This is a genomic window from Streptomyces olivaceus (genome assembly GCF_000721235.1).
Classification (GTDB): domain Bacteria; phylum Actinomycetota; class Actinomycetes; order Streptomycetales; family Streptomycetaceae; genus Streptomyces; species Streptomyces olivaceus.
Genome location: NZ_JOFH01000025.1, coordinates 57,672 through 102,918 on the forward strand (window position 1 = coordinate 57,672; position 45,247 = coordinate 102,918).

The 45,247-nt window shown below is 70.6% G+C and carries 37 protein-coding genes and 1 pseudogene (1 of these 38 running past the window's edge); 21 read left to right on the top strand and 17 right to left on the bottom strand.

All coding sequences use genetic code 11. The features are described from left to right. The 7 genes from IG94_RS0126035 to IG94_RS0126065 form a co-directional block, all read left to right on the top strand. Positions 1–1,060, top strand: the 3' portion of a protein-coding gene (locus IG94_RS0126035) for a carbohydrate kinase family protein (protein ID WP_052410854.1). It extends 71 nt beyond the left edge of the window; only the last 1,060 of its 1,131 coding nucleotides appear in the window; its start codon lies off the left edge, out of view; the stop codon is at positions 1,058–1,060. A gap of 456 nt (positions 1,061–1,516) precedes the next feature. After that, positions 1,517–2,992 carry an FG-GAP repeat protein gene (locus tag IG94_RS0126040; protein ID WP_052410855.1) on the top strand — a complete coding sequence of 492 codons (1,476 nt, stop codon included), beginning with the start codon at positions 1,517–1,519 and terminating at the stop codon, positions 2,990–2,992. 105 nt (positions 2,993–3,097) lie between these two features. Beyond that, entirely contained in the window at positions 3,098–6,436 is a 3,339-nt protein-coding gene (locus IG94_RS0126045) for a LamG domain-containing protein (RefSeq protein ID WP_031041950.1), read from the top strand. After that, on the top strand, positions 6,361–6,741 hold the full coding sequence (locus tag IG94_RS0126050; protein WP_031041953.1) for a LamG domain-containing protein: 381 nt from the start codon (positions 6,361–6,363) through the stop codon (positions 6,739–6,741). Before IG94_RS0126045 ends, IG94_RS0126050 begins: the two co-directional genes overlap by 76 nt. 105 nt (positions 6,742–6,846) lie before the next feature. Further along, entirely contained in the window at positions 6,847–13,962 is a 7,116-nt protein-coding gene (locus IG94_RS38845; protein ID WP_157852307.1) for an RHS repeat-associated core domain-containing protein, read from the top strand. After that, positions 13,935–14,399, top strand: a complete 465-nt coding sequence (locus IG94_RS0126060) for an Imm10 family immunity protein (protein ID WP_224326184.1) — start codon at positions 13,935–13,937, stop codon at positions 14,397–14,399. Before IG94_RS38845 ends, IG94_RS0126060 begins: the two co-directional genes overlap by 28 nt. Positions 14,400–15,043: 644 nt before the next feature. Beyond that, on the top strand, positions 15,044–15,601 hold the full coding sequence (locus tag IG94_RS0126065; protein ID WP_346009425.1) for an Imm21 family immunity protein: 558 nt from the start codon (positions 15,044–15,046) through the stop codon (positions 15,599–15,601). A gap of 145 nt (positions 15,602–15,746) precedes the next feature. On the opposite strand, the gene era is transcribed toward IG94_RS0126065, so the two are convergent. From era to IG94_RS0126110, 9 genes are all read right to left on the bottom strand, one after another. Then, a complete protein-coding gene (era, locus tag IG94_RS0126070; protein WP_031041967.1) occupies positions 15,747–16,700 on the bottom strand; it encodes a GTPase Era in 954 nt (317 codons plus the stop codon). Positions 16,701–16,765: 65 nt separating this feature from the next. Continuing rightward, a complete protein-coding gene (locus IG94_RS0126075) occupies positions 16,766–17,119 on the bottom strand; it encodes a cytidine/deoxycytidylate deaminase family protein (RefSeq protein ID WP_031041969.1) in 354 nt (117 codons plus the stop codon). A gap of 37 nt (positions 17,120–17,156) precedes the next feature. Continuing rightward, positions 17,157–17,516, bottom strand: a complete 360-nt coding sequence (locus IG94_RS0126080; RefSeq protein WP_031041972.1) for an MmcQ/YjbR family DNA-binding protein — start codon at positions 17,514–17,516, stop codon at positions 17,157–17,159. Next, positions 17,513–18,820 carry a hemolysin family protein gene (locus IG94_RS0126085; RefSeq protein ID WP_031041975.1) on the bottom strand — a complete coding sequence of 436 codons (1,308 nt, stop codon included), beginning with the start codon at positions 18,818–18,820 and terminating at the stop codon, positions 17,513–17,515. The genes IG94_RS0126080 and IG94_RS0126085 overlap by 4 nt, the downstream gene beginning before the upstream one ends. Continuing rightward, the gene (gene ybeY / locus IG94_RS0126090) at positions 18,817–19,314 is read right to left on the bottom strand and encodes an rRNA maturation RNase YbeY (protein ID WP_031041980.1); all 498 of its coding nucleotides are present in this window, start codon (positions 19,312–19,314) and stop codon (positions 18,817–18,819) included. The genes IG94_RS0126085 and ybeY overlap by 4 nt, the downstream gene beginning before the upstream one ends. Before the next feature lie 12 nt (positions 19,315–19,326). Then, positions 19,327–20,406, bottom strand: a complete 1,080-nt coding sequence (locus tag IG94_RS0126095) for a PhoH family protein (protein WP_078535861.1) — start codon at positions 20,404–20,406, stop codon at positions 19,327–19,329. 223 nt (positions 20,407–20,629) lie between these two features. Next, positions 20,630–21,943 carry a GH1 family beta-glucosidase gene (locus IG94_RS0126100; RefSeq protein WP_031041986.1) on the bottom strand — a complete coding sequence of 438 codons (1,314 nt, stop codon included), beginning with the start codon at positions 21,941–21,943 and terminating at the stop codon, positions 20,630–20,632. Positions 21,944–22,058: 115 nt separating this feature from the next. Next, positions 22,059–22,325, bottom strand: coding sequence for a protealysin inhibitor emfourin (locus IG94_RS0126105; protein ID WP_031041990.1), 267 nt, complete (start codon positions 22,323–22,325; stop codon positions 22,059–22,061). Between the two features lie 21 nt (positions 22,326–22,346). Beyond that, positions 22,347–23,417 carry a M4 family metallopeptidase gene (locus IG94_RS0126110; RefSeq protein ID WP_031041993.1) on the bottom strand — a complete coding sequence of 357 codons (1,071 nt, stop codon included), beginning with the start codon at positions 23,415–23,417 and terminating at the stop codon, positions 22,347–22,349. 360 nt (positions 23,418–23,777) lie between these two features. Between IG94_RS0126110 and leuA the strand changes: the two genes are divergently transcribed. Then, complete coding sequence (gene leuA / locus IG94_RS0126115; protein WP_031041996.1) at positions 23,778–25,499, top strand: 2-isopropylmalate synthase; 1,722 nt, start codon at positions 23,778–23,780, stop codon at positions 25,497–25,499. A gap of 184 nt (positions 25,500–25,683) precedes the next feature. Further along, positions 25,684–26,379: a TerB family tellurite resistance protein gene (locus IG94_RS0126120; protein ID WP_031041999.1), complete on the top strand. Its 696-nt coding sequence runs from the start codon at positions 25,684–25,686 to the stop codon at positions 26,377–26,379. 58 nt (positions 26,380–26,437) lie between these two features. Here IG94_RS0126120 and IG94_RS0126125 read toward each other — a convergent pair whose 3' ends face one another. After that, positions 26,438–26,986: a GNAT family N-acetyltransferase gene (locus IG94_RS0126125; RefSeq protein ID WP_031042002.1), complete on the bottom strand. Its 549-nt coding sequence runs from the start codon at positions 26,984–26,986 to the stop codon at positions 26,438–26,440. Positions 26,987–27,238: 252 nt separating this feature from the next. Between IG94_RS0126125 and IG94_RS0126130 the strand changes: the two genes are divergently transcribed. From IG94_RS0126130 to IG94_RS0126155, 6 genes are all read left to right on the top strand, one after another. Continuing rightward, entirely contained in the window at positions 27,239–28,015 is a 777-nt protein-coding gene (locus tag IG94_RS0126130) for an SCO2525 family SAM-dependent methyltransferase (RefSeq protein WP_031042006.1), read from the top strand. 83 nt (positions 28,016–28,098) lie between these two features. Continuing rightward, complete coding sequence (locus IG94_RS0126135; RefSeq protein ID WP_031042009.1) at positions 28,099–29,943, top strand: SCO2524 family protein; 1,845 nt, start codon at positions 28,099–28,101, stop codon at positions 29,941–29,943. A gap of 2 nt (positions 29,944–29,945) precedes the next feature. Further along, the gene (locus tag IG94_RS0126140; protein WP_031042012.1) at positions 29,946–30,863 is read left to right on the top strand and encodes an SCO2523 family variant P-loop protein; all 918 of its coding nucleotides are present in this window, start codon (positions 29,946–29,948) and stop codon (positions 30,861–30,863) included. Further along, complete coding sequence (locus tag IG94_RS0126145) at positions 30,860–31,828, top strand: SCO2522 family protein (protein WP_031042016.1); 969 nt, start codon at positions 30,860–30,862, stop codon at positions 31,826–31,828. The genes IG94_RS0126140 and IG94_RS0126145 overlap by 4 nt, the downstream gene beginning before the upstream one ends. A 1-nt stretch (position 31,829) precedes the next feature. Further along, complete coding sequence (locus tag IG94_RS0126150) at positions 31,830–32,810, top strand: SCO2521 family protein (protein WP_031042021.1); 981 nt, start codon at positions 31,830–31,832, stop codon at positions 32,808–32,810. 76 nt (positions 32,811–32,886) lie between these two features. Continuing rightward, positions 32,887–34,056: a hypothetical protein gene (locus IG94_RS0126155; RefSeq protein WP_031042024.1), complete on the top strand. Its 1,170-nt coding sequence runs from the start codon at positions 32,887–32,889 to the stop codon at positions 34,054–34,056. Positions 34,057–34,137: 81 nt separating this feature from the next. Here IG94_RS0126155 and IG94_RS0126160 read toward each other — a convergent pair whose 3' ends face one another. The 3 genes from IG94_RS0126160 to IG94_RS0126170 all read right to left on the bottom strand — a co-directional run bounded on the left by IG94_RS0126160 (position 34,138) and on the right by IG94_RS0126170 (position 37,639). Further along, entirely contained in the window at positions 34,138–35,643 is a 1,506-nt protein-coding gene (locus tag IG94_RS0126160; protein WP_031042039.1) for an alpha/beta hydrolase, read from the bottom strand. A gap of 950 nt (positions 35,644–36,593) precedes the next feature. After that, complete coding sequence (locus IG94_RS0126165) at positions 36,594–36,827, bottom strand: DUF397 domain-containing protein (RefSeq protein ID WP_031042042.1); 234 nt, start codon at positions 36,825–36,827, stop codon at positions 36,594–36,596. Continuing rightward, positions 36,809–37,639, bottom strand: coding sequence for a helix-turn-helix domain-containing protein (locus tag IG94_RS0126170; protein WP_031042044.1), 831 nt, complete (start codon positions 37,637–37,639; stop codon positions 36,809–36,811). The genes IG94_RS0126165 and IG94_RS0126170 overlap by 19 nt, the downstream gene beginning before the upstream one ends. Positions 37,640–37,754: 115 nt before the next feature. Between IG94_RS0126170 and IG94_RS43665 the strand changes: the two genes are divergently transcribed. The 4 genes from IG94_RS43665 to IG94_RS0126185 all read left to right on the top strand — a co-directional run bounded on the left by IG94_RS43665 (position 37,755) and on the right by IG94_RS0126185 (position 39,849). Beyond that, positions 37,755–37,961 (top strand): hypothetical protein, encoded by a 207-nt coding sequence (locus IG94_RS43665; RefSeq protein WP_078535860.1) that lies wholly within the window; start codon positions 37,755–37,757, stop codon positions 37,959–37,961. Beyond that, positions 37,958–38,179 (top strand): hypothetical protein, encoded by a 222-nt coding sequence (locus IG94_RS0126175; protein WP_031042046.1) that lies wholly within the window; start codon positions 37,958–37,960, stop codon positions 38,177–38,179. Before IG94_RS43665 ends, IG94_RS0126175 begins: the two co-directional genes overlap by 4 nt. Positions 38,180–38,201: 22 nt before the next feature. After that, the gene (recO, locus tag IG94_RS0126180) at positions 38,202–38,951 is read left to right on the top strand and encodes a DNA repair protein RecO (protein ID WP_031042048.1); all 750 of its coding nucleotides are present in this window, start codon (positions 38,202–38,204) and stop codon (positions 38,949–38,951) included. A gap of 67 nt (positions 38,952–39,018) precedes the next feature. Continuing rightward, complete coding sequence (locus tag IG94_RS0126185; protein ID WP_031042050.1) at positions 39,019–39,849, top strand: isoprenyl transferase; 831 nt, start codon at positions 39,019–39,021, stop codon at positions 39,847–39,849. 79 nt (positions 39,850–39,928) lie between these two features. Here the strand turns inward: IG94_RS0126185 and IG94_RS0126190 are convergent, their stop codons facing one another. From IG94_RS0126190 to IG94_RS0126205, 4 genes are all read right to left on the bottom strand, one after another. Then, a complete protein-coding gene (locus IG94_RS0126190) occupies positions 39,929–40,348 on the bottom strand; it encodes a Fur family transcriptional regulator (protein ID WP_031042053.1) in 420 nt (139 codons plus the stop codon). 62 nt (positions 40,349–40,410) lie between these two features. Continuing rightward, complete coding sequence (locus tag IG94_RS0126195) at positions 40,411–41,313, bottom strand: metal ABC transporter permease (RefSeq protein ID WP_031042057.1); 903 nt, start codon at positions 41,311–41,313, stop codon at positions 40,411–40,413. A gap of 10 nt (positions 41,314–41,323) precedes the next feature. Then, the gene (locus IG94_RS0126200) at positions 41,324–42,094 is read right to left on the bottom strand and encodes a metal ABC transporter ATP-binding protein (protein ID WP_031042060.1); all 771 of its coding nucleotides are present in this window, start codon (positions 42,092–42,094) and stop codon (positions 41,324–41,326) included. Positions 42,095–42,153: 59 nt separating this feature from the next. Further along, the gene (locus IG94_RS0126205; protein WP_031042062.1) at positions 42,154–43,161 is read right to left on the bottom strand and encodes a zinc ABC transporter substrate-binding protein; all 1,008 of its coding nucleotides are present in this window, start codon (positions 43,159–43,161) and stop codon (positions 42,154–42,156) included. Positions 43,162–43,342: 181 nt separating this feature from the next. Here IG94_RS0126205 and IG94_RS0126210 point away from each other — a divergent pair, with 181 nt between their 5' ends. After that, positions 43,343–44,725 carry a glycine--tRNA ligase gene (locus tag IG94_RS0126210; RefSeq protein WP_031042066.1) on the top strand — a complete coding sequence of 461 codons (1,383 nt, stop codon included), beginning with the start codon at positions 43,343–43,345 and terminating at the stop codon, positions 44,723–44,725. A gap of 216 nt (positions 44,726–44,941) precedes the next feature. Beyond that, positions 44,942–45,247, top strand: a pseudogene (locus tag IG94_RS42940) (hypothetical protein); the annotation flags it as partial.

Genomic DNA, 45,247 nt, shown 5'->3' on the forward strand with positions numbered 1-45,247 from the left:
CCTCGCCGCCGCGCGCGACCCGCAGGACCCGCTCTGGGACGTGTACCTGACCGGCACCGTCTTCCTCGACGTCGTCTTCACCGGGCTCGAATCGGCCCCCGTGCGCGGCACAGAGTCCTGGGCCCGGGGGATGGGTTCGAGCCCGGGCGGCATCGCCAACATGGCGACCGCGCTCGCCCGCCTCGGCCTGCGCACCTCGCTGGCCGCCGCCTTCGGCGACGACCACTACGGCGACTACTGCTGGGACGCGCTCGCCCAGGGCGAGGGCATCGACCTCGGCCCCTCGCGCACCGTGCCCGGCTGGCACTCGCCGGTCACGGTCTCGATGGCGTACGAGGGGGAGCGCACGATGGTCTCCCACGGTCACGAGCCGCCGCCCCAGGAGACGGCGCCCGACTGCCCGCCGCGCGCCCGCGCGGCCGTCGCCTCCCTCACGCCCGGCGTCCGCGCCCCCTGGATCGCCCAGGCCGCCGCGCGCGGCACCCGTGTCTTCGCCGACGTCGGGTGGGACGACACCGGCGCCTGGGACCTGGCGGGCCTGCCCGACCTCGCGCACTGCGAAGCGTTCCTGCCCAACGCGGAGGAGGCCATGCGCTACACCGGCGCCACCTGCCCGCGCGCCGCCGCGCACGCCCTGACCGAGCACGTGCCGCTCGCCGTGGTGACCCTCGGCGCGGAGGGCGCGTACGCGGTGGACCGGCGTACGGGGGAGAGCGCGGAAGTCCCGGCGATCGCGGTGGAGGCCCTGGACCCGACCGGCGCCGGGGACGTCTTCGTCGCCGGGTTCGTCACCGGCACCCTGGCCGGCTGGCCGCTGGCCGACCGGCTCGCCTTCGCCGGTCTGACCGCCGCCCTCTCCGTCCAGGAGTTCGGCGGCTCCCTGTCGGCGCCCGGGTGGGGCGAGATCGCCGCCTGGTGGCGCAAGGTCCAGTCGGTCCAGGGCGAGGACCCGGCCCTGCGCCGCTACGCCTTCCTCGCCGCCCTGATCCCCGACGACCTCCCCGGCCCCTGGCCCCTGCGCCGAGCAGTCCCGACCATCGGCTTCCGCCGCCCGGCCTGACACTCTCCGGGCCGGTCCCGTGGCAGGGTCGGTCCGGCCTGTGCGATGACCGGTGCGCCCGGCACCCGCGCCGGAAGGCGACCGCGCGGGCCGCCCCGACGTGGCCTCTTCGCCCTGCCGCCGGGCCGCAGCGAAGCCGTCGCCCGCGTCTCGCTGTCCGAGCTCGGGCTTGTCCCGGGTCGCGAACATGACGGACCGCCCGAGGAAACCGCACGACGACCTCTTCGTGCCCGGTGTCCCTCAAGACGGGGCGACAGATGCGTCGCGCATTTCGATCACCCTGTGATTGAGCGATGTGGAACCTGTGATGTTTCTGTGACGGTGACGGTTCGGGCATGTCCGACATTGGATCTTGAGCGCGCTGCGACCTTGACCTTGACTGCACATCAGGTGCCACTGACGGAGGGGCGGGTCGGCATGAGGGATATTCCGCAGCGCGGGAAAGTCTGGTGTGCCGTGGCCACGGTGTTCGCACTGGCCGGCCTGCTGACCGTCGCGGCACCGGACAGCCCGGCATCGGCGGTGGCCGCCTGCGAGGCCGGAAACGCCGATGCGGACTTCAACGGCGACGGTGTGCGGGGCATGGTCGTCGCCGACCCGGAGGCGACCATCGGTGGCAAGCCGCGCGCCGGTGCCGTGACCGTCGTCTACGGCGGTACGGAAATGGGGGCCGAGCGCCTTGACCAGGACAGTGACAGGGTGCGGGGCAGTGCTCAGGAGGGAGCCGAGTTCGGCTTCAGTCTGGCGCAGGCAGACCTGAACGGTGACGGATGCAGCGACCTCGTCGTCGGCGCGCCCTACACGGATGTGGCGGGCGCGCAGGACGCGGGAGCCGTACACGTTCTCTACGGGGACCCGGCCGGTCTCGCCGTCGGCGCTGCCACGTCCTACGACCAGAGCCAGGACGGTGTGGAAGGCGGTGCCGAGTCGGGAGACCTGTTCGGCTACGCCGTCGCCGCCCAGCGGCCCACCTCCGGCGCTCCCTACCTGGCCGTGGGCATCCCCGGTGAAGACGTGGGCAGTGTGCCGGACGCGGGAGCGGTGGACTATCTCAGTGGCGGCACGTGGGGCTGGGTGGACCAGGACGCGCCGGGAGTGGCCGGAGCTGTCGAGGCGAACGACCGTTTCGGATACTCGCTGGCCGGCACGCCCTCTCATCTCGTAGTGGGGGCGCCCGGGGAGGCGATCGGTGCCGAGACGTTCGCCGGCGCCTTCTGGATCTTCGGTGGCTCGCTGGACGCGGCCGGCCGTCCAGAACCTCTGGGAGCACCCAACCAGGAGTCGCCGGCCGTGGGAGTGGCCGAGAGAGGTGACCGCTACGGCACTTCGATCGCTGCCGTCCCGATGCCGGACGCCTCCGGTACCCACAAGGGCGGCTCCTATGTCGCGGTGGGATCGCCGGGGGAGGCCATCGGGGACACCGCCGAGGCCGGTTCGGTCTCGGTCTACAAGGTCACCGCGGCGGGCGCGGTCACGACCGTCGTGCCGGGACTGCATCAGAACGTGACCGGCACCGCCGAGACCGCCGAACGCGCGGACCATTTCGGACAGCAGGTCGCCGCGGTGGTTCAGGGCACCACCCTGCGCGTGGCAGCCGGCGTGCCCGGTGAGGAGTCCGGGCCCGAACACACGGACAAGGGCGGGGTGCAGATCTTCGCGCTGTCCGCCGACGGCGGCCTCTCCGACTCCTGGATCGACCCGGGTTACGGCATCCCCGGAGAACCGGCTCCGCGGATGTATGTCGGTGCGTCCCTCGGGGCGACTCCGGACGCCTTGCTTGTGGGGGCTCCGTACGGGCGTCCCGGCGCATCGGGAGCTGTGTACGCGTTCGACTGGACGGTGGCCAGCGGCGGGGCGGCGAAGCACACCTACGCGCCGGGGGCGGCCGGGATTCCGGCCGGCGGCACGGCTTTCGGGGCCGTTCTGCGCTGAGCAGGCCGATACCGAGAAGGGGCGGGCCGAGTACCTCGGTCCGGGGCGTCGTCAGGGAGCGAGCGGGCGCGGTGGCGCGTACCGCGAACGAGAACAGGGGTGGGGATGACACGCGCTGAAGGGCGCCGGAAACCGGGTCGGAGACCGACGGCGATCGCAGGGCTGCTCACCGGGCTGCTGGCCGCCGGTGTGCTGGCGCCGGCGGGTGATGCCCTGCCGCAGGGGGACTCCGCGTACAGCCCGGCCGTGGCGCAGGCCCGGAACAGCGGAGAGGCCCCGACGGAAGCCCTGGCTCGCGCTGCGGCCACCGACGCCGGCACACGGGTGGAGGTCGCGTCGCTGCGTGAGGAACGGCGGGACGTGTTCGCCAACCCGGACGGGTCGTTCACGGCCCAGGAGTACACACAGCCGGTACGGGCACGCCGCGACGGACGCTGGGTTCCGGTGGACGACACGCTGGCCGAGCGCACCGACGGCACCTACTCGCCGAAGGCCGCCACCGTCGAACTCAGCTTCTCGGGCGGTGGCGACGGGCCGTTCGCCCGGATGCGCAGAGCCGGCAGGGAGTATGCCCTGACTTGGCTCGCCGGAAGTCTGCCCGCGCCGCAGGTGAACGGTGACACGGCCCGCTACGCCGAGGTCCTGCCCGGTGTGGACCTGGCGGTACGGGCGGAGCCGGAGGGCTTCAGCCACTACCTGATCGTCAAGAGCGCGGAAGCAGCCGCCAGCCCAGCTCTGGACGGCATCGAACTCGGCATCGCCACGCAGGGGCTCACGGTGCGAGAGACGGACGGAGGGTCGCTGCAGGCCACCGACTCCGCCGTGGGAGGCACCGTCTTCGAGTCCTCCGGCCCGATGATGTGGGACTCCGTCGGCGCTGCCCCGGACGGCGGCGGCAACACCACCGCCGAGCCTGCCGCCGGCCCGGCGTCCGCTCCGGCCGCCTCCCACCGCAACGGCGCCGCCGTGAAGCCGGCCGCCGACGAGGGCACCCGGACCGGAGGCCCCGCCCTGGACCCGGCGCACGGCGGGCGCAAGGCGCCGGTCGCGCTCGAGGTGAGCGGTGACCGGCTGACCCTCACCCCCGACCGGGACCTGCTGCGCGGCGACGACACCGTCTACCCGGTCGTGATCGACCCGGCCCCGAAGACGACGTCGCGCACCGCGTGGACGTCGGTCATGTCGGGGATGCCGTCCGAACAGGACTGGAAGTACTCCGACTCCGCCGGCATGGGCAAGTGCCCGCTCGACTACAGCCCGAAGAGCTGCGAGGGGATCGGGGTGCGGCGCCTGCTGTTCACCTTCCCGATGTCGTACTACAGCGGCAAGCAGATCATCAGCACCGATTTCTCCGCCCGAGTCGCCCACGTGTACTGGGCCGACGCACGCGCCGAACCGGTGGACCTGTACCGGATCGGTGGAAAGAACTACAAGGTCACCTCGTCCAGCGACTGGGGGAACACCAAGGACGACTGGGACGACTACCTCGCCACCGTCGACAAGAAGATCTCGCCGACCTCCTGCTCCAGCCAGGCCAACCTGCACTTCAGCAACGGTGAGTTGCTGAGCGAGGCGAAGGCGGCTGCCTCCGGGGGCTGGTCGTCCCTCTCTCTCGGCCTGAAGGCCAAGAGCGAATCGTCTTACGGCGGTTGGAAGAGGATCTGCGGCAATGCCTACCTGAAAATCACGTACAACAATCCGCCCCAGCAGGTCGACTACCGGCGGATGTCGTCCAACCCCGGTGGCACGTGCACCTGGGGCAGCGGCCGGCCCTACACCGACGTGCTGCCGCAACTGCGCGCCGAGGCACGGGACCCGGACCAGACGTCGTCCTCCACCGACCAGGTGAAGATGCAGTACAAGGTCGACTGGACGGACGGCGGGGGCACCGCCCGCTCCTTCACCTACGACACCGGCTACAAGTCGCCCACCCCCGGCACGGTGTTCTCCTACTCCCTCAAACAACGACCGAGTGGCGAACCGCAGATCCCGCAGAACACGGTCGTCTACTGGTCGGCGCGTGCCTACGACGGAGACGCCTGGGGTCCGTGGAGCTATGACGGCAGCGCGCAGCGCTGCGAGTTCATCTGGGACAGCACCCGGCCCAAAGCACCTGCGGTCAGCTCCGCCGAGTACCCGGCCGACGACATCTGGCACGACGGCGTGGGCACCACGTCCACCTTCCGCTTCACCGCCGCCGACCCCGACGTGCAGGAATTCCGCTACGGCTTCGACGGCGCCGCACTGAGCGCACTGCCGGCGCAGTCCGGTACCGCAGAGGTCGCCTGGACCCCGCAGACGGCCGGGCGGCACTGGGTCACCGTGGAGGCATACGACAACGCCGACAACTCCAGTGTCCCGGCGCAGTACGAGTTCCTGGTCACCGACGGCAAGCAGGCGGCCGGTCAGTGGAACCTGGCCGACGGAGCGGGCAGCGACCTCGCCCACGACGAGTCCGGCCGCCATCCGGCGCAGGCGGGCCCGGCGGTCACCTTCGGCGCCCCCGGCCCCGGCGGTGCGGTCGACGCGGCGGCGCACCTTGACGGCTCGGCCGACTCCTGGCTCGCCACCGAGAACGCGGTGCTCGACACCGGAGGCAGTTTCACGGTCAGTGCCTGGGTGCGGCCCACCGCACTCGACCGCGACATGGCCGCCATCAGCGAGGACGGCACCGGAGAGCCAGGCTTCGAACTCGGGTACGACGCCAGCAGGCAGGCGTGGGTGTTCTCCACCCCCGACACCGATGTGCAAGCCATGACCCGGTGGGAGGCCGTCGCCGACGGCAGCACCGTCGTCAAGGACGAATGGACCCTGCTCACGGGCGTCTTCGACGCGTACGCCGACGCCGGACCGCAACTGCGGCTCTACATCGACGGTCGGGAAGCCGGGACAGCGATTCGGCACACCCAGTGGTCGTCGCTCTCCGGACTGCAGATCGGCCGTGTCCTGGCCAGGTCCGGCTACCGTGACCCCTTCCAGGGCGATGTGGCCGAGGTGCGCGCCTACGACCGGGTGCTGCCGGCCGCACAGGTTGCCCAGCTCGGCACGGTCAAGCCGGTCCGCAAGGGCTACTGGACGCTCGACGAGGCCCCCGACCACGTCGCGGCCAACACCCAGTCGGACGGCCCGCCGCTCAATCTCCGTGGTGACGCCGCCGTCTACCGGCCCGCGGATCCTCTGTTCGACGAGGCAGCCCTGGTCGGTGACGGCCACGTCGTCCTCGACGGAGACGGTGACTGGGCCGACACCGACGCCCCCGTCATCGCGGCCACCGACAGTTACACGGTCGCTGCGCGTGCCCAGCTCACCTCGGTGCGACCGCCTCGCAGACTGTGCTGTCGCTCCCGGGTGAGCACACCGACCGGGTCGTGGTCCGCTACCAGGCCGCCACCGCACAGTGGGAACTGGCCGTCACCGACACCGACAGCACCACCGCGCAGGTGACCACGGTCACCGACGACCAGGTGCTGCCCTCGGCGGACGGCTCGGGACAGCACCTCGCGGTCGTGTTCGACTCCTTCACCCACCAGGTGCGGCTCTACGTCGACGGGCAGCTGACCTCGACCGCGGTCGGCATGGACCACACCCGGTGGCCCTCCTCCGCCGGCCTCCAGGTGGGTCGATCCGCCCAGGACGGAGGCAGCGAGTACTTCGCCGGCGCCCTGGACGAGATCCGTGTCTACGACGGCGTCGTCGACCCCATCGGTATCGCACGGATGAGTCAGTTGACCGAGGACACGGACCTGTAGCGCGCCCGCCCGCCTTCTGCGGGGCCGGGGCACCACCCGAGCCCCGGCCCCGCAGAGGCTCCCCGACACCCGCCAGTCAGCCCGACACCCTTCGGGAGTTCTCCGATGCCTCAAAGAGGCCGTTCGCTCGCACTTCGCATACCCCGCCGGGCGCTGGGCGCCACGGTGCTGGGCATCCTGCTCTCGCTGACAGCGACCACCGTCCAGGCGCTGCCCGCACGTCCCGACGGCCCCCACCGTCCCGGCGTCCAGGACAGCGCCGCACCCGCGAACGGGCATGACGCCCGTGCGCGACCCCTCCCGTCGGACCCGACGGCGAAGGCTGCGGTCAAGACACTCGGCAAGGCGGTGCTGCCCCAGGGTGGCACCGCCACCGTGGAGGTCGATCCAGGACGCGAGGGCGGGGAGCCGGTGGGCGTCGGCGGTCTCCCCCTCACCGTGACCCGGGTCAAGGCGGGGAAGGACACCTCCGCAGCGGGCGATGCCGATGTCGACCCGGTGGCCCTGCACACCGGACCGGTAGCACGCCCCGACGCGGTGCCGAAGGTCGCCATCGAGGTCCTGGGCCGAGAACAGACCCGGCGGGCCGGCACCGGGACCGCGGCAGTGCTGCGGGTGCGGCCCACGGACGGCACGGGCGGCGACACGGTGCGCCTGAGTGTCGACTACTCAGACTTCGACCAGGCGTACGGCGGTGGATACGGGGCTCGGCTGCGCCTGGTCGAGCTGCCCGCCTGCGCCCTGACCGCCCGGCTCGGAAGTGAAGCCTGCCCCGGCCGCCCCAAGGCGCTGCGCTCGGCCAACGACACGGCACACCACACGGTGAGCGCGCAGGTCACGCTCCCCGGCACGCCAGGCGGCGCAACGACGAAGCACGCCGGCACCACGTCCTGGACCGGCGGTACGGCGCACACGGACGCCGGCCTCTACACCGGCCGCCCGACCACCACGTCCGCCGCGGCCACGACCCCGACGGCCGACAGCGCCGACGCCACGGTGCTGGCGCTGCAGCCCGGTGCCTCGTCCGACAAGGGGACGTACGAGGCCACTTCGCTGTCGCCCTCCGCGAGCTGGAACGTGTCGCCCTCCTCCGGCGGCTTCTCCTGGAACTATCCCGTCCGCGCCGTACCCACCCCCGGCGGCCTGACCCCCACGGTCGGGCTCGGCTACTCCTCGCAGGCGATCGACGGGAGGACCTCGGCCACCAACAACCAGGGCTCCTGGATCGGCGACGGCTTCTCCTACGAGCCGGGGTACGTGGAGCGTTCCTACAAGCCGTGCTCGGACGACGGTCACAAGACGTCGGGCGAGCAGTGCTGGGCGTTCGACAACGCCACCGTCATGCTGAACGGTTCGGCCGGACAACTGCTCAAGGACGACGAGACCGGTGAATGGCACCTCTCCTCGGACGACGGCGCCAAGGTCGAACACCTCACCGGCACCCACAATGGTGACAACGACGGTGAGTACTGGAAGATCACGACCACCGACGGCACCGAGTACCAGTTCGGCCTGAACCGGCTGCCCGGCTGGGGTTCGGGCGACGAGGAGACCGACTCGGCCTGGACCGCGCCCGTCTTCGGCGACGACTCCGGCGAACCCTGCTACAACTCCACGTTCACCAGTGCGCACTGCGCGCAGGCGTGGCGGTGGAACCTCGACTACGTCAAGGACAGCCACGGAAACGTCCTGTCGTACTTCTACAAGGCAGAGACCAACCACTACGCCCTGAACGGCAAGACCGACGTCAACGGCACCGCCTACGACCGGGGCGGCTATCTCGAGCGCGTCGACTACGGGCAACGGGACGGCGCCGTCTACGACACCAAGGCCCCGGCCAGGATCGTCTTCCACACCGCCGAACGCTGCCTGCCCACCACGGACTTCGACTGCACCCCCGCGAAGTTCACCGAGGCCAACGCGGCCCACTGGCCCGACACCCCCGTCGACCGGTACTGCAAGGCCGATACCAAGTGCGACGCCGGCCAGTCCTCGCAGACCTTCTTCACCCGCAAGCGGCTGACCGGCATCACGACCCAGATGCGCACGGGCGCGAGCACCTACCAGGACGTCGACGCCAGGACGTTCACCCACCGGTTCCTCGACAACGGCGACGACACACACACCCTGTGGCTGTCGGGGATCGCCCACGAGGGCCGGGTCGGCGGCACCGAGAAGCTGCCCTCCCTGCAGCTGATGGGCCTCGCCCTGGTCAACCGGGTCGACAGCGACGACGACAACATCGACGGATTCCACCGTTACCGACTGGCCACCGTGCTGAGCGAGACCGGTGCCCAGCTCGACGTCACCTACGCACCCACCCAGTGCACCGCCGGAGCCCTGCCGAAGCCGGGCGAGTCGACGAAGCGCTGCTATCCCGTGGTCTGGTCCCCGCCGGGCAGTATCGACCCGACGACGGACTGGTTCCACAAGTACGTCGTCCAGGAGATCATCCAGACCGACCGCACCGGCGGCGGGGACGACCTGGTCACCGACTACGCCTATCACGGTGACGCGGGCTGGCGGTACGCGGAACCCGACGGCATCACCAAGGACGAGTACCTGACCTGGAGCCAGTGGCAGGGTTACGGCGAGACCACCGTGACCAGCGGCGACGGCCAGTCCACCGCGACCCGCGTCGACCACACCTACCTCCGCGGCCTGAACGGCGACAAGAAGCCCGGCGGCGGCACGCGCACCGAGACCGCCACCGACTCCACCGGCAAGACGTACACGGGCCACAAGGAGTACACCGGGTTCGAGATCGAGACCCGGACCTACGCCACCCCGTCCGACGGCAAGGTGACCGCCAAGACGATCACCGAACCCTGGAAACACGACACGGCGACCCAGACCCGTTCCTGGGGCACCCAGAAGGCCACCGTCGTCAAGCCCGGCGTCTCGCGCGGATACACCCTGCTGTCCGACGGCAGTTGGCGCGAGACCAGGTCCGCCTCCAGCTACGACACCGGCGTGCCGAACGTCCGACTCGAGCGGACCGAGGACTCCGGTGACGTCTCCACCGACGCCGACGACACCTGTACGCGCCTGTGGTACGCGGACAACCCGGCGAAGAACATCTACGACCTGCCCTCACACAGCGAGGCCGTCACCGTCGACTGCGCCACCACCCCCGACCGGCGCACCCAGGTCCTCACCGACGAGCGCACCTCCTACGACAACGGTGCCTTCGGCGCCGCCCCCACCCGGGGCGACGCCACCCGCACCGAACGCCTGACCAAGCACGACGGCACCACCGCCACCTACCAGGTCACCGGCGTCACCACCTACGACCCTTTTGGTCGCCCCACTTCCCAGACCGACGCGGGCGGCGCGAAGACCACCACCGCCTACACCGACGTCAACGGACTGATTTCCCGGACCACACAGACCAACCCCCTCGGCCACGCCACGACCACCGACTACGCCCCCGCCTGGGGCCAGTCGGCTGGCCAGACCGACCCCAACGGCAAGCGCACCGACCTCGCCCACGACGCCCTCGGGCGTCTCACCTCGGTCTGGCTGCCCGACCGGGCCAAGTCCCAGTCGCCCAGCATCAAGTACAGCTACGACGTACGCCGTGACGAGCCCGTCGCGATCAAGACGGAGAAGATCGAGAAGGACGGCACCTACGGCGTCGAGTACCAGCTCTACGATTCGCTGCTGCGCCCCCGGCAGAAGCAGACCGAAGGCCCGGACGGCACCCGTATGGTCGGCGACGTCTTCTACGACGGCACCGGCGAACCGAAGAAGACCAACACCACCTACAACGCGGCGGGTGCCCCCTCCGACGCACTTCTGCTGGTCGCCAACGGCGAGGTGGGCGCGCAGCACGTCTACCAGCGCGACGGCCTGGGCCGCGTCACGGCCGACGTGTTCCAGGTGGCGGGCGTCGAACAATGGCGCACCACGAACGTGTACGACGGCGAGCGCACGTACGTCACGCCGCCCGAGGGCGGCGTCCCGACGACGACGATCACCGACGCCGACGGCAGGACGACCGAACTCCGCCACCACGAGGGCGCGGTGCTCACCGAGCAGGGCCCGTCGGCCGGCTACCGCGCCACCCACTACACCTACGACACGGCGGGGCGGCTCAAGACGGTCACCGACGCCGAGGGGAACTCCTGGCGCTTCGGCTACGACCAGTTGGGCCGCAAGACCGAGCAGGTCGACCCGGACACCGGCACCACGACTACCGCCTACGACGGCCTGGACCGTCCCGTCTCCACGACGGACGCCCGCGGCAAGAAGATCTCCACGGTCTACGACAAGCTGGGCCGCGCCGAGTCCACCTGGGAGGGCGACCCGGACACCGGCACCAAGCTGACCGAGACCCGCTACGACAAGGCGGGCTGGCTCGGCGAGGCGTACGCCTCACTGCGCTTCACCGGTGGCGGCGACTACATCGCCTCCGTCGTGCAGTCGATGGACACGCTCTACCGCCCGCTCAAGACCGCCTACTCGATCCCGAAGTCCGAGGGCGCCCTCAGCGGCGTCTACACCTTCACCACCACCTACAACCGCGACGGCACCGTCCGCGGGACGGGCATGCCGGCGGCCGGCAACCTGTCCTCGGAGGCCATCGCCTTCGACTACGACGACTTGCAGCGCCCCACCTCGATGACGGGCAAGACGTCCTACGTCGCCGACACGGTGTACTCGCCGACCAGTGAGGTCAAGCAGCTCGAACTGTCCACCGGCGCCGGCAAGAAGGCGTGGGAGACCTTCTCCTACGAGAAGGGCACCACCCGGCTGACCCGGTCCACGGTCGACGTGGAGGGCGAGGCGGGCCAGACCGGCACCGTCAAGAGCAGCCAGTACAGCTACGACCAGTCCGGCGACATCCTCTCCGTCTCGGACACCGCGGGTGCCTCCCCGGACGTGCAGTGCTTCGCCTACGACAGTGGCAAGCGCCTCTCCGAGGCATGGACCCCGGCGGCCACCGTCGCGCAGGCCACCGGATACGGCACCGTGCACGGCGGCCAGAACGGCACCGCGCCCGGCGCGTGCGCGGCGGCCCCCGGCGAGCAGGCGCTCGGCGGCCCGGCCCCGTACTGGACCTCGTACACGGTCGACGCGATCGGCAACCGCACCGAGGAGGTCCGCCACGACACCGCCCTCGACCCGGCCGGCGACGTCACCCGCGCCTACGCCTACGGCGAGGGCGACGCCGGCCCGCACGCCCTGACCAAGGTCACCGAGTCCACGCCCACCGGCGACCGGCAGTCGACGTACGACTACGACGCCACCGGAAACACCACCGCGCGCACGCTCGGCGGTGACACTCAGACCCTCGACTGGAACGCCGAAGGCAAGCTGGCGAGAGCCACCCAGGCCGACGGAGAACAGACCACCTACCTCTACAACGCCGACGGCGACCGGGTCGTACGCCGCGACGCGACGGCCACCACGGTCTACCTCCCCGGCATGGAGCTTCGCCTTCCCAAGGGCGGCACCGAGGTCGAGGCCACCCGCTACTACTCCTTCTCCGGCCAGACTGTCGCCGTACGCCAGGACAACGGCGACCTGTCCTTCCTGACCTCGGACCACCAGGGCACCAGCGGCCTCGCCATCAAGTCCGCCACCGGCGCGGTCTCCCAGCGCCGGTTCGACCCGTACGGCGCCGACCGTGGCACCCCCACGGGGACGTGGCCGGGGGAGAAGGGCTTCGTCGGCGGTACCCAGGACGAGCAGGCCGGCCTGACCCACCTCGGGGCACGCGAATACGACGCCGACAGCGGCAAGTTCATCTCCCCGGACCCGCTGATCGACTACACCTCGCCCGAGCAGATGAACGCGTACTCGTACGCGCACAACTCACCGGTCACCTTCGCCGACCCCAGCGGCGAGATCATCGCCGAGTGCGGCCTCGGGCTGATGACCTGCCATGGCGGCAGACCGACCACCGACAAGGCGGAGCAGGCACAGGACACGCAGCGGCAGGCCGCGAGCCACGTGGCCGCCGCCGAGCATCGCAGTTCCCAGGCCCGCCAGTCCGTCAAGCACACGGCCACGGTGATCATCAAGATCGTCAAGGACCTCGTCGGCGTCGACGCGGCCCTGGACTGCTTCTCCAGCGGTGACATCGGTGCCTGCGGCGAGACCCTGCTCAACGTCGCGGGCAGCTTCGCCGGCGGCATCGCCGGCAAGATCCTCAGAAAGTACGGCGCCCCGTGGAAGTGGAAGGAGGGCTACAAACTCGCCAAACGGGTGACGGGGCTGGTCGAGGACCTGATCGACGGCGTCAGGGAGATCGGCCGGGCCTCCAAGAACCTTGACAAGGCCAAGGACGCCTTGAAGGTCGCCCGCGAGAAGACCAAGGCTGCCGTCGCCAAGGCCAAGAGCCTCTCCAAGAAAGAGTCCTGTCACAGCTTCCTGCCCGGCACCAAGGTCCTGCTGAGCAACGGCACCACCAAACCCATCGAGGAAGTCGCCCTCGGCGACAAGATCAAGGCCACCGATCCCGAGACCGGCGAGACCACGACCCGCGAGGTCGTCGGCACGATCCTGACCAAGGACGACAAGGAATTCGTCGACCTGACGGTCACCACGGCATCCGCCGCCGGCATGGAGAAGCCCGGCAGCCCCGCCCCTCCGGCCTCTCTCGTGGCGACCACCACTCACCCCTTCTGGGTGGAGTCCGCCGACCGCTGGATCGACGCGGGCGACCTCCGCCCGGGCATGACCCTGCCCACCTCGACCGGCGACCGCGTCACGATCACCGCCACCCACCAGTACACCAAGCTCCAGCGCACACACGACCTGACGGTCGAGGGCGTCCATACGTACTATGTGCTGGCGGGGGATGCGCCGGTCCTGGTTCATAACACCGGCGGCAATGGGCACATGTGCGATATCTCTGTGACGTCATCAGACGGAAGCACGAGTAATACTGCACTGGAGAGCGGCGATATGACGCCGGAAGAGGCTGCGCTTGGATATCCGAATAACTCGGCTTTCACGCATACAGAGCATCGATTCTCGCGTATGTCGGGTGCTTCCACAGGGCCGAAGGTTTCACTCCCGAATGACCCATTCGCCGGCACGTCCCCGTTGAATGCCGGTGATGCGGTTAGGATGCAAGGTCAGCTCCCCCCTTGCTCGCGGTGCAAGGGTGCGATGAACCGTATGGTCAACGAGCTGGGAGTGTCGGTCACGTATGAATGGTCCGGCGCCAAGGGTGCCGGGTCGTGGACAGCTGGAAGGAGGAGGCGCTAACAATGAGATTGTCCGCCACGAAGGTTGGGTTCTTCGAGGATTACGAGGACGAAGAGGCCCTTGAGGTGGGCGTTGCCGGGGTGGATGAGTCCGGCATCCCGAGATCGTTCTCAATTCAGCGATCCACGTACGAACCGGATGAGCAGGAAATCCAGTCTGGTATGGATTCCTACAACGTCTCCACCGAGCGAGGCTTCACCGTGTACGGCTGCCTACGGAGCGTGCGATTCTCCGATATGGTTCTCGCGCTGGAATTCACCGCCGAGGATGCAGAGATTCTTGGAATCTCGACGTCCGTTGAAGTGGGCCTGCGTGAAGCTCAGGTAGATGAAGGGGAGTTGTCTCGGAAGCTTCGTGAGATCCTGGACTGGGGCTCTCTAGAGAAACGGCCAGATTTGATTGGGATGGACGTTCCGGATCCTCCCGCTGGTGCGTAGGCTGCGCTTGCTGAAGGCTCTCCATTACGTCATTCCTCATGGAGAGTTCGGTAGCCACTACGCACATGAGGGGCCCTCCGTGCTTCTGCGCGGAGGGCCCCTCGGGTCGTTTGACGGCAACGTCAGCGGATGGTGGCTCCGCACAGCGGCGGGTCTTCGCTGTCGTCGCGGGTCGACTCGGCGCTGGCAGGACCGTCAAGAGCAGTGCTGAGGGTGTCGATGGCGTCGCGCTGGAGGCGGAGTCTGACGTGGGTGTAGACGGTGGCGGCTACGCCGATGTGGGCGTGGCCGAGGAGTTCACTACGAGCAGGCCGTCCGAGCCATACTCCGCACCGGGCTCGGAGCGTGGCAGCAAGGTCCCTCGGCGCCGACACCCCGCCAGCGGCAGCGACACCGTGCGTTCCGCGGCCCCTGGCGGCAGTAGCGACGGCAACACCCACTGATTCTCCCCGCCTAACGCTGGACACCAGCGGAACGGTTACCCCGTAGTTGTTATTGCTGCTTGCGGCGGTGCGTCTTGCTCGTGCCGGGTGTCCTTGAGCGTGGGGGCGTTGTCAGTGGGCGGGGACAGACTGACTTGCGTGATGACCCCTTCAACCACCGCAGACAATGCCTCCGGTCCCACGCCTGTCTGGGTGCAGTCGATGGGTGGCCCTCTCATCGTCGTCCCGGTCTCCGCCCTGGCCTCCTGGGGCGGGTGCACGGAGACTGGTCTCATGGCGGGGGACGCCACCATTCCGGATGACTACGATCGGGCCTGCGCGGTGGACGATCTGGCCGGTGTGATCCCCATCGACGAGAACGGTACGCAGGCACTCGTGCTGGCGGACGAGCCAGCGAGCAGCTGCTATCTGCCCCAGCATCGGGCGTTCCTGCGGTGGCGCACCGCCGACACCGAGGCCGAACTGAGGGCCGCGGCAGACGCTGTCCTGACAGACCCGGCCACGGCGTGGGAGGAGTACGGCGTCTGGGTCTCGGACGGCCCGGCGGTGCTCATGGACTCCGCCGAAGCGGGCTCTGACCTGGGAATTGAGTACCCCGACGGCGGGATGCCCGCCGAGGCATCGGTACCACTGCCCGCTGGCCGCTGGAGGGTCCGCGCCATGCAGTCCAAGGTCGACGAGGGGATCTGGATTGGCCTGGTCCAGCTCCTGCCCGCCGAATCACGAACGGACAGCGAGAGTAGCGAGCCCCTGGATTGATCAGCTGCTTGAGATTCGAGAATCGGGTGTTGTCGAGGTTTGCGGGTGTGACCGTCAGCTCATCGGCTTGTGGGCCTGCGGGGCGTGCAGCCGGTGGACGGCCGCCGTGCACGCCGTGCTCAGCCGACAGGTCGGATGGCTCGGGTCAGAAGCCCAGTCGCCGCAGCTGCTTCGGGTCGCGCTGCCAGTCCTTGGCGACCTTCACGTGCAGGTCCAGGAAGACCGGCGTGCCGAGCAGCGCCTCGATCTGTTTGCGGGACTTGATGCCGACGTCCTTCAGGCGTTTGCCCTTGGGGCCGATGATGATGCCCTTCTGGCTGGGGCGCTCGATGAACACGTTGGCGTGGATGTCCAGGAGGGGCTTGTCCGCGGGGCGGTCCTCGCGCGGGAGCATCTCCTCGACGACCACCGCGATGGAGTGCGGCAGCTCGTCGCGTACGCCCTCCAGCGCGGCCTCCCGGATCAGCTCGGCGACCATGACCTGCTCGGGCTCGTCGGTCAGGTCGCCCTCGGGGTAGAGCGCGGGGCCCTCGGGCAGCAGGGGGGCGATGAGGTCGGCGAGCAGGTCCACCTGCTGGTTCGCCGTGGCCGACACCGGCACGATCTCCGCCCAGGTGATGCCCAGCTCCTCGCCGAGCCGGTCGATCGCGATCAGCTGCTCGGCCAGGGTCTTGCCGTCCACCAGGTCGGTCTTGGTGACGATCGCGACCTTCGGGGTCTTCCGGATCCCCGCCAGCTCCTTGGCGATGAAGCGGTCGCCGGGGCCCAGCTTCTCGTTGGCCGGCAGGCAGAAGCCGATGACGTCCACCTCGGCCCACGTCGTGCGCACCACGTCGTTCAGCCGCTCGCCCAGCAGCGTGCGCGGCTTGTGCAGCCCCGGGGTGTCCACCAGGATCAGCTGGGCGTCCTCGCGGTGCACGATGCCCCGCACGGTGTGCCGGGTGGTCTGCGGACGGTTGGAGGTGATCGCCACCTTCTGCCCGACCAGAGCGTTCGTGAGGGTGGACTTGCCCGCGTTGGGGCGGCCCACGAAGCAGGCGAAGCCGGCCCGGTGAACAGTCTCGGCCGGTTCTTCGGATGACTGGGTGCGAACGCTCATGGCGCCCATTGTCCCTGATCCCCGAACCCCCGCCGTACCACGGTCGCCCGCCGGGCCGACGGGGGTCAGCCCGCGCTCACCGAGGCGCGGACCGTGCCGTCGGGGGAGGCGACCAGGACCGGCGTTCCGGGGCCGCCCAGGTCGCGGACCGCCGCCAGGTCCTCCGCCGGCGCGGACTCCGCCTCCGTCACCACGGCCGCCGCCTCCAGCGACTTCGCGCCGGACGCCACCGCCATCGCCACCGCCGTGCGCAGGGCGCTGAGGTGCAGGGAGTCCAGGGCGACCGTGCCGGCGACGTACGTGCGGCCGGTCTCGTCGCGGACGGCTGCGCCCTCGGGGACGCCGTTGCGAGCACGGGCCGAGCGGGCCAGGGTGACGATCTTGCGGTCCTCGGGGTCGAGGTCGGGAGTCTCGGTCATGGGGCGAGCATACGGAGCGCCGCCCGGCCGACCGGTCTCAGGGGCGGTCCAGGCGGAGCCGCTCCGCGCGCGGCAGGCCCGCCACCACCAGGTCGTAGGAGTCCTCCACCAGTTCCCGCACGGTGCGGTCGGGGAGTGCGCCTCCCACCGTCACCGTGTTCCAGTGCCGCTTGTTCAGGTGCCAGCCGGGGACGACCACGCCCGGGTGGTCGGCGCGCAGGCGGACGGCGTCGTCCGGGTCGCACTTGAGGCTGACCGTGAGCGGGTCCCCGTCCAGGCGGGTCAGCGCGAAGACCTTGCCCAGCACCTTGAAGACCGAGGTCTCCGGGTTGAAGGGGAAGTCCTCCGCCGCCGCGTTGAAGGACAGGCAGAAGGCGCGCAACTCGGCCGGGGTCATTCCGCCACGGCCTTCTCGGCCGGCTCGGCCGCGTCGCCCACCGGCTCGGCCAGCACCGTCACGATCTTGTTCCGGCGGCCGGCCGCGGCCTCCGCCGTCAGCCGCAGCTCACGGCCGTCCGGCAGCTCGACCGACGAGGACGCCCCGGCGATCGGGACGCGGCCCAGGGCCTTCGCCAGCAGGCCGCCCACCGTCTCCACGTCCTCGTCGTCGAACTCCTCCAGGCCGTACAGCTCGCCCAGGTCGCCGATGTCCAGGCGCGCGGTGACCCGGAAGCGGTCCCCGCCCAGCTCCTGCACCGGCGGCAGCTCCCGGTCGTACTCGTCGGTGATCTCGCCGACGATCTCCTCCAGGATGTCCTCGATGGTGACGATGCCGGCCGTGCCGCCGTATTCGTCGATGACGACGGCGACGTGGTTGCGTTCCTTCTGCATCTCACGCAGCAGGTCGCCCGCGTTCTTGGTGTCCGGCACGAAGGACGCCGGCCGCATCGCGGTGGAGACCAGTTCGCTCTCCGCGTCCCGGCTGATGTGCGTCCGGCGGACCAGGTCCTTCAGGTACACGATGCCGACCACGTCGTCCTCGCTGTCACCGGTCACCGGTATCCGCGAGAAACCGGAGCGCAGGGCGAGGGTGAGGGCCTGGCGGATGGTCTTGTAGCGCTCGATGACGACGAGGTCGGTGCGCGGCACCATGACCTCGCGCACCAGCGTGTCGCCCAGCTCGAACACCGAGTGCACCATGCGGCGCTCCTCGGCCTCGATGAGCGACTCCTTCTCGGCGTAGTCCACCAGCGCCCGCAGCTCCGCCTCGGAGGCGAAGGGGCCGCGGCGGAAGCCCTTGCCGGGAGTGAGCGCGTTGCCGATGAGGATGAGCAGGGACGGGATCGGCCCCATCACCCGGGCCAGCGGCACCAGCACGTACGCCGCGACGGTCGCCGTGTTCAGTGGATGCTGGCGCCCGATGGTGCGCGGCGACACCCCGACGGCGACGTAGGACAGCAGCACCATCACCGCGATGGCGATCACCAGCGCCTCGCCGGTGCCGTCGAACTGCCGCAGGCAGGCGTACGTGACCAGCGCGGCGGCGGCCATCTCGCAGGCCACGCGGACCAGCAGCGCCACGTTCAGATAGCGCGTCGGGTCGGCGGCGACCTTGGCGAGCCGTTCGGCGCCGCGCCGCCCGGAGCGCACGGCCTCCTCGGCGCGGAAGCTGGAGACCCGGGCGAGCCCCGCCTCCGCGCAGGCCGCCAGCCAGGCGACCACCACCAGGGCGACGGCGCCGGCGATCAGCGGGAGGCTCATGAGACCGTCGGGGCCGGGGACGGACCGGTCAGGCCGCGCTCCGCACGCCAGCCGTCCACGATCGCCGCCTGCAGACCGAACATCTCGGCCTTCTCGTCCGGCTCCTCGTGGTCGTACCCGAGCAGGTGCAGCACCCCGTGGACGGTCAGGAGCTGCAGCTCCTCGTCCATGGAGTGCTCCGTCGGCGCCTCGGCACCCTGCTTCACGGCGACCTCCGGGCAGAGCACGATGTCGCCGAGCAGCCCCTGCGGGGCCTCGTCCTCCTCCTTGGCGGGCGGGCGCAGCTCGTCCATCGGGAAGGACATCACGTCGGTGGGCCCCGGCAGGTCCATCCACTGGATGTGCAGCTGCTCCATGGCGCCGGCGTCCACGACGATCACCGACAGTTCGGAGAGCGGGTGGATGCGCATCCGCGCGAGCGCGTAGCGGGCGATGTCGAGGATCGCCTGCTCGTCGACCTCGGTTCCGGACTCGTTGTTGACGTCGATCGACATGGTCGTGCTGGTCTACTTCCCCTTGGTCTTGGCACCGTGTCTCGGTGTCCGGCCGCCGTTGTGGCCGCCGTTCTCGGTGCCGTTCCTGCTGTCGTACTGCTCGTAGGCGTCGACGATACGGCCCACCAGCTTGTGCCGGACGACGTCCTGGGACGTGAGCCGGGAGAAGTGCACGTCCTCGACGCCGTCCAGGATCTCCTGCACCTGCCGCAGCCCCGACTTGGTGCCGCCGGGCAGGTCGACCTGCGTCACGTCACCCGTGATGACGATCTTCGACTCGAAGCCGAGGCGGGTCAGGAACATCTTCATCTGCTCGGGGCTGGTGTTCTGGGCCTCGTCCAGGATGATGAACGCGTCGTTCAGCGTGCGGCCGCGCATGTACGCCAGCGGCGCGACCTCGATCGTCCCGGCCGCCATCAGGCGCGGGATCGAGTCGGGGTCGAGCATGTCGTGCAGCGCGTCGTACAGCGGGCGCAGATACGGGTCGATCTTCTCGTACAGCGTGCCCGGCAGGAAGCCGAGCCGCTCGCCGGCCTCGACCGCCGGGCGGGTCAGGATGATGCGGTTGACCTGCTTGGACTGCAGGGCCTGCACCGCCTTGGCCATCGCCAGGTAGGTCTTGCCGGTGCCCGCGGGGCCGATGCCGAAGACGATGGTGTGCTTGTCGATCGCGTCGACGTACCGCTTCTGGTTCAGCGTCTTGGGGCGGATCGTGCGGCCGCGCGAGGACAGGATGTTCTGCGTGAGCACCTCGGCCGGGGTCTCCTGGCCGTCGCTCTCCCCGTTCTCGCTCGCCTTGAGCATGGCGATCGAGCGTTCCACTGCGTCCTCCGTCATCGGCTGCCCCGTGCGGAGCACCAGCATCATCTCGTCGAAAACGCGCTGAATGAGGGCGACCTCGTGCGTGTCGCCGACGGCGCTGATCTCATTGCCCCGGACGTGGATGTCGGCCGCCGGGAAGGCCTTCTCGATCACGCGCAGGAGGGAGTCTCCGGAGCCCAGTACGGTCACCATGGGGTGCTGGGCGGGGACGCTGATCTGTGCTCTCGCCTGCCCCTGCGCGGGGGCGTGGCCTGAGGGTGTCTGAGTCATGGGCCGGCGCTCTAGGCCTGCTCGTCCTCCTCTGCGGCGTGCGCCGCGTGACGGATGTGTCTGCTGCCTCCAGCGTACGACTCCCCGCCGACAGCACCGAGGGTTTTATCCGACCGGCGCCCGCGGTCCCTCACTGGCGCCCACGGTCCCTCACCGGTGGTCACCCCGCGCCGTCCCGCGCCCGTGCAGCCACCCCGGTCACCCGCCGTGCGCCGCCCGTCGCTCACCGCTGGCCGGCGACCAGGTCCCGGAACCAGCCGTACGACGCCTTCGGCGTGCGCTCCAGCGTCGTGAAGTCCACGTGGACCAGCCCGAAGCGCCGGCCGTACCCCTCGGCCCACTCGAAGTTGTCCAGGAGCGACCACACGAAGTAGCCGCGCACGTCCACGCCCGCCTCGACCGCCCGGTGCAGGGCACGCACGTGACCGTCGTGGTAGGCGATGCGGTCCCGGTCGTCGAGGCCCTCGTACGCGCAGCCGTTCTCCGTGACGACGACCGGCGGGAGCCGGTCCCCGTAGCGGTCGCGGAAGCCGGTGAGCAACTCCGTCAGCCCCTCCGGGACCACCGGCCAGCCGAAGTCCGTCAGCGGCCTGCCCTCGATCGCGCGCACCGAGAAGGGCAGTTCGGCCGGGAGCGTCACGCCGCCGAACTCGATCTCCGCGCCCTGCGGGGCACCCACCCGCGCCGGCGCGTAGTAGTTCATTCCGTACCAGTCCAGCGGCTCGGAGATGATCTCCAGGTCGGCCTCGACCCCTCCGGCGGAGCCCGGCATCAGCTCACCGAGACCCTCCGGATACCGCCCGGTCAGGACCGGGTCGGCGAACAAGCGGTTCAGCAGGAGGTCGTAGAAGTCCGCCGCCTCCCGGTCGGCCGGTGCGTCAGAGGCGGGCCAGGTCGGACCGTGGGAGTTGGCGATGCCGACGTCCGTCGCGCCCGCCGCGCGCAGCGCCCGTACCGCCAGACCGTGCGCGAGCAACTGGTGGTGGGCGGCCGGCAGGGCGTCGAACAGCAGCGTGCGGCCGGGCGCGTGGGTGCCCAGGGCGTGGCCCAGCAGGGTGTGCTCGGCGGGTTCGTTCAACGTGATCCACTTGCCGACCCGGTCGCCGAGCCGCTCCGCGACCACCGACACGTACTCGGCGAACCGGGCCGCCGTGTCCCGCTCCAGCCAGTCCAGGCCAACCGGCAGGTCCCAGTGGAAGAGCGTCGGCACGGGCCGCACGCCCGCCGCGCACACCTCGTCCACCAGGCGGTCGTAGAAGTCGAGGCCGCCGGGGGAGTCCACCCGGGGCCAGGAGACCGAGAAGCGGTACGCGTCCACGCCGAGGCCGGCGAGCAGCGCCACGTCCTCGCGGTAGCGGTGGTAGTGGTCGCAGGCCACCGCGGCCGTCGAGCCGTCCCTCACCCGCCCGGGCTCGGCGGTGAAGACGTCCCACACGGACGGGGCCCGCAGCCCGGCCGCGCCCTCGATCTGGTGCGCCGAGGTCGACACGCCCCACAGGAAGCCGTCCGGGAACCGCGGCATCGCGTCAGTCGCCATGCGCGGATCATCCGCACCCCCGGTGAAGGAAGTCAACGCCCGTGCACTCGACCGGCGTTGCTCCTCTCCGAGCTGCCTCTCCCTCTCACGCCCTCCCTCTCTCACACCCTCCCCGTTACGCCCCCTCCTTCAGTACCCGGGAGATCAGCGCGCGCTGCTCGTCCGTCAGCCGGGGGTCGGCGGCGTACACCGTCCTCCCGTCCACCGTGATCTGGTAGCTGAACCCGTCCGGCACCCCGACCGGCGGCGTGGTCCGGCCGTCGGCGACCGCCCGCTCGGCCAGCGCGAGCCACTCGGCCGCGTCCGGGCGTCCCGAGGTGTCGACCTCCGCGTGGCGTTCGATGCCCGCGAAGCCTCCTGTGCGCCTCACCTGAATTCGCATGGACCCGTGTCTAGTACGGAACTACGCCGTGCGCACCCCGACCTGCTCCCAGGCCTTGTCCACCGCCTCCAGCTCCGCCGCGTCGCCGAAGCGCTCCCGCGCAGCCTTCGAGGTCAGCTTGGCGAAGTCCGTGAACGACGCGTCCTGGGCCAGCTCGCCGCCGGTCAGCACGTCGTACCAGATCAGCCCGGCCCGTTCCCAGGCGTTTCCGCCCAGCTCGGTGGCGAGCAGGTAGAAGGCGTGGTTGGGGATGCCGGAGTTGATGTGGACGCCGCCGTTGTCCCGGCCGGTGCGCACGTAGTCGTCCATCGTCGCGGGCTGCGGGTCCTTGCCGAGCACGTCGTCGTCGTACGCCGTGCCCGGTGCCTTCATGGAGCGCAGGGCCGTGCCCGTCACGTCCGGACCGAGCAGTTCGGCGCCGATCAGCCAGTCGGCCTCGGCGGCGCTCTGCCCCTGCGCGTACTGCCGGACGAGGGTGCCGAAGACGTCGGACACCGACTCGTTGAGGGCGCCGGGCTGGCCGTAGTAGGTCAGGTTGGCGGTGTGCTGGGTGACGCCGTGGGTCAGCTCGTGGCCGATGACGTCCAGGGAGTTGGTGAAGTCGAGGAAGACCTCGCCGTCGCCGTCGCCGAAGACCATCTGCTCGCCGTTCCAGAACGCGTTGTTGTACTCGCGGTCGTAGTGCACGGTCGCGTCCAGCGGCAGGCCGGCGCCGTCGATGGAGTCGCGCCCGTACACCTTGAGGTAGTGCTCGAAGGTGGCGCCCAGTCCCGCGCAGGCGCGGTTCACGGTGGCGTCCTGGCCGGGCTCCTCGCCCTCGCCGCGCACCTTGGTGCCGGGCAGGTCGGTGCCGCCCCTGGCGTCGTAGACCGTGCGGTGCGGCTTGCCGGGCTCGGCGCCGGCGCGCGCGGCGACGGCCGGAGCGCCGGCGACCGTCGTCAGGCCGCGGCGGGTGCGCTCGGCGGCGTCGCGCTGGATGGTGCGGCGGGCGCGGTCGGCGCGGACGGGGTCCGCGTTCCGGGCGAGTTTGTCGAGGACGTGCGGCGGCACGATGGTGCAGAAGACGGGCTCGAAGCCCCCGAGAGTCGTCATGCCTCCACGATTGCACTGCGTGATCGGACTGTCACTACTTGCAACCATGATGAGGGAATTGCGGTTCACGGGTCTGTCCTCCGGTCGCCCGCCAGTGGTATGGAGCACGTTTTGCCCGGGTTGTGCCTCCGGTCCCGCATACTGGGACGGACCCGCGTGACCCGCGTGACTCGGCTAGGGTGCTGAGCACCATGCGATTCGGGCTGCTTCTCCTTAGCTGCCGCGGCGAGGGCCTGTAGAGGCCGACTCCCTCCCCGCGGAGCTTGGTGGTGCCGTCGGCCGTCCTTCCGGACACGCGGACGTCGCGGACACCACTGTCACCGGCTGACGCCGCGGACATCACGAGGAGCCCACGCCATCATGGCCAACCGCCAGCAGCCCAGCCCCATGCCGATCGCCAAGTACCGCGGCTACGAGCAGGTCGACATCCCCGACCGCACCTGGCCCCAGCAGCGGATCACCACCGCACCCCGCTGGCTCTCCACCGACCTGCGCGACGGCAACCAGGCCCTGATCGACCCCATGTCGCCCGTCCGCAAGCGCGCCATGTTCGATCTGCTGGTCACGATGGGCTACAAGGAGATCGAGGTCGGCTTCCCGGCCTCCGGCCAGACCGACTTCGACTTCGTACGCTCCATCATCGAGGACCCGGACGCCATCCCGGACGACGTCACGATCTCCGTGCTGACCCAGGGCCGCGAGGACCTGATCGAGCGCACGGTGGAGTCCCTGAAGGGCGCCAGGCGGGCCACCGTCCACCTGTACAACGCCACCGCCCCGGTCTTCCGCCGGGTCGTCTTCCGCGGCTCCAAGGACGACATCAAGCAGATCGCCGTCGACGGCACCCGGCTGGTCATGGAGTACGCCGAGAAGCTGCTGGGCCCCGAGACGGAGTTCGGCTACCAGTACTCGCCGGAGATCTTCACCGACACCGAGCTGGACTTCGCCCTGGAGGTCTGCGAGGCGGTGATGGACACCTACCAGCCCGGTCCCGGCCGCGAGATCATCCTCAACCTGCCCGCCACCGTGGAGCGTTCGACGCCGTCCACGCACGCCGACCGCTTCGAGTGGATGGGCCGCAACCTGTCCCGCCGCGAGCACGTCTGCCTGTCCGTCCACCCGCACAACGACCGCGGTACGGCGGTGGCCGCGGCCGAGCTGGCGCTGATGGCCGGCGCCGACCGCATCGAGGGCTGCCTGTTCGGGCAGGGCGAGCGGACCGGCAACGTCGACCTGGTCACCCTGGGCATGAACCTGTTCTCCCAGGGCGTCGACCCGCAGATCGACTTCTCCGGCATCGACGAGATCCGTCGCACGTGGGAGTACTGCAACCAGATGGACGTCCACCCGCGCCACCCGTACGTGGGCGACCTGGTCTACACGTCCTTCTCCGGCTCCCACCAGGACGCCATCAAGAAGGGCTTCGACGCGATGGAGGCCGACGCGGCCGCCAAGGGCGTCACCGTCGACGACATCGAGTGGGCCGTCCCGTACCTGCCGATCGACCCGAAGGACGTCGGCCGCTCCTACGAGGCCGTCATCCGCGTCAACTCGCAGTCCGGCAAGGGCGGCATCGCGTACGTCCTGAAGAACGACCACAGCCTGGACCTGCCGCGCCGGATGCAGATCGAGTTCTCGAAGACCATCCAGGCCAAGACGGACGCCGAGGGCGGCGAGATCACGCCGGCCGCGATCTGGGACGTCTTCCAGGACGAGTACCTGCCCAACCCGGACAACCCCTGGGGCCGCATCCAGGTGGCCAACGGGCAGTCCACCACCGACCGCGACGGCGTCGACACCCTCACCGTCGAGGCGACGGTCGACGGCGGGGAGACCACCCTGGTCGGCTCCGGCAACGGACCGATCTCGGCGTTCTTCCACGCGCTGCAGGGCGTCGGCATCGACGTACGGCTGCTGGACTACCAGGAGCACACGATGAGCGAGGGCGCCTCCGCGCAGGCCGCCTCCTACATCGAGTGCGCCATCGGCGACAAGGTTCTGTGGGGCATCGGAATCGACGCGAACACCACGCGCGCCTCGCTGAAGGCGGTCGTCTCCGCCGTCAACCGCGCAACTCGCTGACCAGCCGAATCGGCGGTTTGAGGTCCCGCTCGCCGGAAAATGGCGGGTGGGACCCCGTCATATACCGGCCATATATCCGTGATGGTCACGGAAAGGTCTCGTCCTGGGTACTGACTCCGCATGGGTGATGTGGCTAACATCACGCCAGCGCGACGATGCTGTCGCGCCGTTACGGAGGTGGGACGTGCTGCCTGGACGGGGACGATACGGCCGAGTTGCCCGGCTGCCGAGCATCCTGGGCACCCGTACCGCGTGGACGCCCGTGGGCGACGGCGAGTTCTTCTGCCCCGGCTGCGGCGGCGACCGCAACTACGCGCGGCTCACCGGCCGCAGGCGGTTCACCGTGCTCGGCGTGCCCGTGCTGTCGCGCGGCGAGTCGGCGCCGACCGTCGAGTGTGCGGCCTGCCGCCGCCACTACGGCACGGATGTCCTCGACCACCCGACCACCACCCGCTTCTCCGCGATGCTCCGCGACGCCGTCCACACCGTCGCCCTCGCGGTTCTGACGGCCGGCGGCACCTGCTCCCGCACGTCCCTGGAGACGGCGACGGTCGCGGTGCGCGCGGCCGGCTTCGAGGACTGCACCGAGGACCAGCTGGACGCGCTCGTCGAGGCGCTGGAGGCGGACACCGGCCGGGTCCGTGGCGAACCGTGCGTGCCCGGCCTGGCGATAGAGCTGCACGAGGCGCTGGACCCGCTGGCCCCGCACCTCGCCGCCGCGGGCCGTGAGTCGATCCTGCTCCAGGGTGCCCGCATCGCCCTGGCCGACGGCCCCTACACACCGGCCGAGCGGGACGCCCTGGCCACCGTCGGCGCGGCCCTGACCATCTGCTCCGACGACGTCACCCGGCTCCTGGAGTCGGCCGGCACGCCGTCCTAGCGCCTGCGGGAGGCGACTGCCCGTGCCCGGCTCGCGGGTTTCCGGGCGGGTGGTCGGGTCATAAGCTCCCGGGCAGGTCGAGGCGCATGATCTGGCGGTGCATGCCCGGACCGAAGTAGTCCGGACGCAGACCCCCGTCGGGCTCCTCCGGGCGGAAGCCCAGGGAGCGGTAGAGGAAGATGGCGGCGAGATTGGCGGGCTCCACCGTGAGGCGGACCACCTGGATGCCGTCCCGGCGCAACCGGGCCAGCACCTCCCGCATCAACTCCCGGCCCAGCCCGTGGCGGCGCCGGTCCGGCGTCACGCACAGGCCGAGCACCCAGCTGTCCGCGCCGAGCGTGCGGGTGGCGGCCAGCACGTATCCGCGCAGCCGGCCCGTGCCGTCGTCGAGGACCAGGAAGTGCTCCTCGTACATGTCGAAGAGCTGGCGGAGCAGGAATCCGGGATAGGCGAAGTCCTGGAAGACCTCCTCGTCCAGCCGCCGCAGTTCCGGCAGGTCCGACTCCCTTGCCGGGCGCAGGTCCAGTGGCTGGTCGTCCGGTGGGGAGTCGAGGTGCGTGAGCTGGTCGTGGTGGTCGAGGGAACGTTCCAGCGGTTCGGCGGTCATGCAACCCCCTGGTCGGACGGCGTCAATCACGGGCACCCCGGCCGCCCACCCGAAGGAGTGAGGACTCATGTGGCGGCCAGTGTCTGCTTCTGGCTAGAGTGAGCGTCCAACTTGGCTCATGCAAGGGCGAGTTAGGGTGTGCGACCATGCGCCCGACGTGCGCCGGGCGGATGAGGATGGCGGATTCCCCCGCTGTTGTGAAGTCGCGTTGTCACTTACCGTGAACAGTGCTGGGGATTTGTCCAAATTCGAATGGAACGTGGCAAGGTGACTATGGATCGCAACGCCGACGCGCCTTGGTCGAAGTTCGATCCAGAGGTGTACGTCGACGACAACTACCGGACGCCGCTCGAAGTCGACCTGCTGATCGTCCGGTTGATGCGTGACTACTTCACCCGCTGCTTCGACGGAGCCGCCCCGCGCTCGGTGCGCGGCGTCGACGTCGGCGCCGGTGCGAACCTGTACCCGGCCCTGTCCATGCTGCCCTGGTGCGAGAAGCTGCTCCTGCTGGAGTTCGCCCCGCCGAACGTCGAGTACCTGGAGAAGCAGGTCTCCCCGGCGGGGTACGACATCGCCTGGGACCCCTTCTGGGACGTGCTGCGCGAGGCGCCCGCCTACGGCGCCGTCGACCGGCCCAGGGACCGGATCGGCGAGGTCACCCGCGTGGAGCAGGGCAGCCTCTTCGACCTGGAGGGCGGCACCCGGCGCTGGGACCTGGGGACCATGTTCTTCGTCGCCGACTCCATGTCCGAGGCGCCCGAGGAGTTCCACCGCGGCGTGCGCTGCTTCATGGGCGCGCTCGCCGGGGGAGCGCCGTTCGCCGCCGCCTTCATGAAGGAGTCCGTCGGGTACCGCGTCGGCGACCACGACTACCCGGCCTACCGGGTCAACGAGGCGACGGTCGCACAGAGCCTGGAACCCTTCACCGGGGAGCTGGAGATCCACGACCTGCACCACTCGGTGCGGCCGGGGCACGAGGGCATGCTCCTCGCCCTGGGCCGGCGCAATACGGAGGTTGCCGCCCCCTAGGAACGGGGACATGCACAACGGGGAATGCACTACGGGGACACCGCCCTGCACGGGGCGACGGGATCTGTACGAGGGGTGCGGGGATGCAGATCAAGCCACGCCAGCACCTGCTGGACATCTGGCAGGCCATGGCCCGTCATTCGTTCGACGACGGCAAGCTCGTCCGGGGGGACACCGACGGGCTGAGCAGCGTCGCCGACGCCGAACGCCTGCTCTGCATCCTCTATCCGGCCACCGAGGTGCCCGCCTTCCGCCTCGACCAGCCCGACACCACCGAACGCGACGTCCTGCGCGCTCTCGAACGGGTCGGCAGCAGGCTGGAGATCCCGCCCAACCTGATCGCCGCGCTGACCCAGTTCATGCGCACCCACACCGGCACGGACGACAGCCCCACCTTCTCCGGCGGCCACTACTTCCGCCCCGCCGAACCCGACGGCACGGTCAGTCACGAACAGCGCCAGCTCGGCGTCGTCGACTCCTACTCCATGTCCGTCACCCTGTGCCTGGCCACCCTCGGATTCCTCAAGGTCTACGAGGGCACCACGACCCGCCCCGAGGTCCTGAAGGCCGTCGCCGAACTGCGGGAGGCCACCAACGCCCGGCTGACCGCCGCGATGATCAGCCTGCTGCGCTCCTTCACCGTGAACGTCTTCGACGCCGAGTCCGAGCAGGGCAAGCGGCTCATCCAGGTCATCGGCCAGGGCGGGCAGTCCGACCGCATCGTCCTCCAGCAGTTCTCCCGCCGGCTGCGCCCGCTGCGCGCCACCATCATCGAGAGCCTCTCCCGGGGCATCCAGGTCGACGAGGGCATCCGCGACGAGAGCCAGCTCTTCGAGTGCGGCTGGGCCTGGGGCATCGTCAAGGACGCCCCGGAGATCACCGACCTCAGCGTCGCGGTCCCCGGCCAGCCCGACGGCATCGCCGACCGGCTGCCCTACGTGTACTTCACCGTCACCGCCCTCGACGGCATCCAGGACCTGTTCTCCGACCGCACCCTCACCCTCGGCCTGCTCGACGCCGACCAGCAGAAGCTCGCCGAGATGCTGCGGCTGCGCTGGGAGCTGAGCCAGCAGTACTGGTCCGCGGTCGCCCGCTTCGGCGCCGACCGCTGGCCCCTGGAGGACCTGCCCTGGCAGACCACCGGTCTGCGCCTGGAGTCCGAGTACTTCTCGCTGACCGTCGCCGCCATCCTCGTGCACGACCTGGTCCGCCGGAAGGCGACCGACGACGACCTCACCCGCACCGTCGCCATCATGGAGCGCCTCGCCGACCGGGGCAGGGTCACCAGCCGCATGACCAGGAGAGACACGACCCTCCGGCTGCACACCCCCGGCGTCACCATGCCGCTCGCCGGGTCCGAGCGGGCCGGCGGCCAACTCCTGTGGCGGATGACCGACTTCTCCGCCCAGCTCCTCAAACGCATCATCCAGCTCGCCGAGCTCTCCCGGAACATCGGCGCCCAGGACCGGCTGCTGCGCCTCGCCGAGCAGTCCTTCGAGCACCTGTGGAAACGGCGCATCGACGAGGACGAGGGCGCCGGCCTCTGGGACAACATCCAGGCCGTCTACCCGGACGCGAAGAACGTCGGGAACCGCCTGTCCTGGAGCATCACCGAGCGCGTCACCGAATGCCTCGTCGCCGCCCGCATCCTCTACGAACAGCAGCCCATCCGCAGCCCCGAACTGGCCGAGCTGGCCCGGGAGCTGCTCAGTGAGGCCACCCACCTGTTCGGCAAGGAGCAGCTGGAGGCGTCGGCCGCCGCCGACGGGAGCAGAGCCCGGGCCATGCGGAGCATCGAGAGCCGCCTCGACCACGCCCGCAACCTGGTCGACGACCGGCCCGCGACCGCGTTCGCACTGGCCCTGCCCGTGCTCCAGGAACTCGACACCCTGGCCCAGGCCAGGGGCGCCGCCTCCCAGGAGGTGTGACGGTGCTGGTCTTCGCCGCCTCCGACAAAGGAGGCACCGGGCGCTCGGTGACCAGCGCCAACCTGGCCTACCAGCGCGCCCTCACCGGTGACCACGTGGCCTACGTCGACTTCGACTTCGGCTCGCCCACCGCCGCCGCCGTCTTCGACGTGCCCGGCGCCATGCGCGGCGCCAAGGAACACGGCCTCCACTCCTACCTGGAGGGCGAGACCGCCGAACCGGTCCGGATCGACGTCTGGCGGCAGACCGAGCACCCCCTGCTGCGCACCCGCCCCAACCAGTCCGGCCGCCTGGTGCTCTTCCCCGGCGACATCGGCGGCGGGGAGTTCGCCACCGGCGAGGAGGCGCTGGAGCGCTGCGTCGACCTGCTGCTGAGGCTCAACTCCGAGTTCGACGTGATCTTCGTCGACCTCAGCGCCGGCCGCAGCTACGCCGTCGACATGGTCCTCGCCGCCACCGCGCACCCCCGGATGCGCGCCCTGCCCTTCCGCTGGCTGGTCTTCCACCGCTGGACGCGCCAGCACGTGATCGCCGCCTCCGGACTCGTCCACGCCGAGCACGGCATCCTCCGCGGGGGCGTCGAACGCGGCCACGACGAGGACGCCCTGCGCGCCGCGATCCGCTTCGTCCGGGCCGCCGTCCCCGACCCGGAGGCGCCCTCGGGGCCCCAGGTCTCGTCCGCCCAGGCCACCTGGATGCAGGCCTGCGACGAGGCGCTGCGCCGGCTCGCCGCCGATCACCGCATCGGCGACAGCGTCGTCCTCGGCATCGTGCCGCTGGAGCCCATCCTCCAGTGGCAGGAGCAGCTGATCACCGAGGAAGACGTCCTCTCCACCCAGATAGCCAACAAGGAGACCCTGGAGGCGCTGGAGGAGATCGCCCGGCGCCTGACGGACGACACCCACTGGGGGCGGCTGTGACGGAGTCCGTGTTCCGCGAGACCGCCGCCGAGCCCCGCACCCAGTCGGTGCCGCTGGCCCACCTCTCCGTGGAGCTGGGCCACCTCTACATGGAGGACTTCGAGGCCGGTCCCGAGCGCCTGCGCGCCCACTTCGCCGAAGTACGCCCCTGGGTGGAGGCGGCCCGCACCGCCGCCACCGTCCGGGCCGGCGGCAAGCGGGCCCGGGTCAGCACCTGCTTCCTCGTCGACGACTACTTCACCCGCTTCTCCACGCCGGCCGAGGTCGTCCCGATGCTCCTCGCGGAGGCCGAGCGGGCCGGACTGGGCATCGACTACCTGGCCCGCGAGTCCGGCTGCGCCGTCACCGGCAAGGTCCCCGTCGCCGAGGCGGTGGCCGCCCGCATCGTCGAGTCCCCGCCGCCCGGCAGCCACGGGTTACGCCCGCCCGCCGCCCAGACCGGCTGGCTCGCCAACGGCGAACGCAGCCCCGTCCCCCGCGCCCCGCAGGCCATGAAGCGGGCCGTCCCCTGGCAGCCCCCGCACGAGACCGCGGCCCGCCGCCACTCCGTCTTCCTCGACGTCGAACTCTGGAACGACGACGCCGACGGGCAGCGCACCTGGTCCTGCCCCTTCCTCGCCGCCGTCTGGCAGCTCGCCCGCCTCGGGCTCCTGCGCAACGAGGGCGAGGCCGTCCTCACCCCGCAGCCGCACACCCCCGGCACGGGTTTCCCCGACCGGTGGGACGACCTGCCCACCCTGCTGAAGCTGAACGACCGCGCCGACCCCTTCGCCGCCTACCGCACCTGCTCCGTCCTGCCCACCCGGTTCCTTCCCGTCGAGCACGCGGTCCGCGTCATCCTCGACCAGATCGAGGTCGACCCGGGAGCGCTGGCCCAGGTCGCCGACCGCTCGGGCAAGGAGCGCACAGCCGTCCCGGCCTCGGTCGCCGACCGCCTCTCCTACGTGTACTACGCGGGGCTCTGACATGGCGCCGCGGCAGAGCACCCCGCGCGCCGTCCTCGCCTGCGGCGAGGTCCGCACCACCCTGCTGCCCGCCCGGCAGGCCCTCGACATCCGCTCCGCCGCCGGGCTCCTCGCCCTGCGCGCCGACGAACGCGTCCTGCTCTCCGAACGCCCCGGCCTCTACGCGCGTTCCCCCGCCACCCTCACCGGCGTCGACTGCCCGCTGCCCAGCGCCAACGGCGCCCGGATCCGCGCCGTCGGCACCGTCACCGCCCACGCCGCGCTCACCGAGGGCCGCGTCCTGCAGACCTCCGCCCACTGCAGCCTGCCCGCCACCGGCCCCGACCAGCGCCGCCCCTGGGGCGAGTACCTGGTACGCCCCGGAGTCGTCGAACCGCTCGGCAAGCTCCCCCACGAGGCCGTCGCCCGGGGCGTCCTCGACGGACCCCGCCGCGGCGACCTGGACGTCGGCCTGATCGCCGACGGACTGCTCACCCGGCTGCTGCGCCACCCCCTGCTCGACCAGCGCGCGCCCTTCCGCTCCCGCCCCACCCGGCTGCGCTGGGCGGCCCTGCCCGCGGCCCCGGGCGAGGGCCCCTCGCTGGAACGGTTCACGCTCGCCGAGGACGAACTGCGCACCGTGCGCCTGCGCGTGCCCGAGGACACCGCCGCCACCGACCTCGCCACCCTCTGCGACGACCTCGCGCTGCACGACTGGCTGCTGACCACCGTCGTCCGCATGCTCGACGGCGTCCGCCTGGGCGCCACCGCCGCCGAGGACCCCGGGGCCGCCGTCCGGGCCCTGCGCCCGGCCGTCGACCACCTGCTCCACCTGTGGATGCCGGGCGCCCGGGTCAGCCGCGAACTGGCCCCGCTGTGGGCCCCGCTGGAGGAGCGCCCCGGCTTCACCCGGCAGTGGCAGGCCATGGTGCAGCGCATCCGCGACCAGCTCACCCTGCACACCGTCCAAGCAGTCCACCGGGAGGCGGAACCGGCTCCCTGACCGAGCCGCCGCCCGACACGCACATCCCCGCACCGCACCCCGACCCGACGCACATCCCAACGGGGGGAGAAGCGAGATGAGCACGGCACAGTCATCCCGACCCGACGACGACACACCCCGCACACCCGGCCCGGTCGACCTGAAGGGGGAGTCCCCCTGGGCGCGCATGCTCCTGGTCGCCCTGGTCGTCGGCGCCCTCTTCTGGAGCGTGACGGCGCTGCTGAGCCCGGACGACGGCACGCTGCGGCAGTTCGTGTCCGCCGTGCTCTGCGCCGGCGCCGCGGTGGCCGTCCAGTACGTCCTGGGCCTGGCCCCGCGGGACCAGGCGCGGCTGGACGACGTACGGCTCGACCACGCGCGCCTGGAGGAGCACACCCGCAGCGTCGAGGAGCACACCCGCCGGGTGGAGAGCGTCCTGGCCGAGCACACCACCGCCGTACGCGACGGCCTGACGCGGCACGACGATGAGCTGAAGACCGGCCTGACCCGGCACACCGAGGACGTCAAGCAGCTGGTCGAGACGCATGTCACCCAGGCCGACCAGCACACGGCCGAGTCCGCCGGGGCACGCCTCGACCCGGTCCGCATCGACCGGCTGCCGGACCTGGCGGTGGGCTTCGCCGACGTCCTGCTGCCGAGCCCGTCCATCCTGCACACCTTCGTGCACCTGGAGATGTCCCGGGTGATAGGTCACATGGCGGACCTCACCAACCTGAGCGCCGAGTGCCCCGGCGAGAACCACGACTGGATGCTCACCCTGACCCGCGCCGCCGAGCAGTCCATCCTCGCCACCAGCACCTCCGTCGACCGGGAGTTCTGGAGCAGCGAGCCCGCCGGCCGCTACCTCGACGCCCAGCAGGCCGCCATCGACGAACAGGGCGTCACGGTGCGCCGCCTGTTCCTCCTGGAGAGCGCCCGCGAACTCGACGACCGGCTGCTGCGCCTCTGCGAGGAGCAGGAGTTACGCCGCATCGACGTACGCGCCGCCGTCCTGCCCGAACTGCCCCCGCACCTCCAGCGCGGCACCACCAACGACTTCATCCTCTACGACGAGGAGGTGTCGTTCGAGATCGAGCAGGACCTGCGCGACGTCAACGTCCGCACCCGGCTCACCGCCCGCCAGGACTACGTGCGCGACCGGCTGAAGCGCTTCAGGGAACTCTGGGACGCGGGCATGGGCCTGCGCGAACTGGAGGTCCGGGTCGACGACGAGGAGGACGGCAACTGGATGGTGGACCGGGCCTGACCCCTGCCCCCTGACCGTCGGCGCGCCGGCGTAGAGCAGGAATCGCGGCCGTTCGCAGCGTATGCCCTGGCGGCAGGGGCTTCAGTGGCAGGAGACGTCCGCGTCCGGCCGCTGCCCGGTCGCCAGGAACCGGGAGACCGTGGCGTCGCCGCAGGCGTTGCCGTTGGCCAGGTAGGCGTCGTGGCCGGTGGAGTCGACGGTCACCATGACGGCGCGCCGGCCGAGGGCTTCCCGCAGCTTCCGGGCGCCGTTGAGCGGAGTGGCGACGTCCCGCCTGTTCTGCACCAGCAGCACGTTGGACGGCCCCCGGTCCGTGATCCGCACCGGCGCCTCGCGCGGCGGGTACGGCCAGGCGGCGCACAGCATCGCGTTGCGCGGCATGCCCGCCGTGAGGGGGTACGCGGCGCGGCTCTCCGCGACGTCCTCGCGGTACTCGGCGGCCGTACGGGGCATGGCGACGTCGTTGCACAGCACGCCCGCCCCGACCGCGGTGACGTTCTGCAGCACCTCCTCCGGCGGCGCCTCGGGCGCGGGCGGCACCGTGCCCCGCAGGGCGGCCCGCATCAGCTTCGCGAGCGCCGGGAAGTCGTCGGGGGAGTAGAGGCTGTCCAGCATGGTCTGGCGCAGCACGTTGCCGTTCAGCTCCTCCGGGTTGGCTCCCGGCCACGGGATCGGCTCCCGGTCGAGCCGTGCCGCCAGCCGCAGGAACAGCGGCCGCACGTCGGCCGCCCGGCGTGCGACGCGGTCGGGGTTGCCGGGCTCCGAGGCCCAGGCGGCGAACTCCGGGAAGACGTCCTCCACACCCTGCTCGTGCCCCGCCAGCCAGGCCCGCGCCACGCGTGTGTGGTCCGGGTCGTCGTTGCTGTCCAGCACGATCCGGTCGGTGCGCCGCGGGAACAACTGGGCGTACACGGCCCCGACGTACGTCCCGTACGACACGCCCCACGCGGAGATCTTCTCCTCGCCCAGTGCGGCCCGGAGCCGGTCGATGTCCCGGGCCTCGTTGGCGGTACCGAGGTGCCGGATCAGCTCACCGCCGTTGGCGGCACAGGCGTCGGCCATGCGCCGGGCGGTGTCGAGGTTTCCGTCGATCGAACCGTCCGGCGCGGGCCAGGGGCGGACCTTGGAGGTGGCGAGATCGCCGTACTCAAGGCCGCAGTCGACGGGGGTGGACGGGGCGAGCCCGCGCGGCGCGAACCCGATGAGGTCGTGGGTGTCGCGGACCTGCTGGGGGAGCTTCTGCCCCTTCCCCGAGGGGTCGCCCAGACTCGACCCGCCCGGCCCGCCGGGGATCAGCAGCAGGGCCCCGCGCCGGGCGCCGGGCTTCTCGCTCCGGATGCGCGAGACGGCCATCTCGATGAGGGGGCCGCCGGGATCGGCGTAGTCCATGGGGACTTCGAGGGTGGCGCACTCCTGCCGGGGGTCGAGGCCGGCCCCTTCGCAGGCGGACCAGGTGAGCGGGCCGGGCGTACTCGGCTCCGCTGCTGAGGCGGTCGCGGTCACCGGCGCGGTGATGCCGAGGAGGGCGGTGGACACGCCGACGACGGCGGCGTTGCGGACGGTTCTGCTTCGCTTGCGTTGCGTCATGCGAAGAGTCTTGTGGAGTGCCGGGGGCCGCCCCATCCGGGCAACGGCCGGATGCCTACGGGGGTTTGCCCCAGTGCGCCGTGTCAGGCAGGGGCGTTGGTTGGCGGCGTGGGTCGACGGAACGCCCGCTGGAGGAGTGGCCGTGGGGCCGCCCGCTTCTTTGCCAGTGTCGTGCTTCCGCGACCCGCGTCAAGGGCGCTGCGCGTCGGCTGCGCCGATGGCCCTCCGGGCCACCCTTGACCCGGCCCGCTCCAGCCCGGGTGAGAAGCGTGCGGGCGGCCCGGGGAAAACGGGGGCCCAGCCGCGCCGGTCCCTTACGCCGGTTCCCCAGCCCCCGGCGCCAGGGCCGCGCGCCCGCGCCTCGCATGCACGCCGCCACGGCTCAGCGGCTGACGGCCGGTGAGGGGGGCCGGTGAGTGGGGAGGGTGCGGGTGGTCGGGGTGCGGGTGAGGGGTGGGGAGGGTGATTGGACACTTTGGCCCACCCACTCAGCAGCCACCCTTGGAAGCTAAGGGCTCTCTCGTCTCGGGGGGCGGGCCAAAGTGTCCAATCACCGCCCACGCCCACCGCTTACGGCCCGCCCACGCCCACCGCCCACCGCCTACGGTCCGTCGACCGTCCACGGTTCATCGTCTCGCGCGCGGGTGCTTCGTGGCCCTTGGACCCGACCTCATCCGGGGTGCGGTCGCCGAGACGACCCGGCGTGCCCCCACCGAAGCCGATGCGCGTCCCGCGCCATCTACCGCCCGTCAGTCGCTGAGCCGTGGCGGCGTGCATGCGAGGCGCGAGTGCGTCCGTCGGCGCCGGGGGCGGAGTAGCGGGCGGATGCTCGCGAGCCCCGGTCGGCCACCCGTCTTTCCGGGCCGTCCGCGCGCTTCTTCCCCGTGCTGGAGCGAGCCGAGTCAAGGGTGGCCCGGAGGGCCATCGCCGAAGGCGACGCGCAGCGCCCTTTACTCGGATCGCGGAAGCACGACCCTGGCAGGGAAGCGGGCGGCCCCAACGGTGCGTACGAACTCCGTCCAGGCCAACGCCCCGACGACGACCACCGGTCCACCGGTCACTTTGCTGTCCCGGACGGGTACGACACCGGGGACTCCGTCGGTGACTTCGAGGCAGTTGCCTCCGTCGCCGTTGCTGTACGTGCTTTTGCGCCAGCGGGCGTCGCTCAGGTCGTACTCATGCATCGTCTGAAGTCCTCAGCCGCCGATCGGATCAGGGCGAGGGACGCCTCCGGCGACAGTGCGGCGCCCCTGATCAGATCGTAGGCTCGGCGCGCACGCTGCACCACTGCCGGATCGTCCAGCAGGCTCCCCGAAAACGACGTTTCTGTATAGGCGGTCGGTGGAGCGTCCTCGAACTCCATGAGCCGCAGCGACCCGCTGTTGGCAGGCGCGCCTGCCGCGAACGGGAACACCTGCAACAGCACTTTCCGTTCGCGGGCCAGCGTGGCCATGTGCTCCAGCGCTTCAGCCGTCACGGCAGCGTTGCCGACAGGCACGCGGAGCACCGTCTCGTGCACCACTACCCAATACACGGGCCGTGTAGCGTCCGCGAGGATCCTTGACCGCTCCACGCGTGCCGTGACCCTGTCCCCAACGAACTCATCTGTTGCGAACGGATGCGTGGCAAGGGTAAGAGCCCTCGCATAGGCAGGTGTCTGTACGAGCCCTGGCACCACGGTCGGTTCGAAGTCGTAGACCGCCGTAGCGAGCCGTTCCAGCTCCACCACCCCCGCGAAGTAATCCGCATACCGGGGATCGTCAATCAGCTTGCGGCACAACCGCTCGAAAATACCGTCGGTTTGCAGTGCGTCGTCGATCCGTTGGGCCACATCCAACTGTGGCTTGCGAATTGCCTGTTCGAACTGGCCGATGTAGCCCCCGGACACGAAAACCCGTGAGCCCAGCTCTACTTGGGTGATTCCGGCGTCCTCCCGTCGCCGTTTTAGTTCAGTTCCGAAGAACTCCCACGCCGCTTGCCGTGAACCATTGGCCATAACCAACCCCCCATGCACTGACCCGCACTTGTAGTGCACGTACTCCTGCCGAGTGTAGACACGGAGCGGCATTCTGGGGACACGAAGAGTGAAACCGTAAAGAGAAGGGAACACGGTGGGAGCACGACACTCGGCGCTCTGCGTCGAAGGAGCGGAGGACACGGTGAAAGAATTGCGCGCGGCGCTCACGGAGGCAGGAATTACTCTGCCCTCACTCGGTCTCGACCCGGTGAGTCTTGCGCGGGAGGCCCCCTGCCCACTCGTCGAATTGGGGCGGTGTTCCGTGGAGACCGCACAGCGACTCGCGGCGGCGCTGCGATGATGACGACGCCGCCCGTCGGGACGTACGCCGTGGACACCCGCAGCGGACGTGTGGGCGTCGTCATAGGGCACGAGGGGCCGTACGTGCAGATGCGGCCGTACGGCGGCGGGCGGGAGTGGGACGCCGAGCCGGGTGCCGTACGCCACGCCACCCTGGCCGAGCGGCTCAGCGCGGCGACGGCGTACGCGAACGCGCGGAGCCGGGGCGAGGTGCCCTGAGGCATGCGCGAGAATGGGCGGCATGAGTCTGTTCCGCGACGACGGCATCGTGCTGCGCACCCAGAAGCTGGGTGAGGCGGACCGGATCATCACGCTGCTCACGCGCGGTCACGGGCGGGTACGCGCCGTGGCGCGCGGGGTGCGGCGCACGAAGTCGAAGTTCGGGGCCCGGCTGGAGCCGTTCTCCCACGTGGACGTGCAGTTCTTCTCGAAGGGCAGCGAGCTGGTCGGGCGCCGCCTGCCGCTGTGCACGCAGAGCGAGACGATCGCGCCGTACGGCGGCGGGATCGTGACGGACTACGCCCGGTACACGTCGGGCACCGCCATGCTGGAGACGGCCGAGCGGTTCACGGACCACGAGGGCGAGCCGGCGGTGCAGCAGTACCTGCTCCTGGTCGGCGGGCTGCGCACCCTCGCCCGGGGCGAGCACGCGCCGAATCTCGTCCTGGACGCGTTCCTGCTGCGTTCCCTCGCCGTCAACGGCTACGCGCCGACCTTCGGGGACTGCGCGAAGTGCGGCATGCCCGGTCCGAACCGGTTCTTCTCGGTCGGGTCGGGCGGCTCCGTGTGCGGGGACTGCCGGGTGCCCGGCAGCGTCGTACCCTCGCCGCAGGCCCTGGAACTGCTCGGGGCGCTGCTCACGGGAGACTGGGGCACGGCGGACGCGTGCGAGTCGCGGTACGTGCGGGAGGGCAGCGGGCTGGTGTCCGCGTACCTGCACTGGCACCTGGAGCGCGGTCTGCGTTCCCTGCGGTACGTCGAGAAGTCGTAGCAGTACGAGTAGCAGCACGAGTAGCAGCAACACGAGCCGTAGTAGAGAACGAGGAGACGAGAGAGACATGGCCGTACGCGGGATTCTGGGGCGGCAGCGCCGGGAGTACAGGACGCCGGAGCCGCACCCGTCCGGCGCGCGGCCCCCGTCCCTCGGCGAGCTGGTGCCGCAGCACGTGGCGATCGTCATGGACGGCAACGGGCGCTGGGCCAAGGAGCGCGGGCTGCCGCGGACCGAGGGGCACAAGGTCGGGGCCGAGCAGGTCATGGACGTCCTGCAGGGCGCGATCGAGATGGGCGTCGGCAACATCTCCCTGTACGCCTTCTCCACCGAGAACTGGAAGCGCTCCCCGGAGGAGGTGCGCTTCCTGATGAACTTCAACCGCGACTTCATCCGCAAGTCCCGTGACACCCTCGACCAGCTCGGGGTGCGGGTGCGCTGGGCGGGGCGGATGCCCAGGCTGTGGAAGTCGGTGGCCAAGGAGCTGCAGGTCGCGCAGGAGCAGACCAAGGAGAACGACCGGCTCACGCTGTACTTCTGCATGAACTACGGCGGGCGGGCCGAGATCGCCGACGCGGCGCAGGCCCTCGCCGAGGACGTGCGGGCCGGGAAGCTCGACCCGTCGAAGGTGAACGAGAAGACGCTCGCGAAGTACCTGTACTACCCGGACATGCCGGACGTGGACGTGTTCCTGCGGCCGAGCGGGGAGCAGCGGACGTCGAACTACCTGCTCTGGCAGAGCGCGTACGCCGAGATGGTCTTCCAGGACGTGCTGTGGCCGGACTTCGACCGGCGCGACCTGTGGCGCGCGTGCCTGGAGTTCGCCTCCCGCGACCGCCGTTTCGGCGGCGCCATCCCGAACGAGGAGCTGCTCGCCATGGAGGGCCGCACCGAGTAGTCCGGCGGACGAGGGGGGCCGACGAGGAGGCTCGACGAGGGGGCCCGGGGCCCGGGATTCGGTCCCGGCCCCGGCGCGGTCAGCCGGCGGAGGCGCTCGCGCAGTCCGCGCAGGTGCCGAAGACCTCTACCGTGTGCGCCACGTTGACGTAGCCGTGCTCGGCGGCGATGGCCTCGGCCCACTTCTCGACGGCGGGGCCCTCGACCTCGACCGCCTTGCCGCAGGTGCGGCAGACCAGGTGGTGGTGATGGTCGCCGGTGGAGCAGCGGCGGTAGACGGACTCGCCGTCGGCGGTGCGCAGGACGTCGACCTCGCCCGCGTCGGCGAGGGACTGCAGGGTGCGGTAGACCGTGGTGAGCCCGACCGAGTCGCCCTTGTGCTTGAGCATGTCGTGGAGTTCCTGTGCGCTGCGGAACTCCTCGGCCTCCTGGAGAGCCGCCGACACGGCGGCCCGCTGCCGGGTGCTGCGGCCCTTCACGGGCGGTCCAGCGGTGGTCACTGGATTCCTCCTCACGTCTACGCGGCTTGCCGGGCCATTGTGCCAGCCCGGTTCGCCCGCGGTCAGACGCCGACCTCGTCCCGGGGCTCCCGGGCGGTCGGAATCTTGCATTCCGCCGGATCGGAGGCGTGCTCCGCCGCGGCGAGTGCCCGCGCGCGTCGGCGGGCCAGCGGTGTCGCCAGCAGCGACAGCAGGATGAACGCGCCGATGGTGAGCAGCACGATCGTCGCGCCGGGCGGCACGTCCTGGTAGTACGACGTCACCGTGCCGCCGAGCGTCACGCCGACGCCGATCGCGACGGAGATCGCGAAGGTGGCGGCGAAGCTGCGGCTGAGCTGCTGCGCGGCGGCCACCGGGACGACCATCAGCGCCGACACGAGCAGCAGTCCGACGACGCGCATCGCGACCGTCACGGTGACCGCCGCCGTGACGGCCGTCAGCAGGTTCAGCACCCGCACCGGCAGGCCGGTGACCCGGGCGAACTCCTCGTCCTGGCTGACCGCGAACAACTGGCGGCGCAGGCCCACGGTGACCAGGACCACGAAGGCGGCCAGCACGCAGATCGCGGTGACGTCGGACTCGGAGACCGTCGAGAGGGAGCCGAAGAGGTACGAGGTGAGGTTGGCGTTGGAGCCGCCCGGCGCGAGGTTGATGAACATCACGCCGCCGGCCATGCCGCCGTAGAAGAGCATCGCGAGGGCGATGTCGCCGCGCGTCTTGCCGTACCAGCGGATCAGCTCCATGAGGACCGCGCCGAGCACGGAGACCAGGGTCGCCATCCACACCGGGGACCAGGAGAGCAGGAAGCCGAGGCCGACGCCGGTCATCGCCACGTGGCCGATGCCGTCGCCCATGAGGGCCTGGCGGCGCTGGACCAGGTAGATGCCGATCGCCGGGGCGGTGATGCCGACCAGGACGGCGGCGAGCAGGGCCCGCTGCATGAAGGCGTAGTTCAGGATTTCCATGGGGGCCTTCTCAGCTCAGCAGTCCGGTGCGGACCGGTTCGGCGTCCGCGGGCGCGTGCGGGTGCACGTGGTCGTGGCCGGGCAGCGCGTGCTGGCCGACCGCCTTCGGCGGCGGGCCGTCGTGCAGGACGCAGCCGTCGCGGAGCACCACGGCCCGGTCGATCAGCGGCTCCAGGGGGCCCAGCTCGTGCAGGACGAGCAGGACGGTGGTGCCGGCCGCGACCTGCTCGCGCAGGGTGTCGGCCAGTACCTTCTGGCTGGCCAGGTCGACGCCCGCCATCGGCTCGTCCATGATCAGCAGTTCGGGTACGGAGGCGAGCGCGCGGGCGATCAGCACCCGCTGGTGCTGCCCGCCGGAGAGGGCGTTCACGGAGTCCTTGGCGCGGTCCGCCATGCCGACCAGGCCGAGGGCGCGGCGCACGGCCTCGTGGTCCGCCTTGCGCAGCACGCCGAAGCGGGCCCGGGACAGGCGCCCGGAGGAGACGACCTCGGTCACCGTGGCGGGGACGCCGCCCGCGGCCGTGGTGCGCTGCGGGACGTAGCCCAGGCGCGACCAGTCGCGGAAGCGGCGCCGCGGGGTGCCGAACAGCTCGATCTCGCCGTCCGTCACCGGCACCTGGCCGATGACGGTGCGCACGGCCGTGGACTTGCCGGAGCCGTTGGCGCCGAGCAGCGCGACGACCTCGCCGCGCCGCACGGTGAGGTCGATGCCGCGCAGGACGGGGCGTGAGCCCAGTTCGGCGCGGACGCCGCGCAGGGATATGACGGACTCGTCGCTCACGAGGTCCCTCCGTAACGGTCGTGCTGCCTGACCGTCGTACTGCTTGACGGTCGTGCTGCTTACTTGGCGCCTAGGGCGGTCTCCAGCGCCTTGAGGTTGGACTCCATGACCGCGAGGTAGTCGTCGCCCTTGGACTTGTCGGTGATGCCTTCGAGCGGGTCCAGGACGTCCGTCTTCAGGCCCGCGTCCTTGGCGAGGGTCTTCGCGGTCTTGTCGGAGACCAGTGTCTCGTAGAAGACGGTGGTGACGCCGTCGGCCTTGGCCTCGGTCTGGAGCTCCTTGATCCGGGCGGGGCTGGGCTCGCTCTCCGGGTCGAGGCCGTTGATGGCCTCCTGGGTGAGCCCGTAGCGCTCGGCGAGGTAGCCGAAGGCGGCGTGGTTGGTGAAGAAGACCTTGGTGTCGGTGCTCTTCAGGCCGTCCTTGTACGCCGTGTCCAGACCGCCCAGCTTCTTCGCCAGCGCGTCGGCGTTCTTGCGGTAGTCGTCCGCGTGGTCGGGGTCGGCCTTCTCGAAGGACTTGGCGACGCCCTCGGCGATCTCGGCGAACTTCACCGGGTCCAGCCAGACGTGCGGGTCGAGGGCGTGCTCGCCCTCCTCGGCGTGCTCCTCCTCGGCGTGCGCGTCCTCTTCGGCGTGCTCGCCTTCTGCGTGCTCCTCGCCGCCGTGGTCGTGGTCGTGCTCCACGTTGCCGTGGTCCTCGAGCTTGGTCAGGCCGGCCGCGTCGATCTTGGTCTTCACGTCGGACTGGGCGACGGCCTCGTCCACGGCGGGCTGGAGGGACTTCAGGTAGAGCACCGCGTCCGCCTCGCCCATCTGCGCGGTCTGCTTGGCGCTCAGCTCCAGGTCGTGCGGCTCCTGGCCGGGCTCGGTGAGCGAGGTGACGTTCACGTGGTCCCCGCCGATCTGCTCGGCGAGATACTGCATGGGGTAGAACGACGCGACGACGTCGAACTTGTCCGTGTTGCCCGCTGCCGAACTGTCGCTGGAGCAGGCGGAGAGGGTGCCGAGGCCGATCGCGGTGGCCGCGGTGACTGCTATGCCGGATATGCGGCGTCGTCGTACGTTCATGACACCCATTTTCAACAAATATGGAAACCGTTGTCAACAATCGCGGGTGTGACGTGAACGGCCCGGGAGCGGCTCCGGGGCGGCCCCCCGATTTGGCTGTGGGGTCACCCACGCCGGTAACCTGAAGCATTCTCTGGAAGCAACTCGCTTCGTCGCCCGTCGTCGTAATGAAGAGAGCACCGTGGCCGCCGACAAGATCGACACCATCGTCAGCCTGAGCAAGCGCCGTGGCTTCGTATTCCCCTGCAGTGAGATCTACGGCGGTCAGCGCGCCGCCTGGGACTACGGCCCGCTGGGTGTCGAGCTCAAGGAGAACCTGAAGCGCCAGTGGTGGCGCTACATGGTCACCTCGCGCGAGGACGTCGTCGGTCTCGACTCCTCCGTGATCCTGGCCCCCGAGGTCTGGGTGGCCTCCGGTCACGTCGCCACCTTCACGGACCCGCTGACCGAGTGCACCTCCTGCCACAAGCGGTTCCGCGCGGACCACCTGGAGGAGGCGTACGAGGAGAAGAAGGGCCGCGCCCCCGAGAACGGCCTCGCCGACCTCAACTGCCCCAACTGCGGCAACAAGGGCACCTTTACCGAGCCGAAGTCCTTCTCCGGCCTGCTCTCCACCCACCTCGGCCCGACCCAGGACAGCGGCTCCGTCGCCTACCTGCGGCCCGAGACCGCGCAGGGCATCTTCACCAACTTCGCCCAGGTGCAGACCACTTCGCGCCGCAAGCCGCCGTTCGGCATCGCGCAGATGGGCAAGTCCTTCCGCAACGAGATCACGCCCGGCAACTTCATCTTCCGCACCCGCGAGTTCGAGCAGATGGAGATGGAGTTCTTCGTCAAGCCGGGCGAGGACGAGAAGTGGCAGGAGTACTGGATGGAGCAGCGCTGGAACTGGTACACCGGCCTGGGTCTCCGTGAGGAGAACATGCGCTGGTACGAGCACCCGGCGGAGAAGCTCTCCCACTACTCCAAGCGCACCGCGGACATCGAGTACCGCTTCTCGTTCGGCGGCAGCGAGTGGGGCGAGCTGGAGGGTGTCGCCAACCGGACCGACTACGACCTCTCCTCGCACGCCAAGGCCTCCGGCCAGGACCTCTCCTACTTCGACCAGGAGGCCGGCGAGCGCTGGACGCCGTACGTCATCGAGCCGGCGGCCGGTGTCGGGCGCGCGATGCTCGCCTTCCTGCTCGACGCGTACATCGAGGACGAGGCGCCGAACGCCAAGGGCAAGCTGGAGAAGCGCACGGTGCTGCGGCTCGACCACCGCCTCGCGCCGGTGAAGGTCGCGGTGCTGCCGCTGTCCCGCAACCCCGAGCTGTCGCCGAAGGCGAAGGGGCTCGCGCAGGCGCTGCGGCAGAACTGGAACATCGACTTCGACGACGCCGGTGCGATCGGGCGACGGTACCGGCGCCAGGACGAGATCGGTACGCCGTTCTGCGTCACGGTCGACTTCGACACCCTTGAGGACAACGCGGTGACCGTGCGGGAGCGGGACACCATGAAGCAGGAGCGGGTGTCGCTGGACCAGATCGAGGGGTACCTCGCCTCCCGGCTGGTGGGGTGCTGATCTGCTGATCGCTTCTTCTCGCTGAGGTACCAGGGGGCGCTGCCCCCTGGACCCCCGGGCCCACGCCCACCCACCGCCCGACTCGGTCGGGTGAGGGGTGGGCGTTCGGCGTTTCACGGGGCCTGCGGACGCCTCCCGAGGTGCGGAAACCCACCGCTTTGCGGAAGGTGATATCCCCAGGGTTTCCACGCACGGACAGGGCGAGGACGAACAGTCATGGCTGAGCAGAAGTCGGCGCAGACGCTCCCGAGGCCGTTGCACGCGGCCGCCTCCGCGTTGCGGAAGGTGCCGGGCGCCGGGACGGTCGGCAGGGCCGCCGAGGGCGCGTTGGACAGGATCGGGGCGGTGTCGCCGCGCGGGCGGCGCGTGCTCGTCTACACGGGGGCCGGGGTGCTGGGGGTCGCCGGGCTGGTGGAGTGGCCCGTCGCGGCCACCGGAGCGGCAGTGGCCTGGCTGACGCAGCCTCGGGGGCAGGGGCAGGGGCAGGGGCAGGGGCAGGGGCAGGAAGAGGGAGAGGGGCAG

Bases quoted from the DNA above. Each gene is read 5' to 3' on its own strand.
- IG94_RS0126045 (WP_031041950.1), top strand. From the start codon at position 3,098: ATGACACGCGCTGAAGGGCGCCGGAAACCGGGTCGGAGACCGACGGCG.
- IG94_RS38845 (WP_157852307.1), top strand. From the start codon at position 6,847: ATGCCTCAAAGAGGCCGTTCGCTCGCACTTCGCATACCCCGCCGGGCG.
- IG94_RS0126065 (WP_346009425.1), top strand. From the start codon at position 15,044: ATGGGTGGCCCTCTCATCGTCGTCCCGGTCTCCGCCCTGGCCTCCTGG.
- era (WP_031041967.1), bottom strand. From the start codon at position 16,700: ATGAGCGTTCGCACCCAGTCATCCGAAGAACCGGCCGAGACTGTTCAC.
- IG94_RS0126075 (WP_031041969.1), bottom strand. From the start codon at position 17,119: ATGACCGAGACTCCCGACCTCGACCCCGAGGACCGCAAGATCGTCACC.
- IG94_RS0126080 (WP_031041972.1), bottom strand. From the start codon at position 17,516: ATGACCCCGGCCGAGTTGCGCGCCTTCTGCCTGTCCTTCAACGCGGCG.
- IG94_RS0126085 (WP_031041975.1), bottom strand. From the start codon at position 18,820: ATGAGCCTCCCGCTGATCGCCGGCGCCGTCGCCCTGGTGGTGGTCGCC.
- ybeY (WP_031041980.1), bottom strand. From the start codon at position 19,314: ATGTCGATCGACGTCAACAACGAGTCCGGAACCGAGGTCGACGAGCAG.
- IG94_RS0126095 (WP_078535861.1), bottom strand. From the start codon at position 20,406: ATGACTCAGACACCCTCAGGCCACGCCCCCGCGCAGGGGCAGGCGAGA.
- IG94_RS0126100 (WP_031041986.1), bottom strand. From the start codon at position 21,943: ATGGCGACTGACGCGATGCCGCGGTTCCCGGACGGCTTCCTGTGGGGC.
- IG94_RS0126105 (WP_031041990.1), bottom strand. From the start codon at position 22,325: ATGCGAATTCAGGTGAGGCGCACAGGAGGCTTCGCGGGCATCGAACGC.
- IG94_RS0126110 (WP_031041993.1), bottom strand. From the start codon at position 23,417: ATGACGACTCTCGGGGGCTTCGAGCCCGTCTTCTGCACCATCGTGCCG.
- leuA (WP_031041996.1), top strand. From the start codon at position 23,778: ATGGCCAACCGCCAGCAGCCCAGCCCCATGCCGATCGCCAAGTACCGC.
- IG94_RS0126125 (WP_031042002.1), bottom strand. From the start codon at position 26,986: ATGACCGCCGAACCGCTGGAACGTTCCCTCGACCACCACGACCAGCTC.
- IG94_RS0126130 (WP_031042006.1), top strand. From the start codon at position 27,239: ATGGAACGTGGCAAGGTGACTATGGATCGCAACGCCGACGCGCCTTGG.
- IG94_RS0126135 (WP_031042009.1), top strand. From the start codon at position 28,099: ATGCAGATCAAGCCACGCCAGCACCTGCTGGACATCTGGCAGGCCATG.
- IG94_RS0126150 (WP_031042021.1), top strand. From the start codon at position 31,830: ATGGCGCCGCGGCAGAGCACCCCGCGCGCCGTCCTCGCCTGCGGCGAG.
- IG94_RS0126155 (WP_031042024.1), top strand. From the start codon at position 32,887: ATGAGCACGGCACAGTCATCCCGACCCGACGACGACACACCCCGCACA.
- IG94_RS0126160 (WP_031042039.1), bottom strand. From the start codon at position 35,643: ATGACGCAACGCAAGCGAAGCAGAACCGTCCGCAACGCCGCCGTCGTC.
- IG94_RS0126165 (WP_031042042.1), bottom strand. From the start codon at position 36,827: ATGCATGAGTACGACCTGAGCGACGCCCGCTGGCGCAAAAGCACGTAC.
- IG94_RS0126170 (WP_031042044.1), bottom strand. From the start codon at position 37,639: ATGGCCAATGGTTCACGGCAAGCGGCGTGGGAGTTCTTCGGAACTGAA.
- IG94_RS0126175 (WP_031042046.1), top strand. From the start codon at position 37,958: ATGATGACGACGCCGCCCGTCGGGACGTACGCCGTGGACACCCGCAGC.
- recO (WP_031042048.1), top strand. From the start codon at position 38,202: ATGAGTCTGTTCCGCGACGACGGCATCGTGCTGCGCACCCAGAAGCTG.
- IG94_RS0126185 (WP_031042050.1), top strand. From the start codon at position 39,019: ATGGCCGTACGCGGGATTCTGGGGCGGCAGCGCCGGGAGTACAGGACG.
- IG94_RS0126195 (WP_031042057.1), bottom strand. From the start codon at position 41,313: ATGGAAATCCTGAACTACGCCTTCATGCAGCGGGCCCTGCTCGCCGCC.
- IG94_RS0126205 (WP_031042062.1), bottom strand. From the start codon at position 43,161: ATGAACGTACGACGACGCCGCATATCCGGCATAGCAGTCACCGCGGCC.